This is a genomic window from Corynebacterium oculi, assembly GCF_001412105.1.
Lineage (GTDB): Bacteria > Actinomycetota > Actinomycetes > Mycobacteriales > Mycobacteriaceae > Corynebacterium > Corynebacterium oculi.
Window position 1 is genome coordinate 565838 of sequence record NZ_LKST01000002.1, and the last position, 56268, is coordinate 622105.

Annotated in this window: 53 protein-coding genes, 1 tRNA gene and 3 pseudogenes; 29 read left to right on the plus strand and 28 right to left on the minus strand. The window is 64.2% G+C overall.

The genetic code is table 11. The annotated features are described in order from the left end of the window. Nucleotides 1-338 precede the first annotated feature (338 nt). Both Cocul_RS06710 and Cocul_RS06715 read right to left on the minus strand, forming a co-directional pair. Nucleotides 339-998, minus strand: a complete 660-nt coding sequence (locus tag Cocul_RS06710) for a LysE family translocator (protein ID WP_055122498.1) — start codon at nt 996-998, stop codon at nt 339-341. Continuing rightward, a complete protein-coding gene (locus tag Cocul_RS06715; protein WP_055122499.1) occupies nt 995-1735 on the minus strand; it encodes an SDR family oxidoreductase in 741 nt (246 codons plus the stop codon). Before Cocul_RS06715 ends, Cocul_RS06710 begins: the two co-directional genes overlap by 4 nt. Before the next feature lie 60 nt (nt 1736-1795). Here Cocul_RS06715 and Cocul_RS06720 point away from each other — a divergent pair, with 60 nt between their 5' ends. After that, a complete protein-coding gene (locus Cocul_RS06720; protein ID WP_069723586.1) occupies nt 1796-2422 on the plus strand; it encodes a sugar O-acetyltransferase in 627 nt (208 codons plus the stop codon). A 4-nt stretch (nt 2423-2426) separates the two neighbouring features. Further along, a complete protein-coding gene (locus tag Cocul_RS06725) occupies nt 2427-4775 on the plus strand; it encodes an ATP-dependent RNA helicase (RefSeq protein WP_055122501.1) in 2349 nt (782 codons plus the stop codon). Between the two features lie 71 nt (nt 4776-4846). Here Cocul_RS06725 and Cocul_RS06730 read toward each other — a convergent pair whose 3' ends face one another. Next, a complete protein-coding gene (locus Cocul_RS06730) occupies nt 4847-5755 on the minus strand; it encodes a CPBP family intramembrane glutamic endopeptidase (RefSeq protein ID WP_055122502.1) in 909 nt (302 codons plus the stop codon). A 324-nt stretch (nt 5756-6079) separates the two neighbouring features. On the opposite strand from Cocul_RS06730, the gene Cocul_RS06735 reads away from it, so the two are divergent. Both Cocul_RS06735 and Cocul_RS12325 read left to right on the plus strand, forming a co-directional pair. Further along, complete coding sequence (locus tag Cocul_RS06735; RefSeq protein ID WP_245622126.1) at nt 6080-7168, plus strand: ThiF family adenylyltransferase; 1089 nt, start codon at nt 6080-6082, stop codon at nt 7166-7168. A gap of 17 nt (nt 7169-7185) precedes the next feature. Then, nucleotides 7186-8145 carry a hypothetical protein gene (locus Cocul_RS12325; RefSeq protein WP_150114401.1) on the plus strand — a complete coding sequence of 320 codons (960 nt, stop codon included), beginning with the start codon at nt 7186-7188 and terminating at the stop codon, nt 8143-8145. Here Cocul_RS12325 and Cocul_RS06740 read toward each other — a convergent pair. Further along, the gene (locus Cocul_RS06740; RefSeq protein WP_082422204.1) at nt 8122-8772 is read right to left on the minus strand and encodes a TetR/AcrR family transcriptional regulator; all 651 of its coding nucleotides are present in this window, start codon (nt 8770-8772) and stop codon (nt 8122-8124) included. The genes Cocul_RS12325 and Cocul_RS06740 overlap by 24 nt on opposite strands. Nucleotides 8773-8860: 88 nt before the next feature. On the opposite strand from Cocul_RS06740, the gene Cocul_RS06745 reads away from it, so the two are divergent. The 4 genes from Cocul_RS06745 to Cocul_RS06760 are packed head-to-tail and all read left to right on the plus strand — an operon-like array spanning nt 8861 to nt 11997. Then, nucleotides 8861-9802 (plus strand): ABC transporter ATP-binding protein, encoded by a 942-nt coding sequence (locus tag Cocul_RS06745; RefSeq protein ID WP_055122504.1) that lies wholly within the window; start codon nt 8861-8863, stop codon nt 9800-9802. A gap of 16 nt (nt 9803-9818) precedes the next feature. Next, nucleotides 9819-10571, plus strand: a complete 753-nt coding sequence (locus Cocul_RS06750) for an ABC transporter permease (protein WP_055122667.1) — start codon at nt 9819-9821, stop codon at nt 10569-10571. Nucleotides 10572-10573: 2 nt separating this feature from the next. Beyond that, nucleotides 10574-11296 (plus strand): ABC transporter ATP-binding protein, encoded by a 723-nt coding sequence (locus Cocul_RS06755; protein ID WP_055122505.1) that lies wholly within the window; start codon nt 10574-10576, stop codon nt 11294-11296. Beyond that, a complete protein-coding gene (locus tag Cocul_RS06760) occupies nt 11293-11997 on the plus strand; it encodes a hypothetical protein (protein ID WP_055122506.1) in 705 nt (234 codons plus the stop codon). Before Cocul_RS06755 ends, Cocul_RS06760 begins: the two co-directional genes overlap by 4 nt. A gap of 559 nt (nt 11998-12556) precedes the next feature. Here the strand turns inward: Cocul_RS06760 and Cocul_RS06765 are convergent. The 4 genes from Cocul_RS06765 to Cocul_RS06780 all read right to left on the minus strand — a co-directional run bounded on the left by Cocul_RS06765 (nt 12557) and on the right by Cocul_RS06780 (nt 14901). Then, nucleotides 12557-13174: an MFS transporter gene (locus Cocul_RS06765; RefSeq protein WP_169786400.1), complete on the minus strand. Its 618-nt coding sequence runs from the start codon at nt 13172-13174 to the stop codon at nt 12557-12559. Beyond that, nucleotides 13075-13641, minus strand: a complete 567-nt coding sequence (locus tag Cocul_RS13155; RefSeq protein ID WP_425388778.1) for an MFS transporter — start codon at nt 13639-13641, stop codon at nt 13075-13077. Before Cocul_RS13155 ends, Cocul_RS06765 begins: the two co-directional genes overlap by 100 nt. Nucleotides 13642-13787: 146 nt before the next feature. Further along, nucleotides 13788-14087, minus strand: a complete 300-nt coding sequence (locus Cocul_RS06775) for a hypothetical protein (RefSeq protein WP_055122509.1) — start codon at nt 14085-14087, stop codon at nt 13788-13790. 19 nt (nt 14088-14106) lie between these two features. Next, entirely contained in the window at nt 14107-14901 is a 795-nt protein-coding gene (locus tag Cocul_RS06780; RefSeq protein ID WP_055122510.1) for a TSUP family transporter, read from the minus strand. 26 nt (nt 14902-14927) lie between these two features. On the opposite strand from Cocul_RS06780, the gene Cocul_RS06785 reads away from it, so the two are divergent. Next, entirely contained in the window at nt 14928-16019 is a 1092-nt protein-coding gene (locus Cocul_RS06785; RefSeq protein ID WP_055122511.1) for an AbrB family transcriptional regulator, read from the plus strand. Between the two features lie 335 nt (nt 16020-16354). Here the strand turns inward: Cocul_RS06785 and Cocul_RS06790 are convergent, their stop codons facing one another. Together Cocul_RS06790 and Cocul_RS06795 are read right to left on the minus strand one after the other, a co-directional pair. Then, nucleotides 16355-18040: a DUF885 domain-containing protein gene (locus Cocul_RS06790; protein WP_055122512.1), complete on the minus strand. Its 1686-nt coding sequence runs from the start codon at nt 18038-18040 to the stop codon at nt 16355-16357. Nucleotides 18041-18211: 171 nt separating this feature from the next. Further along, on the minus strand, nt 18212-18895 hold the full coding sequence (locus Cocul_RS06795; protein ID WP_055122513.1) for a C39 family peptidase: 684 nt from the start codon (nt 18893-18895) through the stop codon (nt 18212-18214). Nucleotides 18896-19080: 185 nt separating this feature from the next. Here Cocul_RS06795 and Cocul_RS06800 point away from each other — a divergent pair, with 185 nt between their 5' ends. The 6 genes from Cocul_RS06800 to Cocul_RS06825 all read left to right on the plus strand — a co-directional run bounded on the left by Cocul_RS06800 (nt 19081) and on the right by Cocul_RS06825 (nt 24726). Beyond that, nucleotides 19081-20445, plus strand: coding sequence for a CitMHS family transporter (locus Cocul_RS06800; protein ID WP_055122514.1), 1365 nt, complete (start codon nt 19081-19083; stop codon nt 20443-20445). A gap of 80 nt (nt 20446-20525) precedes the next feature. After that, on the plus strand, nt 20526-21635 hold the full coding sequence (locus tag Cocul_RS06805) for an ROK family protein (protein WP_055122515.1): 1110 nt from the start codon (nt 20526-20528) through the stop codon (nt 21633-21635). Nucleotides 21636-21824: 189 nt separating this feature from the next. Further along, entirely contained in the window at nt 21825-23162 is a 1338-nt protein-coding gene (locus Cocul_RS06810) for a dicarboxylate/amino acid:cation symporter (RefSeq protein ID WP_055122516.1), read from the plus strand. Nucleotides 23163-23185: 23 nt separating this feature from the next. After that, nucleotides 23186-23704, plus strand: coding sequence for a GNAT family N-acetyltransferase (locus Cocul_RS13015; protein WP_055122517.1), 519 nt, complete (start codon nt 23186-23188; stop codon nt 23702-23704). Further along, complete coding sequence (locus Cocul_RS06820) at nt 23701-24096, plus strand: phage holin family protein (RefSeq protein ID WP_055122518.1); 396 nt, start codon at nt 23701-23703, stop codon at nt 24094-24096. Before Cocul_RS13015 ends, Cocul_RS06820 begins: the two co-directional genes overlap by 4 nt. Before the next feature lie 51 nt (nt 24097-24147). Further along, entirely contained in the window at nt 24148-24726 is a 579-nt protein-coding gene (locus Cocul_RS06825; protein ID WP_055122519.1) for a DNA-3-methyladenine glycosylase, read from the plus strand. Here Cocul_RS06825 and Cocul_RS06830 read toward each other — a convergent pair. The 9 genes from Cocul_RS06830 to Cocul_RS06865 form a co-directional block, all read right to left on the minus strand. Then, nucleotides 24700-25476 carry an MBL fold metallo-hydrolase gene (locus tag Cocul_RS06830; RefSeq protein WP_055122520.1) on the minus strand — a complete coding sequence of 259 codons (777 nt, stop codon included), beginning with the start codon at nt 25474-25476 and terminating at the stop codon, nt 24700-24702. The genes Cocul_RS06825 and Cocul_RS06830 overlap by 27 nt on opposite strands. Beyond that, nucleotides 25473-25604 (minus strand): hypothetical protein, encoded by a 132-nt coding sequence (locus Cocul_RS13020; protein ID WP_281176074.1) that lies wholly within the window; start codon nt 25602-25604, stop codon nt 25473-25475. Before Cocul_RS13020 ends, Cocul_RS06830 begins: the two co-directional genes overlap by 4 nt. Next, entirely contained in the window at nt 25588-25911 is a 324-nt protein-coding gene (locus Cocul_RS06835; protein WP_055122521.1) for an SRPBCC family protein, read from the minus strand. Before Cocul_RS06835 ends, Cocul_RS13020 begins: the two co-directional genes overlap by 17 nt. Next, nucleotides 25908-26393, minus strand: a complete 486-nt coding sequence (locus tag Cocul_RS06840) for an RrF2 family transcriptional regulator (protein ID WP_055122522.1) — start codon at nt 26391-26393, stop codon at nt 25908-25910. The genes Cocul_RS06835 and Cocul_RS06840 overlap by 4 nt, the downstream gene beginning before the upstream one ends. Nucleotides 26394-26401: 8 nt before the next feature. Further along, nucleotides 26402-26980, minus strand: coding sequence for an NAD-dependent epimerase/dehydratase family protein (locus Cocul_RS06845; RefSeq protein ID WP_055122523.1), 579 nt, complete (start codon nt 26978-26980; stop codon nt 26402-26404). A gap of 74 nt (nt 26981-27054) precedes the next feature. Then, entirely contained in the window at nt 27055-28149 is a 1095-nt protein-coding gene (locus Cocul_RS06850; protein ID WP_245622127.1) for a Fic family protein, read from the minus strand. Nucleotides 28150-28210: 61 nt separating this feature from the next. Next, the gene (locus Cocul_RS06855) at nt 28211-29572 is read right to left on the minus strand and encodes a M20 family metallopeptidase (RefSeq protein ID WP_055122524.1); all 1362 of its coding nucleotides are present in this window, start codon (nt 29570-29572) and stop codon (nt 28211-28213) included. Nucleotides 29573-29672: 100 nt separating this feature from the next. Beyond that, nucleotides 29673-31295: an AbgT family transporter gene (locus Cocul_RS06860; protein ID WP_055122525.1), complete on the minus strand. Its 1623-nt coding sequence runs from the start codon at nt 31293-31295 to the stop codon at nt 29673-29675. Nucleotides 31296-31380: 85 nt separating this feature from the next. Further along, a complete protein-coding gene (locus Cocul_RS06865) occupies nt 31381-32154 on the minus strand; it encodes an enoyl-CoA hydratase (protein ID WP_055122526.1) in 774 nt (257 codons plus the stop codon). Nucleotides 32155-32305: 151 nt separating this feature from the next. On the opposite strand from Cocul_RS06865, the gene Cocul_RS11910 reads away from it, so the two are divergent. Next, nucleotides 32306-33271, plus strand: a complete 966-nt coding sequence (locus Cocul_RS11910) for an Abi family protein (protein ID WP_082422225.1) — start codon at nt 32306-32308, stop codon at nt 33269-33271. On the opposite strand, the gene amn is transcribed toward Cocul_RS11910, so the two are convergent. Continuing rightward, nucleotides 33264-34649: an AMP nucleosidase gene (gene amn / locus Cocul_RS06870; RefSeq protein ID WP_425388779.1), complete on the minus strand. Its 1386-nt coding sequence runs from the start codon at nt 34647-34649 to the stop codon at nt 33264-33266. The two genes, Cocul_RS11910 and amn, sit on opposite strands and share 8 nt — an antisense overlap. Nucleotides 34650-34689: 40 nt before the next feature. Here amn and Cocul_RS06875 point away from each other — a divergent pair. From Cocul_RS06875 to Cocul_RS06885, 3 genes and pseudogenes are all read left to right on the plus strand, one after another. After that, nucleotides 34690-36169, plus strand: a pseudogene (locus Cocul_RS06875) (peptide MFS transporter). A 344-nt stretch (nt 36170-36513) separates the two neighbouring features. Next, nucleotides 36514-36708: a hypothetical protein gene (locus Cocul_RS06880; protein ID WP_055122528.1), complete on the plus strand. Its 195-nt coding sequence runs from the start codon at nt 36514-36516 to the stop codon at nt 36706-36708. Between the two features lie 40 nt (nt 36709-36748). Then, nucleotides 36749-38068, plus strand: a complete 1320-nt coding sequence (locus Cocul_RS06885) for a M20/M25/M40 family metallo-hydrolase (protein ID WP_211257108.1) — start codon at nt 36749-36751, stop codon at nt 38066-38068. Nucleotides 38069-38169: 101 nt separating this feature from the next. Here the strand turns inward: Cocul_RS06885 and Cocul_RS06890 are convergent, their stop codons facing one another. Next, nucleotides 38170-38487 (minus strand): CHY zinc finger protein, encoded by a 318-nt coding sequence (locus Cocul_RS06890; RefSeq protein WP_055122530.1) that lies wholly within the window; start codon nt 38485-38487, stop codon nt 38170-38172. 670 nt (nt 38488-39157) lie between these two features. Continuing rightward, nucleotides 39158-39242 (minus strand) — tRNA-Leu (locus tag Cocul_RS06895). Nucleotides 39243-39566: 324 nt separating this feature from the next. On the opposite strand from Cocul_RS06895, the gene Cocul_RS06900 reads away from it, so the two are divergent. From Cocul_RS06900 to crgA, 8 genes are all read left to right on the plus strand, one after another. Continuing rightward, on the plus strand, nt 39567-40448 hold the full coding sequence (locus Cocul_RS06900; RefSeq protein ID WP_055122531.1) for an FHA domain-containing protein: 882 nt from the start codon (nt 39567-39569) through the stop codon (nt 40446-40448). Nucleotides 40449-40466: 18 nt separating this feature from the next. After that, nucleotides 40467-40928: an FHA domain-containing protein FhaB/FipA gene (locus Cocul_RS06905; protein ID WP_055122532.1), complete on the plus strand. Its 462-nt coding sequence runs from the start codon at nt 40467-40469 to the stop codon at nt 40926-40928. Then, complete coding sequence (locus Cocul_RS06910) at nt 40928-42400, plus strand: PP2C family protein-serine/threonine phosphatase (protein WP_055122533.1); 1473 nt, start codon at nt 40928-40930, stop codon at nt 42398-42400. Before Cocul_RS06905 ends, Cocul_RS06910 begins: the two co-directional genes overlap by 1 nt. 1 nt (nt 42401) lies before the next feature. After that, nucleotides 42402-43811, plus strand: a complete 1410-nt coding sequence (locus Cocul_RS06915; RefSeq protein ID WP_055122534.1) for an FtsW/RodA/SpoVE family cell cycle protein — start codon at nt 42402-42404, stop codon at nt 43809-43811. Next, complete coding sequence (locus Cocul_RS06920; RefSeq protein ID WP_055122535.1) at nt 43812-45248, plus strand: penicillin-binding transpeptidase domain-containing protein; 1437 nt, start codon at nt 43812-43814, stop codon at nt 45246-45248. A 94-nt stretch (nt 45249-45342) separates the two neighbouring features. Then, on the plus strand, nt 45343-46857 hold the full coding sequence (locus Cocul_RS06925; protein ID WP_425388780.1) for a serine/threonine-protein kinase: 1515 nt from the start codon (nt 45343-45345) through the stop codon (nt 46855-46857). Further along, a complete protein-coding gene (gene pknB, locus Cocul_RS06930) occupies nt 46854-48827 on the plus strand; it encodes a Stk1 family PASTA domain-containing Ser/Thr kinase (RefSeq protein WP_055122537.1) in 1974 nt (657 codons plus the stop codon). Before Cocul_RS06925 ends, pknB begins: the two co-directional genes overlap by 4 nt. A 110-nt stretch (nt 48828-48937) precedes the next feature. Next, the gene (gene crgA, locus Cocul_RS06935; protein ID WP_055122538.1) at nt 48938-49210 is read left to right on the plus strand and encodes a cell division protein CrgA; all 273 of its coding nucleotides are present in this window, start codon (nt 48938-48940) and stop codon (nt 49208-49210) included. A gap of 695 nt (nt 49211-49905) precedes the next feature. Here the strand turns inward: crgA and Cocul_RS06940 are convergent. Together Cocul_RS06940 and Cocul_RS06945 are read right to left on the minus strand one after the other, a co-directional pair. Next, nucleotides 49906-50568: a rhomboid family intramembrane serine protease gene (locus Cocul_RS06940; protein WP_069723587.1), complete on the minus strand. Its 663-nt coding sequence runs from the start codon at nt 50566-50568 to the stop codon at nt 49906-49908. Between the two features lie 74 nt (nt 50569-50642). Beyond that, nucleotides 50643-51167: a peptidylprolyl isomerase gene (locus tag Cocul_RS06945; protein WP_055122540.1), complete on the minus strand. Its 525-nt coding sequence runs from the start codon at nt 51165-51167 to the stop codon at nt 50643-50645. 59 nt (nt 51168-51226) lie between these two features. Here Cocul_RS06945 and Cocul_RS06950 point away from each other — a divergent pair, with 59 nt between their 5' ends. After that, a complete protein-coding gene (locus tag Cocul_RS06950; RefSeq protein ID WP_055122541.1) occupies nt 51227-51931 on the plus strand; it encodes a hypothetical protein in 705 nt (234 codons plus the stop codon). Here Cocul_RS06950 and Cocul_RS06955 read toward each other — a convergent pair. From Cocul_RS06955 to Cocul_RS06965, 3 genes and pseudogenes are all read right to left on the minus strand, one after another. Next, a pseudogene (locus Cocul_RS06955) lies at nt 51928-52590 on the minus strand (ATP-binding cassette domain-containing protein); the annotation flags it as partial. The gene Cocul_RS06950 and the pseudogene Cocul_RS06955 sit on opposite strands and share 4 nt — an antisense overlap. Before the next feature lie 65 nt (nt 52591-52655). Further along, complete coding sequence (locus tag Cocul_RS06960) at nt 52656-53696, minus strand: ABC transporter permease (protein WP_082422226.1); 1041 nt, start codon at nt 53694-53696, stop codon at nt 52656-52658. A 17-nt stretch (nt 53697-53713) separates the two neighbouring features. Continuing rightward, nucleotides 53714-54709, minus strand: coding sequence for a substrate-binding domain-containing protein (locus Cocul_RS06965; protein WP_055122543.1), 996 nt, complete (start codon nt 54707-54709; stop codon nt 53714-53716). Nucleotides 54710-54804: 95 nt separating this feature from the next. On the opposite strand from Cocul_RS06965, the gene Cocul_RS06970 reads away from it, so the two are divergent. After that, on the plus strand, nt 54805-55404 hold the full coding sequence (locus Cocul_RS06970; protein WP_055122544.1) for a CPBP family glutamic-type intramembrane protease: 600 nt from the start codon (nt 54805-54807) through the stop codon (nt 55402-55404). Here Cocul_RS06970 and Cocul_RS06975 read toward each other — a convergent pair. Further along, nucleotides 55401-56179: pseudogene (locus Cocul_RS06975) on the minus strand (SDR family oxidoreductase). The gene Cocul_RS06970 and the pseudogene Cocul_RS06975 sit on opposite strands and share 4 nt — an antisense overlap. Between the last annotated feature and the right edge of the window lie 89 nt (nt 56180-56268).

The following is a 56268-nucleotide window of genomic DNA, read 5'->3' on the forward strand; positions in this document are numbered from 1 at the left end:
CTTCTCATCGGGTGTAGCACCAGTACTCCTACAGAACAGTCTCCACCACCAAGCACCACAATAAACACTCCGCCCTCAGCGTCCCCCGAATCCGCGCCCGATGGAAGGGACGGCATAACGGAGGGCGAGGATGGAGAAGATGGCGCGCACGGAGTACAGCCCTTTCAATCAGGAGGTAACGGCGGAGATGGTGCCCCGGGAGGCAGCACCGGATAAGGCGGCCGAGGCGGGGATGGAGGCAATGGTTACGGCTGGGACGCTTCCACGCTTAGGCCCAGCGAGAAACAGGAGTGGGAGGAGGAAAAGGCTAGGTTGATAGAAGATTCTCTCTCTCATCTCTAACCCCACACCACCGCCCGCACGCCTTCCACCACCATGTACACCGCAAGAAGCAGGAAGATCGTACCCGTGATGGCGTCGATAAGCGCACCGTTGCGGGCGATCTTGGCAGAAAGAGCCCGCACCGCCAGGGCGAAACCCACGAACCAGGCCAGCCCCACGGCGATGAGCGTCACGGCCACGATCAGCGTCCAGTGCGCACCCATGTCCGGGCGAATGAATTGGGAGAATACCGCGCCGAAGAACACGATGGCCTTGGGGTTAGCCATGTTGGTGGCCAGGCCGGAGCGCCAGGCCTGGGCGGCGCTCATCTCGGGCGCGGAAGATGCACCGGGTACCACGGCAGCGCCAACCTCAGCAGCATCCCGCCACCCCTTTACCCCCGCGCGCACCGCCTTGAAACCCAGCCACCCGAGGTAGGAGCCGCCGAGGAGTTGCAGCCACCCCAAAATCGCGGGATAGGCCTGCATGAGGGCCGCAAGCCCGGCGAGCGAGGCGATGATCCAGATGGCGTTGCCCGTCATGATGCCCACGGCGCACCACACCCCGGCGCGTCGGCTGCGCGCTCCCAGGCGGGTGATCTGCACGATGTCCGGCCCGGGGCTGAGGATCGCGGTGCACCAGGTGAGCAGCAGCGCGAGGAAGGAGGCGAGCGTCATGCCTGATCCTTGGGCATGAGGTGAAGATGATCCACGTTGACGTGGGCGGGTAGGGAGGCCACCCATCGGACGGCCTCCGCGATGTCCTGGGCGCTGAGGCTGAGCACGCCCTCGTACACGGCGGCGGCGCGGGCGGCGTCGCCATCGAAGCGGTTGAGGGAGAATTCCTCGGTGTGCACGCGGCCGGGGTCGATCTGGGTGACGCGCAGCCCCTCGGGGGTGGCGGAGGCCTCTTCTATGCGCTGCACGCGGGTGAGGGCGCGCAGCCCGAACTTGGCGGCGTTGTATCCGGCCCCGCCGGGGTAGGGGTTAAGCCCGGCCACGGAGCCGATGTTCACCACCAGGCCGCCGCGCGGCGAGGCCGCCAGGGCCTCGTGCAGGGCGTTGCTCACGCGGAGGGTGCCCAGCACGTTGACCTCGTACATCCAGCGCCATTGTTCTATGTCGGCTTCTATCACCGGGTCGAGTCCGCGCGCTCCCCCGGCGTTGTTCACCAGCAGGTCACACCCGCCGTGTTCCGCCACGCAGCGAGCCAGCCCCATCACGGAGGCGTCGTCGGTAACGTCCAAGCGGCAGGCCTGGCCGCCGATTTCTTCTGCCAGGGCGGCCACCCGCTCGTAGCGACGCGCGGCGGCGATGACGTGCCAGCCGTCGGCGGCCAGGGCGCGGGCGGTGGCGGCGCCGATCCCGGAGGAGGCCCCGGTGACCACGGCTGTTTTCTGCTCAGGTTCCATCATGCCTCCTCACTATAGAGAGGCTCGCGTCACACCCTAAGCCTTAATGTCACAATGGTGGGTATGACGCACCCCGCCTCCCCCGCAACGTCCCTAGAACAGATGGCCTCCGGGGCCTGGCATATGCCCGGCAGCCCGGAACTCACCGCGGAGCAGCAACGCAGCTTCGGCCTGCTACGTCAGCTTAATGCCCTGGGCAATACGGATCCCGACGCCGCCCGCGAGATCATTCGGGAACTCACCGGGGCAGAGCATTCCGACGCCACGGTGATCGCCCCGGCCAGCATCGAGTACGGCCGCCACCTGCGCCTGGACCGCGACGTGTTCATCAACATGGGCGTAACCATTCTCAGCAGCGCGTCGGTGAGCATCGGGGCGCGCACCCTCATCGGCCCGAATTGCCAGTTCCTCACGGTGGGGCACCCGGTGGATGACGTGGACATGCGGGGCGAGGGATGGGAACAGGCGCGGCCCATCACGGTGGGCAGCGATACCTGGATCGGCGCGGGCGTGATCGTGCTGCCGGGGGTACGCATCGGGGATCGGGTGACCATCGGCGCGGGTTCCCTGGTTACCCAGGACATTCCCGATGATGCCATCGCGGTGGGCCACCCGGCGCGCGTGGTGCGCATGCGCGAGCAACGGCGCGCCGAGGCCGAACGCGCGGAGCAACAGCAGGCACAGCAATAACCCCATGCGGCCCTTCGACCTTTCCCGCATCGGCACCGGCCTGCCCTTTGCCGAGGCCATCGACGATCTCACCCGCGCCTGCGCCGCGCACCGCCGCGCGGTGGTGCAGGCCCCGCCCGGCACGGGTAAGACCACGCTGGTGCCCCCGGCGTTGGCGAACCTCACGCTCGCGGACGAGGCCAAGAACCACGGCAAAGTCTTAGTCTGCGCCCCGCGCCGCGTGGCGGTGCGCGCCGCCGCGCAACGCCTGGCGCACCTCGACGGCACCGCCTTAGGCGAGCGGGTGGGGCACCGCATGAGGGGTCATAGCCTGGCGGGTTCCCTGGTGGAGTTTGTCACCCCCGGGGTGTTGCTGCGCATGGTGCTGCGCGATCCCGCGCTGGAGGGCGTGGCCGCGGTGGTGGTCGATGAGGTACACGAGCGCCACCTGGATACGGACATGTTGCTGGGAATGCTCATCGAGGTCACTCAGCTGCGCGAGGATCTGGTGCTGGTGGCGATGTCCGCCACGGTGCAGGCCGAGCGCTATGCCGCGCTCATGGGTGGGGCGCCCACCGTGGATAGTCCGGCGGCGATTCACCCGCTGACCGTGGAGTACGCCCCGCACCCCGGCCGCCTGCGCGGGGAGCCTTCCTTTTATGAGCACCTGGCTAACCTGGCGCGCCGCGACGTGCAGCGCCACGGGCAATCCGTGCTGGTGTTCGTGCCGGGGGTACGGGAGGTGGAGCCGGTGCTCGGCCACCTGGGCGGCCTGGGCGTGCCGCTGCACGGCCGGCTGAGCGCGGCGGAAACGCAGGCCGCACTACAGCCCGGCGAGCAGCCGCGCGTGGTAGTGGCGACGTCGATAGCCGAGTCCTCGCTCACGGTGCCGGGCGTGCGGGCGGTGGTGGATTCCGGGTTATCCCGCGAGCCCCGGCGCGACGCCGCGCGGCAGATGAATGGCCTGGTCACGATCTCGGAGGCGCGGCCCACCGCCGAGCAGCGCGCGGGGCGAGCCGGGCGCGAGGGCCCCGGCCGGGTGATCCGGGCGTTTTCCGAGCAGGAGTGTCAGCACCTGCCCGCCGAGGTCACCCCGGAGATCGCGGTGAGCGACCTCACCCAGGCCGCGCTGTGGCTGGCCTGTTGGGGAACCCCGCGCGGGGAGGGGCTACCGCTGCTTCAGGCTCCCCCGGCCCCTGCTCTCGACGCCGCCGAGGCCACCCTGCGCAGCCTCGGGGCCGTAGACTCCAGCGGCACCGCGACCGACGCCGGGCGCGCCCTGGCCGCGCTGCCGCTCGATCCGCGCCTGGGCCGCGCGCTGCGTGACCTCGGCCCCACGGCGGCGGAAACCGTGGCGGTGCTGGCGGCCTCCCCCGCCGGGGACATCGCCGCCACTCAGGCCCCGCGCCGGGAGGTGGAGCGGCTGCGCCGCCTGGTTCGCGGCTCTCAGCAAACCGTGACCCCCGGCGCGGTCACCGCCCGCGCCTACCCCGCCCAGGTGGCCCGCCGTCAGGACTCGGATTACCTGCTGGCCTCCGGCACCCGAGCGCGGCTGCCTCGTTCCTCCCCGCTTGCCGACGCCCCCTGGCTCGCCATCGCCGAGGTCTCCCGCTCGGGCGAGGGCGCGGTGATACGCGCCGCCGCGCGGCTGAGCGAGCAAGAGGCACTGGACGCGGTGGGGGTCACGGAGGAGTACCGCGCCGAGGTCACCCAGGGGCGGGTGCGAGGTCGGTTGGTGCGCCGTGTGGGCGCGATCGTGCTCTCCTCCACTCCGGTGACGGTGCCCACCGAGCAGGCCGTGACGGCGCTGGCGGCCACGGTACGGGCCGAGGGGCTCACCATGTTTCAGCTTTCCGACGCCGCCGCGCACCTGCGTGATCGCCTCGCCTTTCTCCGCGCGCGGCTGGGCGATCCCTGGCCGGACGTCTCCGCCACCGACCCCGAGGCGTGGCTGCGCCCGGAATTGGAGGCCCTAGCTGGTGGAAAGACGGTAGATCTTTACCCGGCCTTACAACGGCTGCTGCCCTGGCCGGAGACCGCCCGCATGGGGAAACTCGCACCCGAGCGCCTGGAAGTGCCCAGCGGTTCGCGCCCCCGCGTGGACTATTCCGAGGGCCGCCCGGTGGTGCGGGTGAAACTCCAGGAATGTTTTGGCCTGGCGCAGTCCCCCACCTGCGCCGGGGTGCCGGTGCAGTTCCGACTGCTCTCCCCTGCGGGCCGCGACCTCGCCATTACCGACGACCTTGCCAGTTTCTGGTCTGGCCCCTACGCCCAGGTGCGCGCGGAAATGCGCGGGCGTTACCCCAAGCACCCCTGGCCGGAGGACCCGTGGAGCGCGCAGGCTACGGCGCGGGTGAAGAGGAGGGGGTCTTGAACTCTTGTGGGTATCGTTGGGTGATGTTCCCGTCCTCCTTGAGGTGATCGAGGAACAAAATCCAGGACGTTTCAGAGTCGCTTTGTCCTTTCCCGTGCCCAGACTGTTGCTGAAAGCAGTGCAGATACAGTAGCGGCCACGATGAGCATAATGACAGATCCCTCGATACCAGTCGCACCACCAGAGAGCCATGCAGGGCCCCGCAGTTCACCGACGAGTAATCCTGGCTCAACGGTGGTGCCAGATACAGGTAATCCGAAGATCGCGGCTTGGGTGAAGTTGATAGCGGCGTGCATGCCGATCGCAAACCAGAGGCGTCGGGTCAGTAGGTACGCGAGGCCGAAGAGTACTCCGGCTTGCATGGCGAATCCGAGCGCGCCGAGGAGAGTGGCGTGGGGATTGGCGAGGTGCAGTGCACCGAACGCCAAAGAAGTGAGCGTGACCGCTGCGACTGGCCCGAACCGGGCGTCGAGAAGGCGCAGCAGGATGCCGCGGATGGCGACCTCCTCGCCGAAGGCAGCGCCAAGTCCTAAGAGCAGTCCAGTCAGGATGCCTCTACCTAGAGTTACATCGGTCATGATATAACCGCCAAAGGTGGCAAGTACACCAACAGTCACAGTAACTATGCCTGTGCCAATCGCGGCTCCGATCATCCCCTCCTTGAAAGCACCTTGGCGGGAAAGTTCGAAGACTGGTCGTCCAGCAATCTTCGCGATAACGAACCACATCACAGCAATCGCAGCCGCAATCTGCAGCGCCATACCGATGGGCTGTCCCGGCCAGACTTTCACGAGCGCTTCGTCCCAGTCTGCAGCACCCTGCGCGAATGCGAACAACACCTGGGTAATGCCCGCCACAGATGCCGCGATCATTGCGAGTGGTAGCCCGATCACCAACTGCAGGAACGGCCGACGCCCGAGAAACCATCGTCGGCTCCGAATCGGATGGTCACCCGTAGTGATTCTGTCGATTTGTTTCATCTCGCGAGGCCTCTCATTGAGCGGTCTTTATTACAACTAAGGATACTGATAGTATCCAGATACCCGCAGTTTTTAGTTGCGGGTATCCCCGAACCCTGTTACCTGCCGCACTATGAGGCAAGCCCGATGACTCTAGAAGGAGGTGAAACCGATGTCGAACGTGACCGTGCGTCGTGCCGAAAAGGTCGAGGCGACCGTGTGGTGGATCATCTTCTGATGCTCCCATTAGCGAAGTCTGCAGCTAGCGGCGTGCTTCGCCGGGCCGCCAGGTTCGTTGACTGGCGGCCCTCTTCTTCTTTCGTTTAAGCAACACAAGGAGTAGTCGTGAGTGCAATTCCCAGTAACCCTAGGATCAAGCCGATCTACCCCACTTACCGACTTGATAATCAGATGTTCCGTATCGGTGCACAGCTCGGCATCACTGCAGAATTCGACGATCCTGATCATCACCTCTGGTCTCTCGTGTCAGTCCTCGACGGTCGGCCTCTGGCGGACGTGGTCGCTGCCGTGCAGCAGGAATTTCCAGAGCTGACTGAAAAAGATATCCTTGGTGGCATCGCCCTTTTGGACCAAGAGGGCTTCGTCGAAGAAACGCAGTTCAGTCGTGAAGAGGATGTTGGACCCCGGTATCGAGCTAACGTGAACTACTTCAGCAGATTCACCGGGCTCAGCGGCGACAGGTTTGCGCCTCAGCACAAGATCAACTCCTCAAACATCGTACTGCTCGGCCTGGGTGGTGGCGGGTCGAACATCTTAACCCTGCTGGCAGGACTCGGTCCGCAGTCCGTGACGATAGTCGACCAAGACGTCGTCGAGGAGAGCAATCTGGGTCGCCAGCTACTGTACCGAGAAGCCGATGTGGGTCGACCGAAATCTGAGGTCGCGGCCGAGGCACTCAGGCAGATGAACTCCGGTATCGCCGTGACGGCCTTGCAGCGTCGGATCGAGTCGGTAGGTGATATCACCGAATTGATTGAAGGAGCCGACCTCGTGATCACGGCAATCGACGAGCCGCCCTTCGTCGCTCAGCGAATCGTGAACAAGGCAATCGTCACAGTCGGCATCCCGTGCGTCTTCGGTGCCTCACAAGTGACACGCGGGAGAGTCTTCACCGTCGTGCCGGGAGTCACGGGGTGTTTTGATTGTCTCAACATCCACTACTCGCAGCGCGATCCGCAGTTCGTGGCACAGTTCTCTGCATTCAGCGAGATCAACTTTGATCCACCCTCAATCGCATACGCTCCGGCGATTTTCCTACTGACTGCAACTATCGTTGACGAGGCTGTACGCGTGCTCACGGGTTACGCTCCGCCACGGTCACTAGGCACACAGCTCGAGGTGAACTTCGAAGACGGGACGGCATTCACGCATGACCCGTGGCCGCGACTGGAACACCACTGCCCGACGTGTTGAGAAGGAGACACTGCCAATTGGGAAATCTTCAGCCACTACCCGCAGCAGGTGTGAACGTGAGTTCCGCGAAGGGGAACGCAATGCGCCTAAAACCTGTCCGTGCGAGGAAGCTCCGCAACGGAGCTTGGGTCACTGTCGCGGAAGGCTCCGACCCCCTCGTCGTGCCCGCAGACATTGCCCGTAGGCTGACCGATCCTGCGAACCCTGGCACATCGTTCTCCGATCTCCACGATATTCTCTCGGATGCGGGCTTCCTCAGCGATCCGGCCGGTGCGCCGATATCTCCTCCGCCATCAGCGCCGCAGACCCCAGGGTGGAAAGTCGCGAGAATTTGCCTGTGGGCGGTCGGGGTTCTTCTCGCCACAATCGCAACAACGTTACTGATCGGCGGCGGTGTGCCGACCGGAGCAGACCTGGTTTCGGCTGGACCCAACGCCGTTCTCACCGTGATTGTAGCCCTAGCAATCGCAGCCATCACGGCAGTGCCGCACGAGCTGGCACATGTGGTGTTCGGACGCGCCTCCAGCAGTTCCCGAGGTTCGGTGCAGGTGAACGTCCGCCGCGCCTTCGCAACCACAGAACTCACACACGTATGGACATGGCCACTTCCGGCGCGCTTGGCTGCGGTGAGCGCAGGCCTGGTCGTAGATTTCGCGTTCCTCGTGGCGGCGTTGACAGTACGGACAGCGACAGGATGGTGGGTGGCGACCGTGGCGGTCGCGGTGCTGGTAATGCGCATCGTGTGGCAAGCACGATTCCACCGCACCAGCGACGGCCGCCATATCGCCAAGATGCTGCTGGACAACCCATTGATCAAGCAAGACGCCCGGAGCGCATGGGTGAACAGGCGAACCGAAAATACGCCGACCTCTGTCAGACTATGGGCAGGATTGATTGCTGTTGGATTCGCAGCCGAAGCTACTCTGTTGCTCGTGTGGTTCGTGCCAGCAGTGCTAGTCTTGATCGGCATGCTTTGACGCGGCCGCATCATCGTAGAGCGTGTGCGCCAAGGAGAGCACCGCGGTCTTATACAGTTCCGGTTTGGCATTGTCTGGGTCGAATAGCGTCAACGCTGCAAGCCCGAGATCCAACGCGGTGAGGATGCGGAACTGATCCTCGACCGGGATCTGTGCGAACGGGCTACCACTGGGGATCGGGGAAGCCTCGGTGGGAACATCCCCAGAAACATCCCCCGGTGTGATGAACTCCAGGAAACGAGCCGTGAGTTCCTCATCTCGAAGCGCGTAGGGGATGAAGTTGAACAAGAGCCGCGCGTACCCAGCACGGTCGCCACTGCGGGCGTTGAGGATCCAGGCGTCGCACCAGGCTTCAAGCCTCTCGTAGTCGTTGCTCGCGCGCGCCAGGATCTCCTGGAACTCCTGCGCCTCCTGAGAACTGGTCTGTCGGTAACGAATGACCTCAAGGATCAGTTCGCCCTTGCCCTGGAAATTTGAGTACACCGCGCCCTTGGTGAGTCCCGCCTCCAAGGCAACATCATCGAGGGATGTGCCTTCAACGCCACGGGTGGCGAAGATACGTTCTGCTGCCTCAAGCAAGAGCGTTCTATTGTGCTGCTGTTGCTGCTTGCGGGTCATGCGGGGCATGAATTCCAGTATAAAACAGCCCGATCAGCCGCCTTGGAAACGTGCGAGGTATTGACGACAATTTCAGATACCGATAGTATTTGAAGCTATGATGGGCGCACAACAACCTCAGCCGATGCTCTCGCTGGAGGGGGTCACGAAGACCTACCGAGGGCACAATATTCCAGCGAATCGATACATCAGCCTGACCTTCCATCCTGGTGAGTTAGTTGCCTTGATCGGCCACAACGGCGCTGGCAAGACGACACTGCTGAAGCAGATCATCGGGGTTACGAAGCCGATCAGCGGAGACATTCGTTATGGGGAGCACTCCCTCGTGGCGAACCCGGATCTCGCTCGGCGGGTGGCTGCGATAATGCCGCAGATCTACACACCGCTGACCGGGGTGACTCCTCAACAGGCGATCAGCTCGATTGCACGCCTCCGTGGTCTCACGGCCGGGGAGGCTAAAGCAGCCACACAGGAACTCATCGAGACCCTGGACATTACACGGTGGGCAAGGGGAGGCGGAGAGAAGCTATCTGGCGGTCTGCGGCGGCTCACCTCCTATGCGATGGCCGTTATCGCGCCACCTCCCGTGCTGCTCATTGATGAACCGACCAATGACGTCGACCCGGTGCGCCGACCGCTGATCTGGCGTCACCTGCGACATCTTGCTGACGCTGGCCACATCGTGATCTTCGTTACCCATAATCTCCTTGAGGTAGAGCGCACCGCTGACCGTTATGTGCTCCTCCACAACGGCGAGGTTCTCATCGACAGCACACCCCGCCAGCTTGCTGACCAGGCTCGCAGCACCATCCTGACCGTCGGGATCCGCCCGGGAGCCGAAATTAATCAGACCCCTCCCGCCATCGCCGTCCACACAGTCGACGGGGAGGGACAGCTGCGGCTGAACCTCGAACCGGAGCAGATCCCCAACGCGGTGGCGTGGGCGCTCGATCTGGTCAATACAGGCACAGCCGACAGTTACGCGCTCGCCCCGGCATCACTCGAAACCCTCTATGAAGGGATCACCAATGGCCACTAACACCGCCTCTGTTCCTATGCCTCGCGTGCCCCGTCAACGTGGGTGGTTTCCGACGTGGTGGGGTCTGATCCAGTGGAGCTTGATCCGCCACAAATATCTCCTTCCAGTATTCACGGCCGTGCAGGCGCTGTTTGCCTTCGCAATCGTGTATGGTCTCGCGCTGCTCATCCCCAATGTCGACACTGAGGCCGTGCGCTACCTTTCCTCGGGCGCATGGACGCTCGGGATCATCGCCGTCGGCTGTGTCCTCGCACCGCAGATCACAAGCACCTCCAAACAGGAGGGACTGCTCGACTACCAGAAGACCCTGCCGGTACCGCGTTCAGCGATCCTCCTCGCCGACGCCGTCATCTGGAGCCTCGCAGCCCTCCCCGGCATCGCCATCGGGATCCTCGCTGCCACCTTGCGCTTCGAACTCGACATCCACCTCGACCTGATCACCGTGGCCGCTATCCTCGCAGCGCAGTTCACTACTGTCGGCATCGGCTACGCGATTGCATTCTGGCTCCCAGTCAACGCGACCGCGCTGGCCACTCAAGTCATCATGATCGGCGGCCTGCTGTTTTCACCGATCACCTTCCCAGCTGAGCGTTTGCCGGAATGGGCCGTAGCCCTGCACCAGTTCCTCCCCTTCGCTCCACTGGGAGACATCATCCGCGAGGCTGCTTTCCGCACCGGGACTGACCAGCTCCGGAACATCATCGTCATCGCAGCCTGGGCTACTGCCGCCTATCTCATCGCCTACCGCGCACTGCGGAGAAGGAACTGATCATGCAGACACTTCAGATCACCGCGCTCACCAAGAGCATCGCCGGACGCGAGATCCTTTCCCCCAGCACACTGAATGTGGCACGAGGAGAGATCTGCGCGATCATTGGCCCCAATGGAGCGGGAAAGACGACCCTGTTCAAAATCATCACCGGACTGGCCTTTCCCACCTCCGGCGCCATTACCATCCTCGGACGCTCATTCAATCACGTGTCCCGTGACGAACTACTGTCCGACATCGGTGTGATCATCGAGAACCCAGAATTCCGCGCCGGAGCAACCGCGCACGATGTGCTACAGCTGCACTTCGACATGCTCGGCGTGACGACACCCCCTCAGATCGCTGAGATTCTCGCCCAAGTCGGGCTCGTGAACTCCGCGCAGGAGCCCGTCGCGTCCTTCTCGCTCGGAATGAAACAACGGCTCGCTCTGGCCCGCGCAATCGCTCACCAGCCTAAGCTCCTCATCCTCGACGAACCAACTAACGGGCTCGATCCGACCGGCATCGCAGACCTCCGACAGATCCTGACCGACCTCGCCGCAAACGGTGTCACCATCCTCATCGCCAGCCACGTTCTCACCGAACTGGAACGCACCGCTCATACCGTCGCCGTGCTGGTAGAGGGTCAGCTTGGCGACAAACAGAGCGTCCAGACCATCCTTGCCCAGTATGACGGCAGCCTGGAATCCTTCTATAACGCCAGTGTCAAGGGAGCCACAGCATGAGTCATTTTCTCCGGCTTGAACTTACCCGATACCAGCGCACCGCGATCTATGTCGCCGCGACCGCCACAATCGCGCTGCTGGCCGCGCTTTACTTCTTTGCTACAATCGGACGCTTCGACGACAGCCCTGGCAGCGCCATGTTCCGTCAGTACAACGCCGTGTTCTCACTCGCCCTCACCGTGGCGTTGTGTGTTATTGCTATCTACGGTTCCATAATCTACGCACGGTTCATCGTCACCGACTACATCGGCAATCGCCGCATCCAGCTCTACAGTTACCCTGGCGGACGGCATCAACTCTTCCTCGCAAAAAACACGGCCTTCACCCTCACCATTGCATCGGCCTCCGCCATAGGACTCCTCCTAGCCGTCGCGATCTTCTTTCTTAGTGAAACCATCACGCCGATCGTCAACAGTGCAGAAGGCATTTCCTGGGTTCACGTGCTCGCTTCGAGTGCATCGGTCGTCATCCTCGCTGTCAGTGTCACTCTCATCGCCGGAACCATCGGCATCTGGCGGCAATCGGTCATCGCCACCATCGTCAGCGCCATCGTCGCTATCACGGTTCTCGGCAACGGCGTCGCTTTATCACTCAACGGTGCAGCCTGGCTCACTTGGATCATCAACGCTGCCGGTGTAGTAGCCGCCTTGATCCTCCTCATGGGGCAAGCCAGAAAGATCCGCGCCGACGAAGTCCTCTAAAGCGAAACCTTGCACACCGCCAGGCACGAGTGGAGTATCTTCGGTTCGGCTCCAATATTTTTGCACAGAGAACAATAGTAGATCAAGCCAAACCCCACCGCAAACCCTTACTGCATCGGGCAGGCCAGGTCAAAACAATAACCCCGGCGATGTGCATCTATTTCAACGCAGGGATCGCTCCGGGGCTTTCAAGGGAATTATAGCACAATAGAACCTATGACTTCCGGTGGTGTTGGCGATAAGGTTGCCAGCACACTCCACGGTAAGGGTCCTGTTCGGTGTGGATGACGGTTGCGGTAACTCTCATGTTGCACTGGGCAAAGCCCTTTATATGTTGCGCCACCCCAAATCACACCACCTGGTGAGCTACGCACCCCACCCCAGGACGAGCCTCTTTGCTCTTGCGGCTTTCAAGGCCTTCACCGGCCGGTACCCGGCGAAGCAAACCAAATAGAATCTTTCTCAACTAGCCCCTTCTCTACACAAACTAGCCATAGGAGAAAGACGCACAAAAAGAACTATTCCCCTTAAAATTCTACATCTCCGCAAGAACATATACTTAGACATTTTCCCTCTTTTTCGATAAGGAAATCAATGTCAAAACACTGACCATAACCACAAGAACTGCCGACACGAGACCAGAATATGAAGCCACCCCGTTAAGCCTACTAATAATCAAGGAGCTTAGCGCAGTTCCCACCGTTACACCCATAGTAATAACACCAGTATGCACGCTTGTCACCATATTCCCAGCTCCCCCCACTTGTACCACCCGAGCCACGAGTGCAGGGTTCATAGAAACCCCGAGTAAACCAACCGCTAGAACCGCCACCACCGTTGCGATCTTTACTTCCGAGAATAAGTAAATGACCATCATAGCCATAAAAATGACCACATGCCCAGCCAAGAGGATAACGGTAGCCGACTTTTGAGCAATGCTCCCTACCAAAAAATTTCCAATCAGCGTAAATATGCCATACAGCAGCAGAAGTGCGCTGGTCATATTAGCAGAAAAACCGGATTCATCTTGAAGCACAGGAGTGAAGAAAGAGAATCCGGCATATACAGAACCAATAGTCAGGAGGCTGACCCCATAGCGAAGCCAGAGTGAAGCACTTTTGAGCCTTTTCCCATCCTCGACGTCCTCTTCCCCATCCACCGGATCGAGAAATGGCAATACAACACAACCCAAACCATAAGACTAACAAGAGCGGCAACAACTCCGAGGAGGATAAAACTCCAACGCCAGCCCGCCGATTCAGCTATCGCATGGCTTAGAGGCATTCCAATAATGCCGCCAATCATGAGCCCATTGAGAACAAAGGAAATATCTTTGGGTATCTCACGCGGATCGGACGCCACTCTGGCAGCAAAAGAAAGGGCAAACCCAAAGACAGCCCCCGAAAGAGACCCAGTCAGAAAACGAAATACCAACATCCATAATATTGACGACTGAGCTATGGTCACTATCTCAAGAATGCTATAACATAGCACTGTCAGCGCGAGCATCGTCTTGGGAGGTTTATTACGAAATAAATACACAATCGCAGGACCACCAATAGCCATACCCAACGCATAAACTGTCACCAAACCTCCCACCTCCCCAATCCCCACCTCGAGGCCTTGAGCCAAGTAAGGCATCATCCCGGCCGTCTGCAATTCGCTAGTCACCACAACTAACACACAACATCAGGGTAAATATGATTTTCTTTTTCAAAGCAGCCCTCTAAGAAAATCATGTCTTTCTCTGATTTTCAATCTTTTCCACTGGGAGAATCCTATGGATAGGATCACACCCGCACGATACTCCCCACCCGCGCCAACCGCAGAAGAAACAGCGCGTCCACCAGCACCCCGTGCTCCTCGCAGGTACCGCGCTGGCACAACTGAAAGCCGGAGGGCAGGTCGGCGCTGTGATGCGCGGCGTGGACGGCCAGGGCGGGGAGGTCGCTGGCAGCGGCGACGAGGTGGGCGTCGATAAGCCCCAGCAGGCGGGAGGCGCGGCACAGCCCCCGCATGATCTCCTCGCCCCGTGATTCGCCCCAGCCCTGCGGAACCTGCGCCACGAGGACGCCGATGGTGTGCTTCATGCCTGCTAAGGCTAGGGCGCTATCCTGCAGCCTGGCTGCCAAGGAACTGCTGGTATCCCAGGTATGCGCTCATCACCACCACCAGGGCCAGCAGCGCGTACCGCACCAGCCTGGTACCGCCGCCAAGCACAGTGCGTGCACCCAGTTGAGCCCCGCAGATGTTCGCCGCCGCCAACACCAGCCCCAGAGTCCACCACACGTGCCCGCCCGCCAGGAATACGCACAGCGCGCCGAAGTTTGTGGCGGTGTTGATGACCTTGGACATCGCGGCGGAGGTGAGGAAGTTCTGCCCCAGCAGCGCGGTGAAGGCCATGATGAGGAACATGCCGGTGCCGGGGCCAAAAAAGCCGTCATAGGCCGCGATGATCCCCACCGCCAGCAGCACCGCCGCCGCGCGCCACCCCCGCCAGGGGTGCGGGCGGGCCTGCGCGCCAAAGTCCGGCCGCAGCGCCACGAATATTCCCACGCTCACCAGCAGCACGATGGTCACCGGCCGCATCACGGCGCTATCAATCGCCGTGGCCAGCAGCGCGCCCCCGGCCGCGCACGCCGCCGCCAGCGGCACCGCCCACCACAGCACCGCGCCCGGCGGACGCACCCGCCGCACCAGGGTGATGGCTGCCGACGCCGTCCCGCTCACCGAGGCCAGCTTATTGCTGACCAGCACCGTGGCATAGGGGATCTGCGGCGCGCCCGTGAGCAGCAGGGGGATGAGCACAAGGCCGCCACCGCCCACCAGGGCGTCGATCCATCCCGCCACGGCTGCACCACCGGCGAGAAGGACCCATGTTCCCAGACCAAGTTCCGCTGCCATGCCTATCACCCTATAGGGTGATAGGCATGGTGAGCCTCCCCGATCGCAGCACGGCCGGCACCTGGGCGCTGGTGATTCCGCTTTCCGTGGTGCTCGGGGCGCTGCTGAGCCGCTGGGGCGTCCCGGCGGCGTGGATCGTGGCGGCCATCGCGGTATCGGGTGCCTTCGCCCTGGGGCGGGGCCGGGAATTACACGTCAACGTCCACTACTACCGCTTTGGGCGCGGGATCATCGGGATCATGGCGGGCCTGCCGCTGATCGGCATTGCGCCCGCCACCCTGGCCTCCTTCGTCCTGCCCGGCCTGCTCCTTTCCGTACTCACCGTGGGGTGCTCCCTGGCCGTGGCCCTGGCGCTGGCCCGCACCCAGAGGGAGATCAGCCGGGAGACGGCCGTGCTGGCCATGCTGCCCGGTGGGGCCTCCACCATGCCGATCATGGCGCAGGAGGTGGGCGCGGATTACCGCTTTGTGGCGCTCACCCAGTACCTGCGCCTGCTGGTGGTCTCGGTGACGCTGCCTCCGATCGCGCACCTGCTCGCCCCGCCCACTATCGACGGCGCGGGTGATGCCGGTGCTAGCGCGGCGGCCTCCGGCACATACCACTTTCACCTCGGTTCCGTGCTGCTGCTCCTCGCCATCGCCCTGGGCGGGGACAAGGTGGGAAAGTGGCTGCGCCTCCCGGCCTCCGGGGTACTGGGGCCGCTGCTGCTCACCGTGGTATTCGGGCTGCTGCTTCCCGCAGGCTGGGGCCTGGAACCACCGCCCGTGTTCGCCGTCATGGCTTTTCTTTCTATCGGTTGGATCTGCGGTGGCGGGCTTTCCGTGCCCGCCTTGAAGCTCTTTGCCCGGCAATTGCCCACCACGGTGGGCTTCATTCTGGGCCTCATGGCCCTGTGCGCGGGGGCCGGGTGGGTGCTCGCCCGGTGGCTGGGGGTGAGCGGGTTTGAGGGATACCTGGCCACCACGCCCGGTGCCCTGGAAACCGTGCTGGCCATCTCCCACGAGGGCGGGGCCGGGGCCGTGGTGGTGGCCATGCAGATGATCCGGCTCATCGCCGTGTTTGCCCTGGCCGGTTACCTACCCCGGCTCCTCCGGGGGTGGGATAGGAGGCGGGGTTAGCGCCTCCGAATAACCCCCACCAGCAGGAGCACCATACCCACCACCCCAGCCGCCCAGGAGGCGTAGTGCCAGTACATGATCCACTCCGGCGTGGGCCCCGGCATGATTCCCTGCGCCTCTAGCCTCCGGTATTACTCCGCAGAGGCCAACAGGGCCAGCACAAAGGACATGGCGGCGAGGACGAGGATCGTCAGCCCCCACTTAGCCAGAGGAGGAAGAGAAAACCGAGGGGCATGAAGGGCAGTCATACCCTCAGAAAATAGCGGCCACCCAGGCACAGGGGAAGATGATCCGCGCCACATTTCCCAATCAACACCCAGCACAGGAAACCGAACCTACCCCAGCACCTCCTCGCGCAGCACGGACATGGGGATCGAGCCCAGCGCCAGGGCCTTGGAGTGGAACTCCCGCAGGCTCATGCCGGCGGCCAGGGCCTCGTCGCGGGTGTTCTCCCACATGCGCTGCCCCAGGGCGTAGGAGGGCGCCTGCCCCGGCCAGCCCAGGTACCTGTCCAGCTCGAAGGCCAGGTTGGCTTCGTCCATCGCGGTGTTATCGCGGAGGAAGGTCTTGGCGTAGGAGGCGTCCCAGATGCCGTTGCCGTCAGGCACCTTCTTGCCCAGGTGTACGCCAATGTCCAGCACCACGCGGGCGGCGCGGAGGCGCTGGGCGTCGAGGAGTCCCATGCGGTAGCCCAGGTCATCCTCGTAGCCGAGGTCGGCCATGAGTTGTTCGGCGTAGAGGGCCCAGCCCTCGCCGTGTCCGGAGATCCAGCAGGCGGAGCGCCGCCAGAGGTTCAGGGCGTCGCCCTGGAGCAGCGCGGTGCCGCACTGGAGGTGGTGGCCGGGTACGCCCTCGTGGAACACGGTGGTGAGTTCCTGCCAGGTATGGAAGGTTTCCTGCCCCTTGGGCACGGACCACCACATCTGGCCGGGGCGGGTGAAGTCGTCGCTGGGCGGGGTGTAGAAGATGCCGCCGGTGCCGGCGGGGTCGATCCGGGCGTCCACGCGGCGCAGTTGCTCGGGGATGTCAAAGTGGGTGCCGGCGAGGTCGCGGATCGCGCCGTCGGCGGTGTCTTGCATCCAGGAGCGCAGGTTCTCGGCGCCGGAGATGAGGTAGCGCTCGTCCTTGTTCAGCTGGTGAATGGCCTGGCGCAGGGTGGTGTCCTCGCCGTAGAGCTTGGCTGCGATGGCCTTTTGCTCGGAGGCGATGGCGCACAGGCGCTCCCAGCCCCAGCAGTAGGCCTCGTCGAGGTCCACCTCGTCACCCAGGAACTCGTAGGAAAAGAGTTCGTAGCGGTCGCGGCCCACGGCGTCGCAGGGGGCGGCGGCGGGCACCAGTTGTTCGCCCAGCCAGTCCGCCATGTCCCCGAAGGCGAGCTTGGCGGCCTCCACCTCGGCGGATTCGGGGTTCACGCCCAGGTTTTCCAGCATGGAGCCGGTATCGGCCAGGGCCTCGCACTGGCCTATCACGGCGTCGATCTGGCGCAACGGGGCGGCTTTGCCGGAGCCGGCGGCCAGAGCCAGGGATTCGCGGTATCCCTGCAACGCGGCGGGCACCTTGGAGAGGCGGGAACGCACGTTCTCGATCTGCTCCGGGGTGTCGGTGGGCATCACCAGGAAGACGTCGCGGATGGTCTGCACCGGGGAGTCGATGTTGTTGAGCAGGCGCAGGTCCTCGTTGTGGTGGTGCTTATCCAGCACCACGCCCAGGCGGTTGCGCAGGGCGGCGGCGGTGACGTAATCGACGGCGTCGAAGTCGTCCTCGTCGTCGCATTCGTCGGTGCCTTCGTCGAAGGCCACCACGTCCATGACCATCTCGCGGGTGCGGTCGGCCACGGCGGACCAGTATTCGGGTGAGAAGTCCTGAAGTTCGCCGTCGAGACCCTCGATGCCGAGGTGTGTGGCATCGGTGGGGGATAGCGCGGCCATATCGCGGACGTAGGCCTCGCAGGAGGCGTCGAGAAGCGAGGGCTCGCGCGCAGGTTGGGGTACCGCAGGTTGTACGGATTCCGCTGAACTCATAGCCCGCTATCTTAACCATATTTCTCCGCCGGGGGCCAGCGGCACCACAGGCTTATCAGCCCTGTTGCATCTTTCGATGGAACAGGCGTGGAAAGGCGCAGAACCAGGCAATATACCCAGCGAGGGCGGGCACCCGCTCCGCATACAGGTACCCGCCCTACGGCACAGCCTCTAGATCACGTACACCCACTGATTATTGCCCTTGGCGGGGCTGGTAATCATGGTGTGCATTTCCGCCTCCGAGGCCTCAAAAGAGCGTCCCCGCTTGTTCAGCGGATCGTTGACGGTGAAGGTGCCGGTGCGGGGGTTATAGCCGGAGACGTACACAAAGTGCCCGTAGCCGGGGTCCGTCTTTCCCTCGCGCAGGATGCCCGTCTGGGTAAGCACAATGGCCTTCTTGCCCTGCTTGAGTTCGGCAATCGCGTTGACCGCATTATCGCGCGCCATTGCGGTGCCCGAGACACCGCGGTTTTCCAGGATCTTCACCACATCGGCGGTATAGAGGTTATTGGTTCCCTCCGCGCCACCGCTGGGGGCCTCACTCCGCAGCTCCGTGATGGCCGCAGCCTGGTTTCGCTCGTTATAGCTGCGGGGAATCTGCCCACCGTTATCCAGCAACGCCATCAGCACGCTCGTGGGGCCGCAATCCACCCATTGCCACCGCTGCCCCTGATCCTGCTTGATGTATTTGAACTTGTACTTGTGTTGGCCGGCCAGGTAGGTATAGCCGCTCTCCGCCGCGGTGCCGGGGGTATTCGTGGTGGTTTCCGCCTGTGCCACGCCCGTGAAGGTGCCGGCGGCCAGGGTGGCTACGAGCGCCCCCGTGGTGATCGTGCGCTTGAGATGGGTCAACATGGGCCTCGCCTTTTTAGTTAGTACGCCTTAATTCCCGAGCCCCCAGGCTAAGGAACCTGCACGGAAGGGTCAAACGCAGGAGGCGGCGATCTTGTGAGGCAATTCACCCAGGCCGATTCCACTGTGGAGCGCGCCTCCCCCTAATCTAAAGTGCGCTGGCTCACCGCTGACCGGAAAGGTTGCCCATGCACACGCCCTTAAGCCTCACCCTCGCCGGCCTGGCCATCATCGCGCTCACCGTGGCGCTGCTGATCCGGGGCAAGACCAGCCCCGTGGTGGCCATGACCCTCGTCCCGGCCACCGGGGCGCTGCTCCTGGGTTTTAGCCTCGGGGAGATCGGGGAGTTCTTCGGCTCCGGCCTGGATTCCGTGATGAACGTGGTGGTGATGTTCATCTTCGCCATCATCTACTTTGGCATCCTTCAGGACATCGGCTTGTTCAACCCCGTGGTCACCGCCCTCATCAGGGCCACGCGCGGCAACGTCGTGCTGGTGGCCCTCGGCACGGCGGCCATCGGCACCGTGGCGCATCTCGACGGCGCGGGGGCCACCACGTTCCTACTCACCATTCCGGCGCTGTTGCCCCTGTATCAGGCCATGCACATGAGCCGCTACGTGCTCCTGGCCATCGTGGCCCTGGCGGCCAGCGTGATGAACATGGTGCCCTGGGCCGGGCCGGTGGGGCGCACCTCCTCGGTCATCTCGCTGACCCCCACGGAGATCTGGCATCACCTGCTGCCCATGCAGGGCGTGGCCCTGGCCCTGGTCTTTGCCATCGCGTTGGTGCTGGGGCTCTCGGAGCGGCGTCGGATAGCTCGGTTGCGCCGGTCCCCGGATTTTGTGGGGCGCGGGGAGGTGGACGTGGACGCCATCGCGCGGGAGTTTGTGGAGCGCCAGCAAGACGAGCGCGCCAGGCAGGGGTATCACTACCGCGATGCCCGGTGGGCCCGGATCGCCACGGCGCTGATTTCCGTGGCGCTGCTGGTGGTGTTGGTGACGGGCTGGCTGGAGCCGGGCCCGGCGTTCCTCATCGCCAGCACCCTCGTTCTCCCCTTGAACTTCGATTCCCCCTCCGAGCAGACGGACGCCATGAAGCGCCACGCCCCTTCCGCCCTGGCGATGGCCTCGGTCATCATCGCGGCGGCAATGTTCTTGGGCGTGCTCGGCGGGGCGGGAATGCTGGAGCAGATCGCGCTGTCCCTGCTCTCTATCCTGCCCGCCTCGGTGGGGCCCTGGGTGCACGTGATCGTGGGCTACCTGGGCGTGCCGCTGGATCTGGCCACGTCCACGGATGCGTATTACTTCTCCGTTTTGCCCATCGTGCAGGAGACTGCGGGCAGCTTTGGGGTATCCGCGCTGGGGGCGGCCTCGGCACTGATTATCGGCAACGTCATCGGCACCTTCGTCTCCCCCTTCTCCCCGGCCCTGTGGGTGGCCATCGGCCTAGCGCGGGCGGACATGGGCCGCCACCTCAAGCTGGCCTTCCCGTTGGCGTGGGGGCTCTCCATCACGATGGTCACCGTCGCGCTCATCTCCGGCTTGTTGGCCTAAAAACCGTAGCCCAGACTACTTAGTCTGGGAGGGCTCTCGGGCGACTAGACTATGCGGTTCATCATGCCTACTATGTGACCATGCCACACCGCAGCATCGCCTCCGCCTTTGCCCGCCCGCTCACCCCCGCGGCACAGTGCTTGCAGGTGATGCGCCAGACCACGGTGTCTACCCGGCTGGATCTCATCGAGGCCACCGGTTTTTCCCAGTCCACCGTGACCCGCGCGGTGGCGGCGCTTCTCGACGCCGGCTATATCACCCGCCGGCCCGATCTCGCGGAGATAGGCCAGCGCGGCCGCCCCACCATTCCCCTGGAGATCAACCCCGAGGACACCATGTTTGCCGGCATCGCCGTGGGCACCTCGGAGACGGCCCTGGGGCTCTACGACCTGCGCGGACACCTGCTGCGCCGCACCACGGTGGCGGCCTCGGCGGCGTCGGTAAGCCAGTATGACTTCCTCGAACACATCATCGCCGCCCTGCATCGCATTCTCACCCCCATGACCCGCAGGCTGGTCAGCGTAGGCGTGACCGTCTCCGGCGAGGTCAGCCCCGAGGGGGTGGTGGAGGCCCCCAACCTCGGTTGGAGCGGCACCGACATCGCTGCCGACCTGCGCTATTACTTTCACGTGCCGGTGACCGTCTCCGGGATCGCACCCGCGATCCTCGCCGCCGAGCGTTTCACCGCCCCCACCGCCGTCATCACCCACCCCACCCTCGCGCTCTTTGCGGATGATTCCCTCAGCACCGCCCTGGAGGCCCCGGAGGGCATCACGCCCCTGAGCACGCCCGGCGCGCCCCTGACCACGAGCGACCTTCTCCGCGAGGTGCGCAACCTCGGCGTGGAGGCCCCCACGCTTGCCGACGCCGTGGCGCACCCCGCCGCGCGCCCGCTTCTCGACGCCCGCGCGCGCGGCCTCGCACAGCTCGCCGTGGAGCTCGTGCGCCGTCACGGGCCGCACCGCCTGGTCATCGCGGGCAGCGCCTTCACCGGGGACCCGGAGGCGCCTCGCCTCTTTGCCGCCTCCGTCCGCGAGGCGCCAGGTCGGTTCGAGCGACGCGGCCGCAGCGTGGAGCTGCGCATGATGCCCTCCCACGCGGAGATCGTGCACGCGATCACCCGGGCGGCCGCGCTCGATCTGGTGCTGCGCGATCCGCTGCAATTGAAGGCACTGCCGCTGAGCACGTAGGCCTGCGCGTCCCCTTCTTTGCGTTCCCCGGGCCCGGCCTTTACCCTCTGATAGACCGATTAGTACATACATGGCGTACCGCATTGTCATGCCGCTCACAGTTACCCCGCCTCCGGGCATAAAATCTGCGGCGGCGCGTTGGGCCAAGGGTACAAACAATGACCCCAGAGGCAATTGAAGAGGTAGTGCATGGCTTCCACTGAATCACCAGCGTCCCCGGCCGATTCCCCGGCGCAGGGCGCACGACGGCTGCCCTCCTGGATGACCAACTTTGGCGTGCAGGTGGTGGCGGGCCTGATCCTGGGCCTGGTGCTGGGCTTCACGGCCCGCGCGATGGCCGAGGATAACTGGCTCACCTCCACCCTGGACGCCCTGGGTTCCACCTACGTGCAGCTGCTGAAGTTGCTGATCCCGCCGCTGGTCTTTGCCGCCGTGGTCACCTCCGTGGCCAACCTGCGCAAGGTCACCAATGCCGCCCGCCTGGCGGTCTCCACGCTGATGTGGTTTGCCATCACGGCCTTCTTCTCCGTGCTCGCCGGGATCCTCGTGGCCCTGGTGCTCAAGCCCGGCGAGGGAACCTCCATTGATCCCGGCACGGCCGCCGATCCTTCCCGCACGGGTAGCTGGCTGGGGTTCTTGGAGTCCATCGTGCCGGTGAACTTCCTGGGGCTCTCCGCTTCCGGCAGTTCCGGGGCATCCGGGGACATTTCGCTCAGCTTCAACGTGCTGCAAATCCTGGTGATCTCCCTGGCCATCGGCGTGGCCGCCGTGCGCGCGGGCAAGGCCGCCGAGCCCTTCCTGGGCTTCACCGAGTCCTTCCTCAAGGTGATCCAGGAGGTGCTGTGGTGGATCATCCGCCTGGCGCCCATCGGCACCGCCGCGCTCATCGGCAACGCGGTGGCCAGCTACGGCTGGGACGCCCTGGGCTCGCTGGGTAAGTTCGTCATCGCTATCTATGTGGGCCTGGCCCTGGTGCTTGGTGTGGTGTACCCGGCGGTGCTGCGCTTCGCGGGGCTTCCCGTGGTGGGCTTTTATCGCCGCGTGTGGCCGGTGACCTCCCTGGGGTTTGTCACCCGTTCCTCGATGGGCGTCATGCCGGTCACCCAGCGGGTCTCGGAGGAGGCGCTGGGCGTGCCGCGCGAGTATGCCTCCTTTGCCATTCCCCTGGGCGCCACCACCAAGATGGACGGCTGCGCCGCCGTGTACCCGGCCGTGGCCGCAATCTTCGTGGCCCAGTTCTACGGGGTTCAGCTCGACCTCACGCACTACCTGCTGATTATCTTCGTCTCCGTGATCGGCTCGGCGGCCACCGCCGGCACCACCGGGGCCACGGTGATGCTCACCCTCACACTTTCTACCCTGGGGTTGCCGCTGGCGGGCGTGGGCCTGCTGCTGGCCATCGAGCCGATCATCGACATGGGTCGCACGGCCGTGAACGTCACCGGGCAGGCCCTCGTGGCGGCGGTGGTGTCCAAGCGCGCGGGGATTCTTGACGAGGAACCGTGGCGGGCGGGGCGGCGTCGATAGGCCCTACCCCGTAGGATGTGCACATGGAATTGACCATCCGGCGGGAGACGGAAGCGGACATCACCACCATCCGCTCACTGATTACCCGCGCCTTTGCCGATGATTACCACTCCTGGCACAACGAGCAGGAGCTGGTGGAAAAGCTGCGCGACGCAGACCAGCTCTCCCTCTCCCTGGTGGCCGTCTTGGACATGGACATCGTGGGCTTCCTCGGGGCCACGCGCCTGCGCTGCGCCGACGGCTCGCCCGGCTGGTGCGTGCTCGGCCCCCTCGCCATCGAGCCGGGGGCCCGCCACGGCGGGATCGGCACCGCCCTGCTTTCCCGCGCTCTCGACGCCCTCCGCGCGGAGGGTACCCGCGGCGCGGCGGCCCTGGGGAACGCCGATTTTTATCACAGGTTTGGGTTCCTCCCCGCCCCCGGCCTCCGCCTGGGGCTGGAGCGCAGGGCCGGGGCGCAGGTGGAGGTGCTGGCGCTTTCCTTCGACGGCTCCCCCGTGCCCCAGGGCGAGGCGGAACCCCTGGCGGAGGGAGGCGCGCAATGAGCGGTCTGTGGAACTTCTTCATCCGGGCCGTGGGCACGGCGGTGGCGCTCTGGGCGGTCACCGAGCTCATCGCCGGGGTGTCCATTTACGGCGCAACGCAGGAGGAGCGCCTGGTGGCCTTCCTCGGTTCCGCCGCCCTGATCGTGGCGTTGAACATGACGGTGCGCCCGGTGCTGCGCCTCATCGGCCTGCCGCTGACGATTCTCACCCTCGGGTTCTTCGCCCTCATCATCAACGCCGCCGTGTTCCTCTTCGCCGGTTCCCTCTCCTCCTCGCTGGGCCTGGGGCTTTTCGTAGCCGATTTCCGCTCGGCCTTCTGGGGTTCCATCGTGATGGGCCTGGTCAATTGGCTGCTCGGGCCGCTCACCGGGATGCTGCGGGCGCGGCGGTGAGGGCTGGTGCGGCGGGGGCGTGGATAAGCACCAACACGTTGGGGTGCCACCGTGATTGATTTCTCCGCCACGGCCGATGTAGTGGCACCCCAACTGCTGGGCTGCCGCCTCACCCATGCCGGGGTCACCCTGCGGCTCACGGAGGTGGAGGCCTACCTGGGTGCCGAGGACGCCGCCGCCCACACCTACCGGGGCGAGACTCCCCGCAACCGGGCGATGTTTGGCCCCGGCGGGCGCATGTACGTCTATCTCTCCTACGGGATTCACCGCGCGGGCAACATCGTGTGCGCCCCCGAGGGCGTGGGCCAGGGCTGCCTGCTGCGCGCCGGCGAGGTCATCGGCGGCGAAGAGATTGCTTGGCGACGCCGCGGCGACGTCCCCTTCCACCGGCTTGCCCAAGGCCCCGGCAACCTTGGCTCGGCGCTGGGCCTGGATCTCGCGCACAATGGCGCGCCGGTCACCGGGCCCGACTTCCTGCTCCACCCCCGTGAGGAGGAGCCGGAGTGGGTGTGCGGGCCGCGCATCGGAATATCCAAGAATGTGGACGCACCGCTGCGGTTTTGGATTCCGGGGGATAAGACGGTGAGCGCGCGGCGGGGCGGCTCAGGCCGCAAGCGCGGCGCGCAATAGCCCGGGATCGTGGGCGTTCACCAGCAGGATCGAAGGATCGCCCATGAGGCTACCCAGCCGACGTTGATTCTCCCGCAGGGCTGCACGATCCTGCGCAAACGCCGCCTCCTGGAGGCGGAGGGCCACGGGCGGCCGCTCCTTCCCCGTGAGGGTGCCGGGGTGGTAGAAGGAATCACCGGCGTGAAGCACCCACCGGGAGCCGGTATCCACGGCCACGGCCGCGTGACCCCGGCTATGCCCCGGCAGGGGAATGAGAAAGAGGCCGGGCGCGAGGTCATCAAGCGGCGTCAGCCCCGTAAAACCGCGCCACCGCTCGCCCCGGGGCGCATGCCCCACCAGGTGCGGGCGATGAGCCCACTGATGGCTGTTGTAACGCTGCCGCTCGAACCAGGTGGGGCGCTGGGTGATCGCGTACTCCTCCGTGGTGCTCACGTGCACCGTGGCCCAGGGGAGATCGCTCAACCCCCCGGCGTGATCGGAATCCCCGTGCGTGAGCACGATGTCCCGGACGTCTCTGGGGTTGAACCCGAGCCTCTGAACCTGCCGCACCGCGGTTTCCTCTTCCCGCAAGGCGGGCCGTATGACCTTGTGATATGGCCCGATGCGCCGCCACGGGTGCGCGGTATCGGCCAGCCCAAACCCCGTGTCCACGAGTATGAGCCTGTCCGCGCTTTCTATCAGGAGCACGTGGCACACCAGGAGCGCGCCCGGCATGTTCATGCTCCCGCAGTTCAGGTGGTGTACCTTCATCTTTCAAAGTTCCTTTTCCCGGCACCCATGATGGTGCCATAGAGCCTCGCGGCCACCCACCGTCCCAGCGCGCTCAGCGGGGTGCTCAGCGGCCCGGCGGGAACATGCAGATCAATCTCCCACTCCACCAGGGTGTGCTCCCCGTGTTCCAGGAATCGCAACTGCGTAAAATCCTGGCGCACCGGGGGGCACGGAGCGCACCACGCGGTAGGTGATGCTCCGCTGCGGGCCCTGCGGCTGGGTATCGGTGATCTCCTCGTGATACACGCCGCCCACCATGGTGACGGTGCGGGTGGAACCCACGCCCAGGGCTCCCGGAGTATCCGGCCGGCAGCGCAGCACCATCACGGAGTCCTCGTAGTTGGTGCAATCATAAAACCAGGCATATACCTCGTCCGGGGAGGCGGGAATCACCGAGGATATGGTCACGCTCATGGCTTATTCCTTTCCAGGATCAGGGGGTGCTCCGCCCAGTCCACCGTGCCCTCCGCATAGGCCTCCTCCTCCAGGAGATCGGTGAGGGGCAGGCTAGATAGGGCATCGTTAAAGGCCTCCGCCGCCCGGTCAAAGGTGCGGTAAAAAAGGGCAAGTGAGTGCTCCATGTGCTCGGAGGAATCAAAGAGCCGCTCCGCCAGGGTGCTGGCCCCGGCGGGGGGTTCCACGCTTTCCATCGCCCCCATCACGTCCCCCAGGCTCAGCGTCTCCACGCTGCGCCTGAGGGAGTATCCGCCCTCGCGCCCCGGAATGGCGGTGATGAGTTCCGCCTCCACGAGCATCCGAAGCACCTTTTTGAGGTAGGAGTCAGAAACGCCCAAAATGGTGGACATGGTGGCGCTGGGCAACGGGGTATGCCCCTTTTGCAACGCCATCATCATCACCACAAAGACGGCCTGCTCCGTGCTGCGATTGATTTTCATGAAAGCAATTATGCTGCCGTGGATCGCAGGCCAGAAACCAACTTTCCTGCCACCTCTTCCGCCGTCACCGGCTTAAAGGTGGAGGAGAAAAGGCCCAGGAATTTGAAGATCGGCACCATCTTGGCCAGCGCGTCCTGGCGCCCGGCCCCGTACACCACCGTGGGCTCCACGCTCACCAGGGGGACCGTGGACTTTCTCAGCTCGCCAAGGATCTCCCGTTTCATGGTCACAAAGGGCTTGGGGCCGAGCAGCCCGCCGATCATTCCCATCGCCCGCGCGCCGCGCTCCTCCGCCAGGCGCTTCATCGCCATCGCGGGATCGTAGTTGATGCTCTTGAGGGCGGCGGCATCCTTCTCCGGACGTCCCAGGAAGTCCACGATGGTGTCGAACTTCTCCGGCAGCACCGCCGCCAGGGAGTCATAGGAGGTGGCGTCGGCGGCGATGGTCTTTACTCGCGGGTCGCTGAGTTCATTCTTCCCTGAGCTGGACACCACCAGGAACTCCGCGGCGGGGTCCGCCTTCAACCACTGTCGCGTCACCTCGCGGCCGATGTAGCCGTTACCACCCAAAAGAACGTTGATGCTCATGATCTTTCCTCTCAGAATCGGGGATATTCAATATCTATGGATAGAGAATATCCACGTTTCCGTGAGTGTGCAACTCATACGGTCGCGTCGCTGTTCAGGGCGCTTAAAGCCAGGCGATTGATAAAAATCTTCTCCCTCCCCACCTTCACCTCATCGAGCAGACCCAGCTCCGCCACGCGCGCCAGCCACACCGAGGCCGTCTGGCGCTGCGCCAAGCCAGCGCTCACCACATCGGAGATGCGGGCGTATGGGTTGCGCATGAGTATCTCCGCCAACTTTTCCGGCGCGGCCACTCGCCCGGCCTCCCGCATACGGTGGGCCATCGTTGTTTGAATATCCCGCAATTCATCAATGAGCGCGGCTGCCTCCCGCGCCGCCGCCTCCACACCCCGCACCATGTACAGCAGCCACGGCTCCCACTCCTGGTGCGTGGTTACCCTCCGCAGCCTGCGGTAATACTCGGTTTTGTTCCGAACAATGTACCCGGATAAATACAGCACCGGAAGCCTCAAGACCCCCTCCTGCATGAGCATGAGGATATTTAAGATACGGCCCGTGCGGCCATTCCCATCATGAAAAGGGTGGATCGCCTCAAACTGATAGTGCGTGACCGCCATGAGCACCAAGGGATCCAGGCCGTGATCCGAATAAAGAAAACGCTCCCACGCAGAAAGATGCCCCTCAATCACATGCTTTCCCTCCGGGGGCGTGTACACATGCTCCCCCGACGAGGGATTACCAATGTACGTCCCCGGAGTCGCCCGCACCCCCATCTCCACTCCCTGCAAGGTAGAGCATATATCCGCCGCCAACTTCACCGATACCAGGCGTTCCCGCAACCGCTCCACACCACGAAAAAGCGCAGAAGTGTACCTCAGCGCTTCCTTAGTCTCCGGCGTCGGAGCCACCTCAACCGACCACGCAGCGCGAAAAAGCTCATCGGTGGTAGTCACGATGTTCTCAATCTTTGAGGAGGCCTGCGCCTCACGCAGCGGGATAGTCGTGGTGATGATCTGAGGATTAGGGATCAACTCACATGCCTTATCCAGAGAAGCAAGCTGGCTGCGTGCATCAATGACCGCTTTGAGCACAGCCACCGTTTCTAGCGATTGCTCCGGCGGCAGCGGTGGCAAGTCGTTGTAGGGGATGCTCGTATATAGAAAAGCCATGAGCAGACCCTACCGCAAGCACACACCAGACGTGTCGATTTTCTCCTGCAATTTCGACACGTCACTCCACCCGCAGCACACCCCCGGCCGCCTTGAACTCCTCCCGCGCGGCGGCGAGGAGGGGGGCGTCGCCAAGCGTATCCAGGGCCACCTGACCCAGGCCGATGGCGGAATCCACGGCCGTATCCACGGCGGCCTCGGAGCGCGCGTACTCCGCGAAGGCCCGCGTGTGCAGCGCCACTCCCTGCGGAGCGATCTTCACCATCGGATGAATCCCCGGCACCAGATGAGAAACGTTGCCAAAATCCGTGGAGGCCGCCAGGGTATCCGGTACCACCCCGCCGGGGAGGGCCCGCCGCCCGCGTTCCTCCTGGGTGGCGGCCCAGCGCGCGGACAGCGCGTGATTGTTGCGCACCGGCAGGCTGGCGGGGTGCTCGTCCCACTCCTTGCTCACCTCCACCCCGGCCATAAGCGCGGCGCCGTCGAGCACGGCGTCGATACGCTCGGAGAGGTCGCTGAGGGTCTGCGCCATGAGCGAGCGCACGTAGATGGTCATGGTGGCGGTATCCGGGATCACCGAGGGCCGCTGGCCGCCCTCGATGATGATGGCGTGCAGGCGATCCGAGGGCGGCATTTGCTGACGCAGCAGGCCAAATCCCTGGTAGGCGAGGGTGGCGGCGTCGAGCGCGTTGCGGCCCATGAAGGGCTCCGAGGAGGCGTGCGCGGCCACGCCATGAAAGGTGGCGGTGAGGGTGCGCCGCCCCACCCAGGCGTGTTCTGCGAGGTCAAAGGAAAACGGGTGCACCATCATCGCCGCGTCCACGCCCGCAAAAGCACCCCCGCGGATCAGGTATTCCTTGCCCGTGTGCCCCTCCTCCGCGGGCGTGCCCAGCAGTATGATCCGCCCACGCACCGCGTCCATGTTTTTTATGCTTTTCGACGCCGCCAGGAACGCCCCCACGCCCGCCGCCGCGATGATGTTATGTCCACAGCCGTGGCCAATGCCGGGCAGCGCATCATACTCCGCGAGGATCGCCACCGTAGGATCGTACTGCGGATCAAAGTTCGGTGAGGCACACTCCGCGCGTAGCGCGGTAGCCAGGCCGCCCACCCCCACCTCAACCCGGTGTCCGTGGGCCCGCAGCAGGGCCGCGATGGTGGCCGCTGCGTGATGCTCCTCGAAGGCCTCCTCGGGATGATCGTGCAGGTCAAAGGCCAGTTCTCGCAGATCCGCACGCAGAGACTCCCCGACCGTGGCGATGCGCTTCCAGGCGCTCCGCTGCCCGGGATAGGACTCGGCCTCCTCCAGGGCCGTGGCCTTCGCCTTTCTAGCCGCAGCCCTGGCCGCCTTGGCCGCCCTCGCCCGGCGCTCTATCCCCTCCCGCATCGCGTCGAGATAAGCGGTAGAGGGTTGGGGGAGCATGAGGTTCCTTTCTTGTGCCGGTGCTTACCCCAGGGTAGTTCGGCGTGGAAGGGGGCGCTATGTTGTCCCAGAAATCTCAACGTTTCACGTGAAACGTCCCCTACCCCAGGAAGATCCCCGCACCTGGCCCCAGGGGTAGATCGGCATAGAACCACAGCGCCAGCAGCAGCACCCACGTCAGCCCGAAGGGAATCACAAACACAAACATGCGGGACATCAGCGTGCCCAGGCCCGCCTGCGGCTCGTACCTGCGCAACATGCCCAGGATCACGATCATGTACGGGTTCAGCGGCGTGATGATCTGCGTGGCGGAATCTCCCACGCGGAAAGCCGCCTGCACAAAGCCCGGCTCGTACCCCAGCAGCGCGAACATGGGCACAAACACCGCCGCCATGAGCGTCCACATCGCGGAGCCGGAGATAATCAGCAGGTTTAAGCAACTCGCCAAAATGATGAAGGCCAGCACCGCGGCGAATCCGGTGAGGCCCACCGCCTCCAGCCCCGCCGCGCCCTTCACGGCCGTCCAGGTACCGATGCCCGTCCAATTAAACAGCGCCACGAACTGCCCCAGGATGAAGGCAAGCACCAGAAACTCCAGCATTCCCTTGAGCGCCTCGGTCATCATATCCACGGCATCATCCACGCTGCGGATCGTGCCCACCACCACGCCATAAGTGATGCCCATGACAAAGAAGAACACCATCACCAGGAATACGATGGAGTTCAGCAGCGGCGACTGAGGCAAGAAACCGCCCTCCTCATTGCGCCACGGGGAGCCGGGGAGCAACACCGCCACCAGCACCACCGCCGTGGCCAAAAGGGTGGCCCACAGAGAGATCTTCAGCGCCAGCCATTCCCTGGGGTCCAGCTCTGCGGAAAGATCCTCCTGCCCCGACCCCTGGGCGCCGGTGCCGCCTTCTCCGCTCTCCTCGTCGAGAGCCCGCTGCTCGGTAGGCACGTTCTGGCGCGTCATGCGCGGTTCCAGCACGCGATCAATGAGGAATCCCGCGATGAGCCCCAGCAGGATCGCGGACGCGATATTGAAGTAATAGTTAGATACCGGGTTGACCTCCTGGGCCTCCAGGCCCGGCAAGCCCTCCATCACAGCGTTGGTGATGCCCGCAAAGAGAGCGTCTAGGCTGCTGGGCACTAGGGAGGTGGAATAGCCCGCACCCACGGCGGCGAAGCCCCCGAGGAGGCCCGCTACGGGGTGCCGCCCGGCCGCCTTGAACACCATCGCCGCCAACGGCGGCACCACCACGAAGGCGGCGTCCGCCATCACGGAGGCCGTCACGCCGGTGACTCCCACCGCGTAGGGCAGCACCGTCTTATTTGCTGAGCCAAAGAGCTTGCGGATCAGCGCGGCGAGCATTCCCGAGCGCTCCGCAATGCCCACCGCGAGCATGATGGGCAGCACCGTCACCAGCGGCGGGAAACCGATGTAATTGTCCCCGATATTCTCCGTGAACCACACCAGCCCCTCGCCGGTGAACAGGCCCTTGATGCTGAGCGTCTCTCCCGAACCCGGCACCTGCACCGAGGCCCCCGACCACGCCATGAGCGAGGACGCCACGGCAGTGATGAGGAAAAGAATCAGGAAGAGCAGAAAGGGGGTGGGCAGTTTATTTCCCACCGCCTCGATGGTGCCGAGGAAGCGATCACCCCACTTCCCCAGGGTGCCGCGTGGTTCTGCCTTCGTCTCCGTAGTGGTCTCTGCGGACATAAAAGGGCCTTCCGGTTACGTGTTTGCTTCACCATCGCGCGTGCGATGTGGTACACGATACACAGAAGGCCCCCGCGGGGCTCGCTTAAGCTCCCCGGAACTCAGGCTTTCGCTTATCGACGAACGCCGCCATGCCCTCCTTCTGATTCGCCGAAGCGAACACGGAGTGCACCAGACGGCGCTCAAAGAGCAGCCCCTGGCTCAGGTTCGCCTCGAAGGCAGTATTAACGGCCTCCTTGACCATCGTGGCCGCCACCTTGGACTTCCCGGCGATAGTATGCGCCGTCTCCAGGGTCTGATCCAGCAAGTCCTCATCCGCCACCACGCGGGCCACCAGGCCGGAGCGCTCCGCCTCCTGGGCATCCATCATGCGCCCCGTCAGGCACATCTCCATCGCCTTGGCCTTGCCCACCGCGCGGGTCAGGCGCTGAGAGCCGCCCATGCCCGGCAAAATACCCAGGTTGATCTCCGGCTGACCAAAGCGCGCGCTCTCCGCAGCGATGATGAAATCACACATCATGGCCAGCTCGCAGCCGCCACCCAGCGCATAGCCGGACACCGCCGCGATGATCGGCGTGCGCGCCCTGGTCAGGGCATCCCAGCCGCCAAACCAATCGGCGTTGTACATCTCCGTGGCGCCCTTGTCCGCCATCTCCTTAATGTCCGCTCCAGCGGCAAAGGCCTTGGCGGAGCCCGTTATCACGATGGCCCCGATCTCCGGGTTCGCGTCCAGGCGGGTCACCGCCTCCGTCACCTCGCCCATGAGCTCGTTGTTCAGGGCGTTGAGAGCCTTGGGGCGGTTCAGAGTGATGAGCGCTACGCGCTCGTGGACTTCCTCGATGATAGTGTTCTGCGTCATAGTTCCTCCTTCCCCGGCCAGTGTACGGGGTTGGGGGGTGGTGGGGGTAGCAGGATTACACGCAGAACCCATTGTCATGTACAGTATGTATCAATCGTTCAGCCCGCCCCGAGCCTTGCTTGGGAGTGGGCTGGATCTCTATAATTGGTCCATGCAACACGTCTCATCGAAACCGCCAACAAGCGTCCCAGAACAAATATCCCTATTGCGCGAGCGCGGAATGCAAATGAGTGACACCATAGCCACACAATGGCTTAGTACCGTAGGCTATTACAGACTTTCAGGCTACTGGTACCCTGCACGAATCATAAAAAATGGAAGAAGAGAAAATAACTTCATCCCTGGAACACATTTTAATGACGCAATATCACTCTATGAAGCCGACCGGAAATTACGCACACTTGTTCACGACGGCATGGAGCGTATAGAAGTAGCACTCAGAACAAAACTCTGCAACCAGATATGCGCTAATGATTCACTCGCCTACACCGATCCCTCAATTTTCCGCCCAACCTTTAACCATCAATCCTGGACGCAGGCCGCAAATAAACGAATTAAAAGATCCCTCCGCCATAACGAAGCAATCAAGCATTATAAAAATGACTATGCTGGCGACTACCCATTCTGGGTCATGGCCGAGGTGTTGGACTTCTCCGACATATCAAGGCTATACGAGGGACTAAAGACCGGAGATCAACGAGAGATTGCAGAAAATCTCGGAATTACTATCGATCTCCACCTTTTATCCAAAGAACAAAGAAATAATGTCACCGCAGGGTCTCCTATGGCCCGCTGGTTTGAACACTTTACAATCATCAGGAATACATGCGCTCACCACGGGAGATTATGGAATAAATCATTCGTTCCCACCCCTACCAATGCGCTAAGAACCATCTCATCAATCAATACACTTCCTCAAGGCCAGAGCGAAAAAATTTATGGCGCCTTAATCCTCATGTCATATCTACTACAGGGCATATCCCCCGGAACAACATGGCCTAATAAGGTATCATCCCTTATAAAAGAATCGTTTTTCACTAACCCAATTGTCACCCCTCAAGCACTAGGTGCTCCATCTGATTGGGATGGCTCAATCTCCTCCGCAACCCTCACCTAAACGGCACCTCCCCAATGGTGCGCCGTAGTTTGCGGGTGCGCAGCCGCTGCGGGTCCTGGGCCAGGTATTCCATCGCCCGCACCGCGCACATCACGTGCGCCTCCTTGGAGGAGGAATAAAACGCCTGGGCCTGGGCGGGGAGTTTGGGCACGGCATGGAGGGGTAGGTCGGAGACGCTGAGCAGGGTGCCGTAGGGCACGCGGTAGCGGTACCCGTTGGCCGCCAGGGTGCAGGATTCCATGTCTACGGCCACCGCCGTGGAACCGCGCAGCCATTCCCAGAGTTCTCGGCTGGTGCGCCATTCCCAGTTGCGGTCGTCGGTGGAGAGCACCGTTCCGGTGCGCATGAGGGATTTATCGTTACCGTAAATATCCGCCACGCTGGATTCCAGGGCGCGTTGAATCTCCGGCACGGCGGGAATGGGAACGTCGCGGAGGATTCGTCCGTCCATCACGTGATCCTCGCGCTGGTAAGCGTTACCCAGGATAAGATCGCCCATTCTCATGCGCCCGTCTAGGCCCGCGCAGTGGCCGATCATGATCCACGCCTCCGGACGCAACACGGCCAAGCAATCGGTGATGGTTTTGGCGTTTGAGGGGCCCACGCCGATGTTAATCATGCTGATGCCGTCGCCGGCTTCGGTGCAGAGGTCATAGCGCGGCATTTGCCGGGTGGAGGCCGTGTCTACTTCCTGATCTTCCCCGGTAATACGCCGCCCGTTCGGCAGAACCAACTGGGTATATCGCGTGTCCTGTCTGCCTAATTGTCGCAGGCCAAAGTCCACAAACTCGCTGGTGTGCATGGGGTAATTGGTAAAAAGGATGTATTTTTGCAGCGTTTCCACCGCAATGCCCGTGTAGTGCTCAATGCGCGCGCAGGCAATGTCACAGCGCTGCGGCCCAAAGTGGAAGAGCGGTTTAACGGGGCCGTGGAATACTTCCCAGTTACTATCGACGATCCCGTCATCCACCTCATCGAGCGTCGGCCTGGGTACCGCGTCCCCCAGGTCTCCCGCGCGGCGAGCCTCGTCCACGTTTTCTAGGCCGCGAATGTACTCGGGTGGTATCCGCGTGGTGGAGGGCCCTACGAAAATGTCGCACGGGTAATTGTTCACTAGCTGGGTGAGTTGTTCGGTGAGGTAACCGCGCAGCAGGCGGGGCTTGCTCAGCTCGGCGGCGTAGCGCCCAGCCTCGTCCACGTAACCGAAGGGCGCGCCGCGATCAATCGGCCGCCACTGCTTCACCTCCACCTCCAGGCGGGGGTAGGTGACCTCGCTGTACCCCGCGTAGTTTCCCCACCGGAAGATGTCTGCCGCGCGGGCCGTGGCGGCGTCGTAAAGCTCTATGAGGCGTTCAATCGCCTCCCCCACTCCGAGCATCTTTTCCATGTTTCCCGAGGGTACTCACTACACTATCCCCATGAGTACCGCTGAGGGCCGCACTTTCCTGGGCCAGCCGTGGGGCCTGGCCAATCTGTTTGGCATCGAGCTGTGGGAGCGTTTCAGCTACTACGGCATGGTCACCATCCTGGGCTATTACCTCTACTACTCCGCCACAGACGGCGGCCTGGGCATGGACGAGGGCACCGCGCTCTCCCTGGTCGGGGCCTATGGCGGGTTCGTGTACATCACGGCCGTGGCGGCGTCGTTTTTCAGCGATCGCCTGCTTGGCCCCGAGCGCACCCTCTTTCTCTCCGCGATACTGGTCATGGCAGGGCACATCGCCCTGGCCCTGATCCCCGGCTTCGCGGGGCTGGGCGCGGGCGTGGCACTCATCGGCCTGGGTTCCGGCGGGGTGAAAACCGCCTCCCAGGTGGTGCTGGGCGATCTGTATTCCCGCACCGACCCCAAGCGCGATGCCGGTTTCTCCATCTTCTACATGGCCGTGAATATCGGGGCTCTGCTTGGCCCACTGGCCACCGGCGCGGCCTGGGGGCACGGCGGCTTCCACTGGGGTTTCGGCCTAGCGGCCATCGGCATGTGCATCGGACTCACTCAGTACGTCCTCATACGCAAGGGCACCATCAACCCGGATAGCCGCCGGGTACCCAATCCCCTGCCCCGCAGCCAGTACCTGCCCTGGGCGCTCGGCGGCCTGATCCTCCTCGCGATCCTCGTCGCTCCCTTCGTTTTTGGCCTCCTCCCCCTCAAGAACCTCTCGCATTACATGGCCGCCCTCGCGTTCCTGGCCGCCGTAACCCTGCTGACTCAGATGTTCCGCTCCCCGCACACCACCGCGCAAGAACGTTCCCGCCTGGTGGGCTACCTGCAGATGCTCTTTGGCTGCGTGATGTTCTTTGCCATCTTCCAATCGCAGTTCACCATTCTGGCGCTGTACACGGACATGCGGGTAAACCTGGACGTCAATCTGGGATTCACTCAGTTCCACCTCAAGCCCAGCCAGGTGCAATCCATCAACCCCCTCTTCATCATTCTGTTCTCCGGGGTCTTTGCCGCGCTCTGGTCACGCCTGGGCGAACGCCAGTGGTCAAGCCCCGTGAAGTTCGGCGTCTCCAACCTCATCATCGGCGCCTTCCTGTTCCTTTTCCTCCCCTACGCCGGGGGCGGCGCGGGCTCCACCCCGCTGCTCATCATCGTGGCGCTGCTTTTCCTCTTCACCATGGGCGAACTCCTGCTCTCCCCGGTGGGCAACTCGCTGGCCACCAAGGTTGCCCCGCGGGCCTTCAAATCCCGCATGTTCGCCGTGTGGCTGATGGCCCTTGTCCATGGGCACCTCGCTCGCCGGTGTGCTGGGCGCACAATATGAGGCGGCTATCGACGCCGGCCCCGCCGCCGAGCGTGCCTTCTTCCTCACCGCCGCGGGCGTAGCGATTAGCCTGGGCGTACTCCTGATCCTGCTGCGTGGCTGGGTGGTGCGGAAGTTCGGGGACGTGAGGTAAAAGTCCATTGAGGAAGGAGAGAACGAGAATAAAAGTTCTACAGAATTCTTGACAGACCACACATCATTCACGTATCGATGGATAGTGATAGAGATCTCCGAGACAACTATTCCCCACTATCAAAGGAGAGATAGTTGAAATATAGAGTCTCGTTCTGTGTGGCATTAATTCTAACAACAGGAATGATATTATCTTCATTCTCAAGCAATAACTCAACCATAGAGATAAAGGAATCCGTTACTGAGTCTAGCGAGACTAGCGCGTCTAGCGCGGAAGTAAGCCCCGCCCCCGACGGTGCCGATGCCACCGAACCCGGCCAGAGCCCCGGCAGCGGCGGTGATGGCATGAATGGTGGCGATGGCGGCAACGGTTATGGCTGGGATCCCTCCACACTCAGCCCGGAGGAACGGCACGAATACGAGTTGCACGAACGCCTCAAGAACGCCGACACCACCACCATGAGCCCGGAGGAGCAGGAGAAATTAGAACGGGACGCTCAGCAGTACGCCGTGGATAAGGTCCGCAAGTACACCCAATAAAATCACTCGCCGCGCGGTGTTCAAGCCCATAATGGAGCCCATGTCCCTCTACGATGACACCCTCGCCCTGCTCCAGGAGTTGATCCGCAACGCTTGCGTCAATGACCTCACCCCGGATTCCGGCCAGGAGGTGCGCAACGTGGAAACGCTGGAGCGTTTCTTTGCCGGTTCCGGGGCGACCTCCCGGCGCTTCGAGCCGCACCCCGGGAGGACGTCGATAGCTTTTAGCGTGGAGGGCAGCGAGCCTGACGCGGAGCCGCTGACCCTGCTTGGCCACATCGACGTGGTGCCGGTGGACGAGGCTCAGTGGAGCACCGAGCCTTTCGGCGCGGAGATTCGAGACGGCAAGTTATATGGACGCGGCGCGATGGACATGCTGTTTATCACCGCCACGATGGCGGCGGTGACCCGCGAGGTGGCCCGCACCGGCCGCCCACGGGGAACCCTCACCTTCGTGGCCCTGGCCGATGAGGAGGCGCGCGGCGGCCTGGGCGCGGGCTGGATCGCGGAGCACATGCCGGAGGCGTTTAGTTGGCGGAATTGTCTTTCGGAGACGGGCGGCTCCCACCTGCCGGTGCGTGACGGTTCGGACGCCGTGGTGATTAACGTCGGGGAGAAGGGCGCGGCGCAGCGGCGGCTGCACGTCACGGGCGATGCCGGGCATGGTTCCACCCCGCACGGCAAGGATTCCGCGATCGCGCGGATTGGGGAGGTGGCGCGCCGCATTGCCGCCGCGCAGCCGCCGATCACGGATAACCCCCTGTGGCAGGGCTTTGTGCGGGCGTTCCGCTTCGATCCCGCCACCGAGCGGGCCCTGCTGGCGGGCGCGGGAGATTACGGGGTGTTTGGCGATCTGGCCGGCTATGCCCAGGCCTTTTCGCACGTCACGCTGGCCCAGACGGTGCTGCGCGCGGGCGGGGCGATCAACGTCCTGCCCTCCCACGCTTGGCTGGACATGGATATTCGCCCCCTCCCCGGCACCACGCAGGAGGAGATCGACGCCCTGCTGCGCACCACCCTGGGCGACCTAGCCGAGCAGGTGCGCATTGAGCACCTTATTACCGAGCCCGCCACGCAGTCCCCCGCCGAGGGGCCGCTGTGGGAGGCCCTGGTGGACACCGTTCACGAGGACTTCCCCGAGGCCGCCGTGGTGCCGGTGCTCGCCACCGGGGGCTCTGACCTGCGCTTTGCCCGACGCCTCGGCGGCGTGGGCTACGGCTTTGCCCTCCACGCCCGCGAGCGCACCCTGGCGGAGGCTAACAAGCAACTGCACTCCCACGACGAGCACATTCACCTGGAGGACCTGCGCCTCACCGTCCATGCTTATCGACGCCTCGTGCGCCGCTTCCTGGGTGCATAACGGCTTAATCTCACACGGAATCGGCGCGCAGCCGTTTTGTGTGAGATTAAGGGGGTACCTAATCTCACAATCTTAGTGTGTTTAACAAGCTTTCTTCATCGTTAGCCGTCAAAGTACATCCCCTCATGCGCCGCGCACCCCGGGTTAAAGGCATGACCACACCCCGGGCACCCCACCGCCCCGTGATATTCCGCGTACCCCATCCGCTTCCCGCACACCCCGCACAGCACGGCATCGGCCCGCTGCTTGCTCACCCGCCCAAAAGGGTGATCGGCCTGCTCCTCGTGACAGCGGTGGCACGCCCACCACTTTCCGCAGGTAGCGCACCGATTAGCCACCACGTCCCAGTGCTGCCGGTAATGGGAGCAACGGCCCTGCGCGTCTACCTCGCTGCCACAGATTTCCTCCGCCAAAAACATGGGCTTCAGCCTAGCCCGCACGCTAAGGGGTGCCAGTGCGCCGCCCGCGCCCCGCTTATCGACGCCACTGGCACCCCTTAGCGCTAGGACACCAGCGGCGTCGGGAGCCGCCAGGAAACAGCAACTGCCAAACCAACGCCACCCACCCCAAAGGGTGCCAGTTCCGTCAAGATCTCAGACCCCACCGCCCCGATGGCACCCTTTAGAACGCTGAAGAAGCACGGGCCGCCCCACCCTCAGTACCTCGATCGGCATAGTTAGCCCCAAGGGGTGCCACCAACGCCACCCACGACCACCCAGCCCCATCAATGGCACCCCTTAGTGCTAGGGCTCCTGATAAAATCGGCATCTTCGCCGGTCAACCCACTTGAAGAAGCGTGAAAAACAACATCGGCGGAGTCCTTGAAAGGTCTTTCATGCCCAATCATCATCCTTCCCGTAGTTGGCGCGGCTGCGCCTTGTGCAAACCACATAAACGCCGGGGTGTCGGCCGGGCCGCCCGGGATACTGCGGCGGTGAATCGTCAGTTGGGGCAAAAGCGCCGGTATTCCCGCCACGGTCTGGGCCTCGATCCCCTCAACTCCTAGGCCCCTCACCCCTAGAATCCACCCGCACACCCCACAGAGAAAAATCCCACCCACTCCCTCGCGGGAGCAGGCGGGATATTCTGTGGGCGAAGGGGGACTTGAACCCCCACGTCCAAAAAGGACACTGGCACCTGAAGCCAGCGCGTCTGCCAATTCCGCCACTCGCCCAAATCAAGTGGCCGCGCTTGCGACTTCTTAGACTCTATACTCAGCACCTATTCCAAGACAAACACGCAGTTCACACCCTCTTTATCCACCCCTCCACACCCCCACTCAAACCCGTCGCGTCTATCCATCACCCACCCTTCCCCTTATACTGGTGGATACGTGTGTGCGTCTCAGCCAGGCGCACGGGATCACCCATCACCCATTCAGGTGTCTGGGATCGTGGCCAGCGGTGGCGGGAGAAACTCCCAGCCACGGCAGGGATTCCCCTGTCAGCGTGGCTTTCTGGGCAAGAGTGTTGAAGGAGTAGCAAGAGGAGGTCAGCCTGTGTCGATCATGGCTCGTTTTGCCAAGTTCGATAGCGCCATGCAGCGCGGTTTGGATAATGGCTTTGCCCTCGTTTTCGGCGGGAGCGTGGTGCCCGCGGAGATTGAGGAACTCCTCAAGCAGGAGATTCAGGACAACGTGGAGGTCGTGGAGGGCCGCCCGGAGGCTCCCAATGTGTTTCTGGTGGGGCTCTCCAAGAATGACGTGCGCAATCTCGCCCAGCAAAGCGCCAGCCTGCCCGAGGACTTTGCCGATCGCATGGGCCGTTATTGCCGTAATCAGGGCCTGGCGCTCTCCGGCACGGTGGTGGTGCGGATCGCGGAGGAGTCGGGAATGCGCACGGGGCAGCTGCGGGTGTCCTCCTATACCGATCCCCACCCGGATCAGAGCAGTGGCTTCGATTGGATCGGAACTCCCGCCCAAAAAACAAACGCCCCCAAGAACAACCAAGGCCCCACCCAAGCCAAGGAAAGAGAACAGATGAGTCACCCTCAGCCCGGCCAAGCCGCTCGCGACGCCGCCACGGAGTTCATTCCTCGCCAGCAGGCCGAGCAGCCCCCGCGGCAGATGTCGCAGCCGGATCGTCCCACGGTGAGCCTGTTGCTCCAGGATGGTTCCTCGCGAACGTATCTGGTGCAGGAGGGTTCGAATATCCTCGGCCGCTCCCATGATGCCGATTTCCGTCTCCCGGACACGGGCGTATCCCGCCAGCACGCGGAGGTCACCTGGGATGGCCAGGACGCGGTGTTGGTGGATTTGCAGTCCACCAACGGCACCACGGTGAATGACACTCCGGTGGATAACTGGCTGCTGGCGGATGGGGACATCATCACCATCGGCCATTCCCACATCGAAGTGCGCGTTATCTGGCCGCAGAACTAGTACCCAAGGAGAGCACTCATGGACTCACTCGTCCTCACCGGGTTTCGCATCGGGGTATTGGTGCTGTTGTGGCTCCTGATCCTCGTGGCCCTGCGCGCCATGCGCCGGGATACCGCTCCGGTCGGCGGCGCGCAATCCGGCGCGAATTCCCGTCGCAGCAAGGCCCCCACGCCGCGCAAGGCCGCTCCGGCGCAGCGGATCACCATCGTGGAGGGACCGCTTCAGGGTTCGTACATGGAGATCACCTCGGTGGGTGAGGTGGTGCTGGGCCGCAGCCAGGATTGTGATTTTGTGCTTGGCGACGACTTCGCTTCCGCGCGTCACGCACGCCTGTTCCGGCGCGGTTCGGATTGGTTTGTGGAGGATCTGGATTCCCGCAACGGTACGTTTGTTGCGGGGACCCGCATCGATCAGCCCGAGCGGGTGGACACGGGGACGTCGATACGCGTGGGCCGAACGACGGTGAGGTTGGTGCCATAATGCTGCGCTTGAATTACACGGTGGCCTCGGATAAGGGCCTGGTGCGGGGAAACAACGAGGATTCCGCCTACGCCGGGCCGCACCTGCTGGCTCTGGCCGATGGCATGGGTGGTCACGCCGCGGGCGAGGTGGCCTCCCAGATCATGATTACCCACCTGGAGCACCTCGACCGGGACATGGGCGATAATGACATGCTCGCGCTGCTGGCCGCCGGTGCCGACGAGGCCAATCGCGCCATCGCAGAGGAGGTGGGCACCCACCCGGAGACGCAGGGCATGGGTACCACGCTCACGGCCCTGGCCTTCAATGGCAAAGAGTTTGGCCTGTGCCACGTGGGCGATTCCCGTGGTTACCGGCTGCGCGAGGGCAAGCTCGAACAGATCACGGTGGACGATACGTACGTGCAGTCCCTGGTCAACGAGGGCCGCCTGCTGCCGGAGGACGTCTCCACGCACCCGCAGCGTTCCTTGATCCTCAAGGCGTACACAGGCCGCGAGGTGGAGCCCACCCTGAAGGCTATCGACGCCCACCCGGGCGATCGTCTCCTGCTGTGCTCGGATGGCCTTTCCGATCCCGTCACTCATTCCACCATCGAGGAAACCCTGGCGCAGGGCACCCCCGCCGAGGCCGCGCAGAAGCTCGTGGAGTTGGCCCTGCGCTCCGGCGGCCCGGATAACGTGACCGTGGTGGTGGCCGATGTGGTGGACGCGGACACCCTGGATAGCAAGGCCCTGGCCGAGCTTCCCACCACGCCCGCCACCGGCGGCGCCCTGTGTGGCGAATCCACGGAGGAATCCCACCCGGATACCGCCGCTGGGCGCGCCGCCGCCCTGCGCACCAAGGTGTCCACGGTGAGTCCCGATGGTCAGTTGAGCGCCCAGCCGCTCGCCGGGGTACCCGATCCCCCAGAGGCCGCCGAGGAGGCAGCGGGGCGTGGTTCAGCGTGGCGCTGGGGCACGCTCATCGTCGCTTTGGTGGTCCTCATCGGCGTGATCGTGGGGGGCTGGTGGGTGTATCACTCGGCCAAGGAGCAGTATTTCCTGGCCACGGACGATACCCAGGCCATCGTGGTGGAGCGCGGCCTGGATTACACCCTGCTGGGTAATTCCCTGCACGAGACGTATCAGCACGCCTGCCTGGGCGAGGACGCCTCGGTGCGGCTCACCGAACCCGGCGCGAATCAGGACTGCCACCGGTTTAGCCTGCAAGACCTCCCGGAATCTGCGCGTTCCTCGGTGGACTCCATGCCGGCGGGCGATTATGAGGAGATCAATCAGCAGTTGCGTCGCCTGGCGGATCAGGCCCTGCCCGCGTGCGTGACCCTGCGCCCGGAGGCACCGGAGGACCCGGAGGCGGGAAGCACCGAGGCGGCGGAGCCCACCACCGCTACGACGGAACCCACGGAAACCCCCGCGGCGTCGATAAGCGCGGAGGTTCCTCGGCCGGATATGCAGTGCCGGGAGGTGAAGTAGCGTGGCGTTTTCCCAGATCTTTTCCCGCCGCACGGAGTTGGGCCTGCTGCTGCTCTCCGCGCTTTTTGTCTCCGCGATGCTCATTAACCTGGAGCTTTCCCAGGGCAATACCCTCACCTCGGAGCTGGCGTGGGTGATCGGCGGCTTCGTGGTTATTTTCCTGGCCGCGCACACCGCCCTGTGCTTCACGGCGCCGCACGCGGATCAGATCATGCTGCCGGTCACGGCCACGCTCAACGGGCTGGGTCTGGTGATGATCTACCGCATCGATGAGGCCAACGGCACCTCCCTGGTCACCCGCCAGGTGCTGTGGACGCTCGTGGGCGTGGTGCTGCTGGTACTGGTGCTGGTGTTCCTGCGTGAGCACCGCTCGCTTTCCCGCTATTCCTACCTGCTGGGCCTGGTGGGCCTGGGGTTGCTGGCCTTGCCCTTGGTATGGCCGCAGCCCGAGGACGCGGAGGCCCGCATCTGGATCACCTTTGGCCCCTTCTCCCTGCAACCGGGCGAGTTTTCCAAGATCCTGCTGCTGCTCTTTTTCGCGCAACTCCTGGTGAATAAGCGGGCGCTGTTCACGGTGGCGGGGTATCGCTTCCTGGGGCTTTCCTTTCCCCGCCTGCGCGATCTCGCCCCGATCCTGGCGGTGTGGGCCATCGCCATTCTCATCATGGCCGGTACCAATGATTTCGGCCCGGCGCTGCTCCTCTTTGCCACGGTGCTGGGGATGCTCTACCTCGCCACGGGCCGGGTTTCGTGGCTGCTCATCGGCCTGGTGTTGGTAATGATCGGCGGCACGGGCGTGTACATGATTTCCAGCAAGATCCAGGCCCGCGTGAGCAACTTCCTCGATCCCTTCGCGGATTATGATGCCTCCGGTTTCCAGCTGGCCAATTCTCTCTTTGGCATGTCCTGGGGCGGGATCACCGGAACGGGGATCGGCCAGGGGCACCCGGACATCATTCCGGTGGTGTGGACGGACTTCATCCTCGCCGCCGTGGGCGAGGAGATGGGCCTGGTGGGGCTTTCCGGGGTGTTGATCCTCTTTGCCCTGCTGGTCACGCGCGGTTTCCGCACGGCTCTGCTGGCCCGGGATTCTTACGGCAAGCTGGTGGCCTCGGGGCTGTCCCTCACCATCGCCATTCAGGTGTTCGTGGTGGTGGCCGGTATTAGCGCGTTGATGCCCATGACCGGCCTTACCACCCCGTTTATGTCCGCCGGTGGTTCCTCCCTCATGGCTAATTACATGCTCCTGGGCATCCTGCTGCGCATTTCCGATTCCGCGCGCCAGCCTGCGGCCGTTCCCACGGAATCCACGGATGGCTCTTCGCACCTGTCGCCCGTGGGCGGCGATGGCACTGGTGATGGTGCTGGCGATAGCACCGGCTACATGCCCTCGGTGGGGAAGGTGAGTTAGGTGAATCGTTCTATTCGCTTCACGGCGGTGTTTGCGCTGCTGCTGACCCTGGTGCTGCTGATTAACCTCACGGTGATTCAGGTATTCCGCCACGATGAGTACGCCGCCAACCCGCTCAACCAGCGCAATTTCTTAGAAACCAAGTCCATTCCGCGCGGCCAGATCACCGCCGGGGGGCAGGTGCTGGCCTCCTCCTACGCGGATGAGAACGGCCTGTATCACCGCAGCTATGAGGCCGCCCCCGTGGCCTTTAGCCCGGTGGTGGGCTACCTCTCCGACGTGTATGGGGCCGCCGGCATCGAGTCCGCGTATAACGGCGTGCTCAACGGCACGGACGCCACCCCCGGCCGGGTGCTCGATCAAATCATCGGGGCCGATCCCACCGGCAACAACGTGGAACTCACCCTGGTGCCGGAGGTGCAGCAGGTGGCCTACGAGCAGCTGGTCAATAACGGCTACGAGGGCTCCGTGGTGGCCATGCGCCCCTCAACGGGAGAGATCCTGGCTATGGCCTCCAGCCCCGGCTATGATCCCAACTCCATCGTGAGTCCTCAGACCGCACAGGAGGCCTGGGCGGAACTCAACGCCGATCCCGGTAATCCCCTGCTCAACCACTCCACTCAGGAGACGCTGCCGCCCGGCTCGATCTTCAAGATCATCACCACGGCCGCGGGCCTGGAGGCCGGGTATTCCGCGCAGAGCACTCTGACCGGGGCCGCGGAGATCACTCTGCCCAATACGGCGCAGACCCTCACCAACTATGCCGGTCAGGCCTGCGCCGGCGGCGGGGACGTGACCCTGCAAACGGCCTTCGCGCTTTCCTGCAATACGGCCTTTGTGCAGATGGGCATCGACGTCGGCAGCGATTCTCTGCGCCAAGCCGCCGAGGCCTTCGGCGTGGGCCAGACCTATGACCTGGGTCTGCCCATGTCCCCGGGTTCCCTGGGTGATCTCCCCGATGATGCCTCCCTGGGGCAATCCGCCATCGGGCAACGCGACGTCACCATGTCCGCCCTCCAGGCTGCCGTGATGGCGGCCACGGTGGCCAATAACGGCACCCGCATGGAGCCGCACGTGGTGTCCCGGATCACCGCCCCGGATCTGCGCGAGTTAGACAAGATCGACGCTAAGGAGTTGAACCAGGCCGTGAGTCCCGAGATCGCCGCCCAGCTCACCGAGCTTATGCGCGCCTCCGAGCGCTCCACCGTGGGCTACTCCGGCCAGGACATCGCCTCCAAGACCGGCACCGCCGAGCACGGCGATGGTGTTCCCCCGCACACCTGGTACGTGGCCTTTGGCCCCAGCCAGGGTGCGGATGTGGCCGTGGGCGTGGTGGTCAAGGACGGTGGCAATCAGGGACACAGCGCCACGGGCGGCAAGGTGGCCTCCCCCGTGGGCCGCGCCGTACTCAACGCCGCATTGCAGGCAGCCCAGTGAGGAGGAATAGAAGGTGACGGACGAAAACTTCCAGAGGAACGATTCCACCCCCCACTCCCGCTCGGGGCTTTCCCACGATGAGCAGCGCGACCGGCTGCAATACCTCATCGGGGAGGATTATCGCCTCCAGTGGGTGATCGGCCACGGCGGCATGTCCACCGTGTGGCTTGCCGACGACCCCCGCCACGACCGCGAGGTAGCCATCAAGGCCCTGCGCCCGGAGTTCTCCAACTCCACGGAGTTCCTGGAGCGCTTCCGCAACGAGGCACAGGCGGCGGAGAACATCACCTCCGAGAACGTGGTGCACACCTACGATTACCGCGAGGTCTCGGACTCCCACGGCACCATCTTCTGCTTCATCGTCATGGAGTACGTGCGCGGGGAGTCCCTGGCCGACCTGCTCTCCCGCGAGGGTTCCCTCCCGGAGGCGATGGCCCTCGACGTCATGGAGCAGGCCGCCCACGGCCTCGCCGCCATTCACGCCCTGGGCATGGTGCACCGGGATATCAAGCCCGGCAACCTCATGGTCACCCAGGAGGGAAAGGTAAAGATCACGGACTTTGGCATCGCCAAGGCCGCCGCCGCCGTCCCCCTCACCCGCACCGGCATGGTGGTGGGCACCGCCCAGTACGTCTCCCCGGAGCAGGCCCAGGGCCAGGATGTGAACCCCACCTCGGACGTGTATTCCCTGGGTGTGGTGGGTTATGAGGTCCTCAGCGGCAAGCGCCCCTTCACCGGGGATTCCTCCGTGTCCGTGGTGCTGGCGCACATCAACCAGGCCCCGCCGGCGCTCTCCACCTCCATCAGCGCGCAGACCCGCGAACTCATCGGCATCGCGCTGCGCAAGGAGCCGGGACGGCGGTTTACCAACGGCAACGAGATGGCACAGGCCATCTCCCAGGTACGCCTGGGTAACAGGCCCCCGCAGCCGCGTTCGGCGGTGCTCACCCGCCCCGCCCCGGAGCCCTCTCCCACGGCGGCCACGGTGGCGCTGGGGGCCGTGGCCCAGCCCACCACTGTGCAGCCCGCCGCCACCCCCAAGAGGCAGATCGTCTCCCCCACGGTTCCCCCGGCCCCCCCGGCACGGAGGGGCGTCGATAAGCCCAAGGAGGAACCCAAGCGCGAGGGCATGAGCGTGGGACTGGCGGTGATCGCGGCCCTGGCCGTGCTGCTGGTGGTGGGATTTGCGCTCTACCGCATGGACTTCTTCAGCACCGATTCCTCCGATCCGGCGAGTAGTTCCACGCAGGCTCCGCCCGCGCAGGAAACGGCGGTGGTCACGCAGTACGTGGAGGAGCCCGCCCCCGCGCAGAATCAGGACAATAACAATTCCGGCCAGGGGGCCCAAAACACCCAGCAATCGCAGCAGACCACTCCCCGCAATACGCGCGCGGCGGAGCAAGAGGATGAGCAGGAACGCGAGCAGGAGGTGAGCCCCGCCACCCCGTCGCAAGGTACCGTGGTGGAGGAGCCGGCACAGGAGGCTCCGCAGACCAGCAACGCGCCGGATACCCCGGCGCAGGTTAATGAGAACAACTCGGACGTGCGGTTGCTCACCTCCGAGGCATCGGGCAACCTCTCGGAGGACGCCGAGGGAGATGTGCAATGACGATGATCGCTGACCGTTACGAGCTAGGCGAGGTCATTGGCACCGGCGGCATGTCCGACGTGTACGCCGCCCAGGACACCCTGCTCGGCCGCGGCGTAGCCGTCAAGGTGCTGCGCATGGAGTTGGCTCGCGACGTCAACTTCCGCGAGCGCTTCCGCCGCGAGGCCCAGAACTCCGGGCGCCTCAACCACCCCGCCATCGTGGCGGTCTATGACACGGGCGAAACGACGATCGAGGGAATCAGCGTTCCCTACATCGTGATGGAGCGCGTGTTCGGCCGCACCCTGCGCGAGATCGTGCGGGAGGACGGACCCATGCCTCCCGCCGAGGCCGCCGCGACGATGATCCCCGCCGCCCACGCCCTCCAGGCCTCGCACGACGCCGGGATCATTCACCGGGACATCAAGCCCGCCAACATCATGATCACCAACACCGGCGCGATCAAGGTCATGGACTTTGGCATCGCCCGGGCCCTCGACGACTCCACCTCGGCCATGACCCAGACGGCCGCCGTGATCGGCACCGCCCAGTACCTCTCCCCGGAGCAGGCGCGCGGCCGTCACGCCGATGCCCGCTCGGACGTCTACTCCCTGGGCTGCGTGCTCTATGAACTGCTCACGGGCACCCCGCCATTCCAGGGGGAAACGCCCTTTGCCGTGGCGTACCAACACGTTCAGGAGGAGGCCACCCCGCCCTCGCACTTCATCTCCGATCTGAGCCCCACCGCCGCCGTGAACGTGGATTCCGTGGTGCTCACCGCGATGGCTAAGCACCCGGCGGATCGCTACCAATCCGCCGAGGCGATGGCCGAGGATCTGGAACTTCTCTCCCGCAACGCCGTCACCCAGGCGGCGCGCTCCCACGTGGCGGCGCAACCCCAGGCCGCAGCGGCCCCCACGGAGGTGGTTCCCGCCCCCACCCGCGCGGCGGATACCATTGCGCCCGCCCCCCGCACGGAGCCGCGACGCCACCGCAAGCCCACCAAGAAGTCCCGCTGGCCCGCCTGGGTGGCCGCCCTCCTGGGCCTCACCGTGCTCGGCGTGGGCGGGGCCTTTGCCTATGACCTCTTGGCCAACCGCTCCTCCTCCGAGGAGAACACCGCCAGCCCGGCGATTGAACAGCGCGACACCACCGTGCAGGTGCCGGACGTGGCCGGTATGCCGCTTAGCGACGCCCGCGACGCCCTGGAGGAACTTGGCCTCGTGGTAGACACCAACGAAGAACCCAGCCCCGAGGTGGAGCGCGGTTCCGTGATCCGCAGCAACCCGGCGGCGGGCTCCACCCTGCAAGAGGGCGCCTCGGTGCAACTGACCGTCTCCTCCGGCAAGGAGGTCACCGACGTGCCCAACCTCACCGGGATGACCCTGCAACAGGCCTCTTCCGCCCTTCAAGCCGTGGGACTCTCCCTGAACTCCCAGGCCACGGAGGAGGAATCCGATTCCGTGCCCGAGGGCCAGATCCTGCAACAAAACCCGGCCGCCGGCACGCAAATCTCCAAGGGATCGCAGGTGAGCGTGACGGTCTCCTCCGGCCCGAAGCAGGTGCGCGTGCCTGACCTCACCGGCCTGCAACTCACCCAGGCCCAATCCACGCTGGATTCCCTGGGTTTGGACAGCGAGATCACCTACGTGGACTCCCTGGAACCCGAGGGCAAGATCCTCAGCGTGGCCGAGCAGGGCTCGATGGTCGATGCCCGCTCCTCCGTACACCTGGAGGTCTCCAACGGACAGCTCTTCGAGATGCCCGACCTCACCCGATCCTCCGAGTCCCAGGCTCTCTCCAAGCTCCGCTCCGCGGGCTGGACGGCACCGGAATCCTCCCTGGTCACGGGAACGGAGGTCAAGACGGGCCTGATTACCGATCGCGGACTCATCGCCGCCACCGAGCCACAGGCCGGGCAAACACTGCGCAAGGACGCCCAGATCACCGTGCGCTACTACGAGTTCAATCTCACCGCCCTGGCCCCTTAACTGGGCCCGGGGCGGGCGCGCTCCGCCTGCTAAACTGTGCAATCAGCACAAGGGCGCGCCCGCCTCGGCCAGCGCCATCGACGTTTTCCAAGAAATCCCAGAGGTAACCGATGCCCAAGTCCAAGATCACATCCTCCACCAGCCCCATAGCCAGCACCCCGAACACCGCGGATCGCACCCCGGTCAAGATCAACACCGGCGGCACGCCCATGTGGTACAAGATCCTCATGTTCGGCTTCATGCTGCTGGGGCTGACCTGGCTGGTGGTCAACTACCTGGCCGGCGGGCACATCCCCCTCATGATGGAACTGGGGGCTTGGAACTACCTGGTGGGCTTTGGCCTCTTCATCGTGGGCCTGCTCATGACGATGGGCTGGCGCTAAGTTTCCCTCCCTCTTCACCGGCCCGGTCCCCTGCCTCTCAGGCGGGCCGGGCCGGTTTTTGTGGTTCCTCCTATCGCCTGCTGGTTCCCGTAGCGGCCGGGGCATGGAGTTGCTGCGGCCTTTTGCGCAGAGCGCTGTCGCGGTAGAGGTGGGGGCCACGGCAGCAAGCAGCGATAGAGCACCAAGGGGTGCCACTGTGGATTCCGCCGGATGTTTTCCCCCACGGTGGCACCCCTTGTGCTGTGTGGGCTGTGCCCAAGCCTCTCCGCCGCAGGGGAATCCCACCCCCGGCCTCCCGGCGCTAAGGGGTGCCATTGCGTGGTATGCGCATCTGCACATTGCTGAAGTGGCACCCCTTAGCGTTGATCGGCCGCGAACTATCGGCGCGGAAGCGCGGAGGCTCAAATAGACCCAGATACCCACCACACCAAAGGGTGCCACTCCCCGACCCTCGCGCCGCCCGGCGCTCGCAATGACACCCCTTGATGTTGCGGCAGCCCGGCCCACCCCATCCCGAAATCGCCGCCCATACCCCGGTTCTTCACACCCTGTGGATAACTCTGTGCACTACTTCCACAGCCCGGCCGCGTGTTCGAGTAAAACTGCATCACCCCAGGAACACCCGTCACATCACGAACACGAGAACCCGCCTGTTCGGTAAATTACACAACGGTAACTATCCACAGTGTGGATAACTACTGTGGATAAATACCGCTCTCCACAAACCGCGCCAGCAGCCCCACCACTACGGCTCCCACCGCCGCCGTGCCTACCCCACGCACCTTGCGGGAGCGCGGCAACAACACCCCCGCCAGTACGGCGCCCGTGAGCAGGCCGCCCAGGTGACCCCACAGGGAAACCCCGGTGGAGAGGAACGTGTATGCCAGGTTCACCCCCACCAGGGAAAGCGGGGCCACGATGTCTCCTCCGCTTCGGATCGCGGATCCCACCAGCACGGCCATTAACCCGTATAGCGCCCCCGAGGCCCCGGCCGTGGGGGTGAGCGGGGCCATTTCCACCACCGCGTAGGAGGCCCCCAGGCCGCTGATGAGGTACACCGCGAGGAAGAGCACGCTGCCCAGGGAGCGTTCCAGTTCTCTTCCGATGAGGGCGATCATGAAGGTGTTCACCGCCAGGTGGCCTACGTCGAGGTGGATGAACATGTTGCTCAGCAGGCGCAGTGGTTCTTCCGCAACCAGCGGGGCGAAGAGGAAGCCGTCGCGGGTGATGGGGGCGTTTCTGGTGTCCAGGGAGGTGTTTTGGAGGGCCGAGGCGATCCACACGCCCACGATGAGGAGGCAGAGCGCGGCCGTCACGGGGGCTCCGCGGAAGAAGCGCCTCACTGTCGCAGTATTCATGCAGCCCAGGGTATCGCGGGGGATAAAAAATCCCGTGCCCCACGGGCATGGGGCACGGGAAAAGGGGGAAGGAATTACTCCACGATCTCCACGGACTCGATCACCACGGGTTCGGTGGGGCGATCCATGCGGTCGGTGGCGGTGGTGGCGATCGCATCGACGACCTTCTGGGAGGCCTCGTCGGTGACCTCACCGAAGATGGTGTGGGCGTTATTCAGGTGCGGGGTGGGGGCCACGGTGATGAAGAACTGGGAGCCGTTGGTGCCGGGGCCCGCGTTGGCCATGGCGAGCAGGTAGGCGCGGTCAAAGCGCAGCTCGGGGTGGAACTCGTCCTCGAACATGTAGCCGGGGCCGCCTCGGCCGGTGCCGGTGGGGTCGCCGCCCTGGATCATGAAGTTGTTGATGACGCGGTGGAATACCGCGCCGTCGTAGAAGGGGCCTTCCTTGGTTCCGGAGGCGTTGTCCGTGCGGTACTCCTTGGTGCCTTTGGCCAGGCCCACAAAGTTGTCCACGGTGACCGGGGCGTGGTTGCCAAAGAGGTCGATCGAAATATCGCCGCGGTTCGTGTGCAGAATCGCAGTAGAGGTCTTAAAACTCATAGGGATAAGTGTAACGCTTTTGCCGCATGAAACGCGGAACACGATTATTCTAGGATGCTATGAACACCACCGTGATGAAGATGGCCCTCTCCACCGGCCGCGATGCGTGGAGCAGGTACCGCGATTTCCGCGAGCGCAAGGCCTCCGAGGCGTACGACGCCCTGGCCGACGCCGCCGAGACCGCCTCCCGTAACTACGAGGATGCGACCGAAAACTTCAAGGAAAACGCGGGGAAGGTGGCCAAGCAGGCCCGTCGCCGCCTGAATAACGCGGTAGAGACTCTGGAATCCAAGGGCAAGGATCTCTACGATTCCGCCGCCGAGGCCCAGAAGAAGAACACCAAGGAGGCTAAGAAGATGAGCCGTCGTACCAAGCGTCGCGCGGAGAAGGCTGCCGCTAAGGCCACCGCCAAGGCGCAGAAGAAGGTAGATCGCAAGGAGAATAGGAAGAAGGGCCCGGTGCGCCGCGCCTTTGGTTTCCTCCTCGTGCTGAGTGCGCTGGCCGGTGTGGGTGCCGCGTTGTGGAATTACTTCCGCAAGCCTGCCGAGGTGGGCCCCATGCCGCCGCGCATCAAGGAGTTCGCTACCTCTCGCCCCACGCAGTCCGAGCTGATTTATTCCTCCTCCGCCCCCACCCCGGAGGAGGAGAAGCAAAAGCAGGAGGAGCAGGCTCAGAAGGATAATGAGGAGGGCCTCACCGCCGAGGGCGAGGACCTCATCGCCTCCCTGGACGAGCAGCTGGAGCGCCACCGCAAGGAGGATTAAGCCTCTTCCCCCGCCATGGCGGCGGTGAGTTCGTCGAGGCTCACCTCGCCGCGGCGGCCGGCAAGGATTTGCCGCCCCAACCCCAGGACCACAAAGGAGTCGCCCACGCGCTCCGCGTGCCTGGGGTTATGTGTAATAAATACCACCGCCACCCCGCGTTCGCGGGCGGCCTCGATGAGGTCGAGCACCATGCCTGACTGGCGTACGCCCAGGGCGGCGGTGGGCTCGTCGAGGATGAGTACCTTCGCCCCGCTGTGTACCGCGCGGGCGATGGAGACCACCTGCCGCTGGCCCCCGGAGAGCGAGGAGATCGGCACGTCCACGTCCGCGATGTGGACTCCGAGGTCCGCTAGGGCTTGGCGGGTCTCCTTTTTCATGTGTGCGGTGCGCAGGATTCCCCAACGGTTGGTGTGCTCCCGGCCCAGGTAGAAGTTGCGCCACACGCTCATGTCTCCCACCACCGCGAGGTTTTGGTGCACGGTGGCGATGCCCGCCGCCAGGGCCGCGCGCGGGGAGGAGAAGGTGGCGGGGGTGGCGTCGATAAGCATGGTGCCCTCGGTGGGCTGATGTAAACCGGAGAGGATGCCGATGAGGGTGGATTTTCCCGCGCCGTTGTCTCCTAGCACGCAGGTGACCTCTCCGGGAGCGATGGTGAGGCTGACCCCGCGCAGCGCCGGGGCGGCGGCACCGTAGGCCTTGGTGACCTCGTGAAGTTCAATGGTGGTCATCGCGTAGCCCCCTTGGTCACGGCGGTGTTGGAGATCACGGCTAGCAGCAGCATGGCCCCCAGGAAGAACTTGAACCAATCCGGGTTCCAGCCCGCGTACACGATGCCCTGGTTAATGACGCCGAAGATCAGCGCCCCCAGGGCCGTGCCCACGGCGCTGCCCCGGCCGCCCGTGAGCGCACAGCCACCGATCACGGCGGCGATAATGTAGAGGAATTCGTTGCCCACGCCCTGCCCTGCCTGCACCGAGTCAAAGGCAAAGAGGTTGTGCATGCCCATGAACCAGGCGGCAAAGCCCACCAGCATGAAGAGGCCGATCTTAACCCGGCGCACGGGCACCCCGGAGGCGCGGGCCGCGGATTCGTCACCGCCCACGGCAAAGATCCAATTGCCCCAGCGTGTGCGCAGCAGCACCACGGTGGCCAGGGCCACGAAGAGCAGCCACCACAGCACCGTCACCCGCACCGATACCCCGCCCACCTCGATGGTGGAGGCAAAGACGGCCCGTGCGGAGGGGAATCCCTCCATGTCGGAGATCGTGGGGGTGGCCACCTGCCCGGTTACGGACTTGGTGAGGGCGAGGTTCAAGCCCTGAAGCATGAGGAAGGTGGCCAGGGTGATGAGGAAGGAGGGGATTCCCGTGCGGGTGACCAGAAATCCGTTCCACGCCCCGATACCGAGGGCGAGTAGCAGGGAAAGCCCGGCTCCGGCCCAGGAATTGAGCCATAGGTTGTAGTTGAGCATGGTGGCGGCCAGGGCCGTGCTGGTAACCGCCACGCCGGAGGAGAGGTCAAACTCCCCGCCGATCATGAGCAGTCCCACGGCTAGGGCCATGATGCCCATCGTGGAGCTGGCGTAGAGCACCGTGGACATCGCATCTAGGGAGCGCATGGCCGGGGCCAGGGCGGTAAAAAGCGCCACCACCAGTACCAGGCCCACCAGGCCCGCCATTTCTGGGCGTCGGCTAAGCGCGCCCCGGCCCGGCACCGTGCGTTCGACGCCACGCCCCGTGGAAGCGTCCGCCGAAGCACCCGTCATCTTATTCATCATCTTATTCATCGCAGCCCCTTTCCTGCGGCTTCCGCGATGACCTCGATGTTGGTGGCGTCCACGAAGCTCGGCCCGGTGTACACCGGCCGCCCGCCGCCCACGGTGGAGCCGTTGCGGTGGGCCAGCCACAGCGCGTCCACCGCCATATATCCCTGGAGGTAGGGCTGCTGATCCACGGCAAATTGAATATCGCCCTCGCGGATCGCCGGGACCAACTCCGCGTTGGTGTCAAAGGTGGCGATTTTCACCGGGGAGCCCGCCGCCCGCGCCGCGTCCACGGCGGTGAGCGCCACGGGGGTGACCAGGCCCATGATCCAGTCGATCTCCTTGTCCTGGGCTAGTTTGGCCTGCACCGTGGAATGGACGCTGGTGAGGTCCATGCCGTTGACGTAGAGCGTTTCCACCTCCGCGCCCTGGGTGCCCTCCTTGACTCCGGCGCAGCGATCCTCCTGGGAGGAGTTTCCCTGCTCATGGATGATGCACAGCACGTGGCGCGCGCCCTCCTCGCGCAGGCGCTGGCCCGCCTGGGTTCCCGCCGCGCGTTCCTCTTGGCCGAAGAAGGCCGAGAGCCCAAAGTCCCGGTAGCGGCTCATGCCCGCGTTAAGCCCCACGGTGGGGATTCCGGCCTCGATCGCGGCGCGGGCGGCGGGGCCGATGGCGTCCGGATTGGGCATGGTGACCGCCAGGCCGTCCACGTGGGCGTCGATGGCGGTGCGCACCAGGTTTTCCTGATTGGGTGCCTGGGGGTCGGCGCTGTAGCGCAGTTCGATGTTGTTTTTGCGCGCGGCGTCCTCCGCGCCTTTACGCACGAGATCCCAGAAGGTGTCTCCCGGAGCACCGTGGCTGACCATCGCCACCACGAGGCGCGGGGTGTCTACCGTTCCGGCGGCGCCCTCGCCCTCCGGGGTAGAGCGCGGAGCCCCGCCCGTGGCGGAGCAGGCGGTGAGGAGGAGGCAGGCGAGGACGGCACCCGCGTACCGCCTCAAAGTTGATGATGTCACCCATCAACGTATTAACAGGTCAGGGCGGGAAAACCCGGATTCCTCCGGTACTTGATCGTTACAGAGGGGGTATCCGGGGGTGGAATAATGGTCGCATGCGCTCCGCCCTATGCTTTGTCCTCGCCGCCCTTTCGCTCTTCGTCGCGGGGCGCACAGGCCTCGGCGGGGCCTGGTTCTTCGCCGCTACCGTGGCGTGCGCGCTGGCGTTGCTCCTCGCTTCGCGGCGTCCCGCGCGCCCCACCGCCTTGCTTATCGACGTCCCCCTTGGTCTCGCCGCCGGCCTTCTCCTCCTGCTTCCCAGCGCGCTGGGTGCGGCGGCGCTGTGGGCGATCCCGTTCTTCGATCCCCTCACCGCGCAGATAGGCGGCCTGCTGGGGAGTTCTCCACCCCGCGCGGCCACCCTCCTCGGGTTGTTGGCCGTGGTGCTCCTCAACGCCTTGGGAGAGGAGTTCTTTTTCCGAGGCACCCTGCCCCGCTATTTTCCCCGCCACCCCATCGCGGTACCCACCGCGCTGTACGCGGCCATGACTGCCGTTTTCGGCGCGGTTTTAGTTCCGCTGGCGGCGGTGTACTTGGGGCTTTCCCTGCATCTGCTGCGTGCCCGCACGGGTGGGCTTACCGCCCCGATCACCGCGCATGTGGTGTGGACGTGCGCCATGATCGAGGTTGTGGCCGCCCTCGAATGGGGGCTTTAGGGGCGAACCGGCCTGTCTGTGGTGAGTTTGGCGTTGACAAAACGGGTGAGCCAGGCCGGGGAGAAGTGCGAGCCGGCGTAGAGAATCTTGGCCTGCAAGCCAACCGGCTGGTGTACCTTGGCCACCTTGCCGCGCTCGCGTTCCACCACATCGGCCACGGCCACGGCGATGTCATCCGCCGTGAGCTTGATGCCCATCTTCTTGGTACCGCTGGTGGCCACGCCGTCGAGCATGCCGGTCTTGGCGTAGAGGGGCCATACGGCGGAAACCGTGATGTCATCCTGTTCCCATTCCAGGTTGAGCGCCTCGGTGAGGCCCCGTACCGCGAACTTGGTGGTGGAGTACACGGCCATGTCGGGGGTGCCGTAGATCGCGGAGGCGGAGGCGATGTTCACCAGGCGCGCACCGGGGGTCTTTTTCAGGTAGGGGTAGGCGGCGCGGGAGCCGTTGAGCACGCCCTTGACGTTCACGTCCACGAGGGCGGCGCGCGTTCAAAGGAGCCCTCCTCCATGAACGGGCCGGCGTAAAGGATCCCGGCGTTGTTCACCACAACGTCCAGGCTGCCGCCGGTGTGGGAGGTGAAATCCTCTAGGGCCTTGGTCCAGGATTCGGGGTCCGTCACGTTCAGGGAGCCGAAATAGACCTTTCCGCGGCCGAGGTTTTCCGTGGTGGTCCAGCCGAAGTCATCGGCAAGGTCGTAGGCGCCCACGGTCCAGCCGCGGCGCGCAAGAGTGAGGGCGGTGGAGCGGCCAATTCCGCGGGCCGCACCGGAAATGAATACTGAGGGGACATACCTTCCAGATTAGGCATACCTCACGTTGCGGCGGGAGGGGTTGTGGAAAATTTCCCCCATCAGGGGGTGAT

Excerpts from the sequence above, each read along its gene's own strand:
- Cocul_RS06850 (WP_245622127.1), bottom strand. The coding sequence starts at position 28,149 with ATGGCTTTTCTATATACGAGCATCCCCTACAACGACTTGCCACCGCTG.
- Cocul_RS06885 (WP_211257108.1), top strand. The coding sequence starts at position 36,749 with ATGTCCCTCTACGATGACACCCTCGCCCTGCTCCAGGAGTTGATCCGC.
- Cocul_RS06710 (WP_055122498.1), bottom strand. The coding sequence starts at position 998 with ATGACGCTCGCCTCCTTCCTCGCGCTGCTGCTCACCTGGTGCACCGCG.
- Cocul_RS06820 (WP_055122518.1), top strand. The coding sequence starts at position 23,701 with ATGAGCGGTCTGTGGAACTTCTTCATCCGGGCCGTGGGCACGGCGGTG.
- Cocul_RS06865 (WP_055122526.1), bottom strand. The coding sequence starts at position 32,154 with ATGACGCAGAACACTATCATCGAGGAAGTCCACGAGCGCGTAGCGCTC.
- Cocul_RS06845 (WP_055122523.1), bottom strand. The coding sequence starts at position 26,980 with ATGAGCATCAACGTTCTTTTGGGTGGTAACGGCTACATCGGCCGCGAG.
- Cocul_RS06785 (WP_055122511.1), top strand. The coding sequence starts at position 14,928 with ATGGTGAGCCTCCCCGATCGCAGCACGGCCGGCACCTGGGCGCTGGTG.
- Cocul_RS06945 (WP_055122540.1), bottom strand. The coding sequence starts at position 51,167 with ATGAGTTTTAAGACCTCTACTGCGATTCTGCACACGAACCGCGGCGAT.
- Cocul_RS06790 (WP_055122512.1), bottom strand. The coding sequence starts at position 18,040 with ATGAGTTCAGCGGAATCCGTACAACCTGCGGTACCCCAACCTGCGCGC.
- Cocul_RS06725 (WP_055122501.1), top strand. The coding sequence starts at position 2,427 with ATGCGGCCCTTCGACCTTTCCCGCATCGGCACCGGCCTGCCCTTTGCC.
- Cocul_RS06840 (WP_055122522.1), bottom strand. The coding sequence starts at position 26,393 with ATGAAAATCAATCGCAGCACGGAGCAGGCCGTCTTTGTGGTGATGATG.
- Cocul_RS06740 (WP_082422204.1), bottom strand. The coding sequence starts at position 8,772 with ATGCCCCGCATGACCCGCAAGCAGCAACAGCAGCACAATAGAACGCTC.
- Cocul_RS13015 (WP_055122517.1), top strand. The coding sequence starts at position 23,186 with ATGGAATTGACCATCCGGCGGGAGACGGAAGCGGACATCACCACCATC.
- Cocul_RS13155 (WP_425388778.1), bottom strand. The coding sequence starts at position 13,641 with ATGATGCCTTACTTGGCTCAAGGCCTCGAGGTGGGGATTGGGGAGGTG.
- amn (WP_425388779.1), bottom strand. The coding sequence starts at position 34,649 with ATGCTCGGAGTGGGGGAGGCGATTGAACGCCTCATAGAGCTTTACGAC.
- Cocul_RS06940 (WP_069723587.1), bottom strand. The coding sequence starts at position 50,568 with ATGAATACTGCGACAGTGAGGCGCTTCTTCCGCGGAGCCCCCGTGACG.
- Cocul_RS06905 (WP_055122532.1), top strand. The coding sequence starts at position 40,467 with ATGGACTCACTCGTCCTCACCGGGTTTCGCATCGGGGTATTGGTGCTG.
- Cocul_RS06780 (WP_055122510.1), bottom strand. The coding sequence starts at position 14,901 with ATGGCAGCGGAACTTGGTCTGGGAACATGGGTCCTTCTCGCCGGTGGT.
- Cocul_RS11910 (WP_082422225.1), top strand. The coding sequence starts at position 32,306 with ATGCAACACGTCTCATCGAAACCGCCAACAAGCGTCCCAGAACAAATA.
- Cocul_RS06775 (WP_055122509.1), bottom strand. The coding sequence starts at position 14,087 with ATGAAGCACACCATCGGCGTCCTCGTGGCGCAGGTTCCGCAGGGCTGG.
- Cocul_RS06835 (WP_055122521.1), bottom strand. The coding sequence starts at position 25,911 with ATGAGCGTGACCATATCCTCGGTGATTCCCGCCTCCCCGGACGAGGTA.
- Cocul_RS06730 (WP_055122502.1), bottom strand. The coding sequence starts at position 5,755 with ATGAAACAAATCGACAGAATCACTACGGGTGACCATCCGATTCGGAGC.
- Cocul_RS06720 (WP_069723586.1), top strand. The coding sequence starts at position 1,796 with ATGACGCACCCCGCCTCCCCCGCAACGTCCCTAGAACAGATGGCCTCC.
- Cocul_RS06810 (WP_055122516.1), top strand. The coding sequence starts at position 21,825 with ATGGCTTCCACTGAATCACCAGCGTCCCCGGCCGATTCCCCGGCGCAG.
- Cocul_RS06860 (WP_055122525.1), bottom strand. The coding sequence starts at position 31,295 with ATGTCCGCAGAGACCACTACGGAGACGAAGGCAGAACCACGCGGCACC.
- Cocul_RS06800 (WP_055122514.1), top strand. The coding sequence starts at position 19,081 with ATGCACACGCCCTTAAGCCTCACCCTCGCCGGCCTGGCCATCATCGCG.
- Cocul_RS06760 (WP_055122506.1), top strand. The coding sequence starts at position 11,293 with ATGAGTCATTTTCTCCGGCTTGAACTTACCCGATACCAGCGCACCGCG.
- Cocul_RS06830 (WP_055122520.1), bottom strand. The coding sequence starts at position 25,476 with ATGAAGGTACACCACCTGAACTGCGGGAGCATGAACATGCCGGGCGCG.
- Cocul_RS06755 (WP_055122505.1), top strand. The coding sequence starts at position 10,574 with ATGCAGACACTTCAGATCACCGCGCTCACCAAGAGCATCGCCGGACGC.
- Cocul_RS06855 (WP_055122524.1), bottom strand. The coding sequence starts at position 29,572 with ATGCTCCCCCAACCCTCTACCGCTTATCTCGACGCGATGCGGGAGGGG.
- Cocul_RS06950 (WP_055122541.1), top strand. The coding sequence starts at position 51,227 with ATGAACACCACCGTGATGAAGATGGCCCTCTCCACCGGCCGCGATGCG.
- Cocul_RS06715 (WP_055122499.1), bottom strand. The coding sequence starts at position 1,735 with ATGATGGAACCTGAGCAGAAAACAGCCGTGGTCACCGGGGCCTCCTCC.
- Cocul_RS06970 (WP_055122544.1), top strand. The coding sequence starts at position 54,805 with ATGCGCTCCGCCCTATGCTTTGTCCTCGCCGCCCTTTCGCTCTTCGTC.
- Cocul_RS06795 (WP_055122513.1), bottom strand. The coding sequence starts at position 18,895 with ATGTTGACCCATCTCAAGCGCACGATCACCACGGGGGCGCTCGTAGCC.
- crgA (WP_055122538.1), top strand. The coding sequence starts at position 48,938 with ATGCCCAAGTCCAAGATCACATCCTCCACCAGCCCCATAGCCAGCACC.
- Cocul_RS06745 (WP_055122504.1), top strand. The coding sequence starts at position 8,861 with ATGATGGGCGCACAACAACCTCAGCCGATGCTCTCGCTGGAGGGGGTC.
- Cocul_RS06805 (WP_055122515.1), top strand. The coding sequence starts at position 20,526 with ATGCCACACCGCAGCATCGCCTCCGCCTTTGCCCGCCCGCTCACCCCC.
- Cocul_RS06910 (WP_055122533.1), top strand. The coding sequence starts at position 40,928 with ATGCTGCGCTTGAATTACACGGTGGCCTCGGATAAGGGCCTGGTGCGG.
- Cocul_RS06960 (WP_082422226.1), bottom strand. The coding sequence starts at position 53,696 with ATGACGGGTGCTTCGGCGGACGCTTCCACGGGGCGTGGCGTCGAACGC.
- pknB (WP_055122537.1), top strand. The coding sequence starts at position 46,854 with ATGACGATGATCGCTGACCGTTACGAGCTAGGCGAGGTCATTGGCACC.
- Cocul_RS06890 (WP_055122530.1), bottom strand. The coding sequence starts at position 38,487 with ATGTTTTTGGCGGAGGAAATCTGTGGCAGCGAGGTAGACGCGCAGGGC.
- Cocul_RS06750 (WP_055122667.1), top strand. The coding sequence starts at position 9,819 with ATGCCTCGCGTGCCCCGTCAACGTGGGTGGTTTCCGACGTGGTGGGGT.
- Cocul_RS06880 (WP_055122528.1), top strand. The coding sequence starts at position 36,514 with ATGAATGGTGGCGATGGCGGCAACGGTTATGGCTGGGATCCCTCCACA.